Below are 57400 nucleotides of genomic sequence, written 5' to 3'. Positions count from 1 at the left end.
AACGCATAGAGCCAGGAAAAGATGGCGCTGGCGATAAGGATGTAGACGAACAGCGTCAGTGCCATCTGAATGACTTGGATCAGAGCGAAAATAATGCCCGCCATCGAGTTCTCCATTTCGTGGTTGACAGACATGTAGACATTGGGGCCTTAACGAGCAAGTGCTGCGCCGTTGGCTGCCATGAAACATGTTTAACGGGCGCTCGTGACAGTCCTGCCGCCTCCGGCTTTCTGAAAGTGCGTTTCCCATGAGCATCTCGACTTCGGGAGATCGTTTTGCCGCTTTCCGGCATCGCTCCTATGCCCTGTTCTTTTCCTCGCGTTTCCTGGCGGCCTTCGCCATCCAGATCGTTAGCGTCTCCGTCGGTTGGCAGATGTATGAGGTGACGCGCAACACGCTCTATCTCGGCCTGATCGGCCTGGTGCAGTTCCTGCCGGCGCTGCTTTTGATCCTTGTCACCGGTTCGGTGGCTGATCGTTACAATCGCCGTGTCATCGTTTCGGCCTGCATGGTGCTCGCCGCTATCTCTGCCGCAGCGCTTCTGGGGTTGACGCTGGCGGGCGCCTTCGAGCCGCTTCCTGTCTTCATCATCCTCGTTCTCTTCGGCATCGAGCGTGCCTTCATGGGGCCGGCTGTGCAGTCCCTGGCACCCAATCTCGTTCCGGAAAAAGATCTGGCCAACGCGATTGCCTGGAATTCCTCTTCTTGGCAGATGGCATCGATCATCGGCCCGGTGGCCGGCGGCTTGCTTTACGGTCTCGGGGCTTCGGTTGCCTATTCGGTCGCACTTGCCATGTTCGTCATTGGCGCTCTTCTGGTGTCGATCATCCCCAAGCCCGCGCAGCGCACGTCCTCCAAGGCGACGAGCTGGACGGAAATCCTGGCTGGCTTCAGTTTCATCAGCCGGGAGAAGGTTGTGCTCGGAGCCATCTCGCTCGACCTGTTCGCCGTGCTTCTCGGTGGTGCCGTTGCGCTGATGCCGGTATTCGCGACGGATGTTCTGGCGCTTGGTCCGCTTGGTCTTGGCCTGCTGCGATCGGCGCCGGGTGTCGGTGCGATCATCGTGGCGATCTGGCTCGCGTTTCGCCCGATCCAGCACAATGCCGGTATCGCCATGTTCGTGGGCGTCGCGCTGTTCGGTCTCGGTACGGCGGTGTTCGGTCTGTCGCAGACACCTTGGATATCGATTGCAGCGCTTGCGGTGATGGGCGCGTCCGACATGATTTCCGTCTACGTCCGCGAAACGCTGATCGCCTTGTGGACGCCCGATGAAGTGCGCGGTCGTGTCAACGCCGTCAACAGCGTCTTTATCGGTGCGTCGAATGAACTGGGCGAATTTCGTGCCGGCACGATGGCGCATGTCATCGGTGCGGTTCCAGCTGTCGTCATCGGCGGCTTTGGCACGCTGGCGGTCGCGGTGATATGGTCTCTGGGTTTTCCGCAGTTGCGGAAGATCGACAGCCTGCAGGCACCGGACCGGACGGAACGATAAGGCTCAGGCGTTTGCCGATTTTGGAGCCGGGCTGTATTTGGGCAGCTCGGCTTCTTGCCTTTCAGGTTCGAAAACCAGATCGAGGTAGTTCCACAGCCATTCCTTGAGCGGCTGGTCGAACAGCATCCGGCCTTCAAGATGCCGGCTGCCGACCTGCGCATTCGGCATCGTAAAACGTTCGGCACCGTGAACGACCCAGCGCTGCATCATGGCGCGTGTGAGTTCGGCGTGGAACTGCACGCCCCAGGCATTGTCGCCATAACGGATGGCCTGATGCGGATAGGCATCGCCTTCCGCCAGAAGCTGCGCGCCACGCGGCACGTCAAACCCCTCGCGATGAAATTGATAGACCATCTTCGGCCAGTGCATCAGCAGGCGGCCGTGTTCGGTCGGGCGGATCGGATACCAGCCGATTTCGGTCGTGCCCTGTCTGTCGGCATGCACCTTGGACCCTAAATGACGCACCAGCATTTGCGCACCGAGACAGATGCCGAGATAGGGCTTGTTTTCCTTGAGCGGTACCTTGATCCAGTCGATCTCGTCTTTGACGAAGTCATGCTCGTCATTGGCGCTCATGGGGCCACCGAAAATGACGGCGCCTGAATGATCTGCCAGCGTCGAAGGCAAACTGTCGCCAAGTGCCGGACGGCGGATATCGAGCGGAAAGCCTTTCTCCACCAGCATCTGCCCGACGCGGCCGGGTGACGACCGTTCCTGATGTAGAACGACGAGTATCGGTGCCTTGTTCTTGCGACGGTCAGGCGAGACGATCATGCCTATTCCTCGGTCTCCTCGGCAAGGATTTCGGATTTTGCACGTGTGGCGGCCTGCTGACGCAGAAGAACGCGATCGCGCGCGGATATACCGAGCAGATCGGCAACCCGCCAGATGACGTGGTCTTCCATTTCGCTGCGGTCGCCATCGGCATAAACGAGATCCCAGAGAATGCCGAGCAATTCCGTGCATTCCTCCGGCGATAGATGGCGTTTCAGGTCCGATGTGAACCGGTAATAATCCACCGCCTCGAGACCGGCTTCCTGACCGGCCTCGATCAGTGCCTGCAATTGACCGCTTGTCAGACCATAACGTTCTCCAAGCAGATCCTTCAGGCGCTGCATTTCGGACTTCGAAACCGTGCCATCCGCTTCCATCACCTGAAAACAGAGTGCCGCGAAGGCAACGCGCGGATCATCGCCTGAAAACTCGTTTTCGGGTCTGTCGGCCGTCAGCGCCTGGAGGAAAGCTTGAATCCTATCCAGCATCAGTAAAGCCTCAGCCGCGTCGGCGCTTCGTTGCTTGCAGTTTGATCCTTTACGCCTGGATCATCCGGCGGCCTGCCATTGAACGGATCAGGTTCCGATTCCGCTTCGCTCGCCGCAGTTTCGGTTTTTGCCGGTGCCGGCGTCTGTGCTGGGGCTGGTGTCCTTGCTGGTGTCGGCGCCGGTTTGGAGATCGGCTTTTCCTCAACCGTTACAAAGGTCAGTGGTGAAAATTTTGATGTTTCGGCGTGCGCAGGGGCAGCTGTCGGTTCCGTCACGATGGAGGTTTTCTCCTCCGGCTTTGCCTCGGCAGCCTTCACCTCCGTCCGTTCCGGCGCGGTGTGGACGGCCGGCAGACTGGCGATGGCGTTTTCGGCCAGGCTGCCTTCCTCGACAGGGCCTTCCAGCTGACCGAACGGCACCTTCCATTCCAATGCGTCCAGCTTGCCCGTTTTTGGGGAAACGGCGAGCCAATGATCCGAAACGATGCCGTCCGCCACCCAAGCCGGATCACGTGGTGCGCGCAGGGCCTGGCCAAGCCAGTGGCGCACGCGGCCCTGATCGCCGGTGTCTGCTTCCTCGATATCGGCAAGAAGCAGATAGACGCCCTCGCGCGAATCCATGCGAGCGGCGGACTCTGCCTTGGCGCGAGCTTTGGCAAAATCCCGCGCGTCCAGCGCGGCCCGGGCAACGGCAATCAGCGATTCGACGTTGTTGGGGCGCAGGGCTTCCAGTTTTTCGGCGCGTTTCAGGCGGTCGGCCGTGCTGTCGCCGCTGCGGGCACGAATATAGGCCTCGGCCAGTTCCGGGTGCGGCGTGATCTTCCAGAGGCTTTCAAGAACGGATGCTGTCTTGCGCAGATTATTTTCACGAGCATGAGCCTTGGCAGCGATGACCCCGGCCGGGACAAGATCCTTTGCCAGTTTAAGAGCTGCCGTGGCATCGTCGCGGGCGCCGCGCGGATCACCCTCCAGTTTTTCGCCAGCCCTTGCGGTCAGAAGCACGGCCTTCAGGCGATCGGCTTTGTCGCGCTCAATTATGCCGGCCACGCGCTGCTGGTCGAGAAGGCGAATGGCATCTTCCCAGCGACCGGCCTGTGAGCGATATTCGAGCGTCGCCTGCGCGGCCCAGGGCAGGTAGGGCGCATTTTCTGCGGCACGCTCCGCATATTGCCTCGCGGCTTCATCGGCGCCGAGACGGCGGGCTTCCATGTAGAGGCCACGCAAGCCAATTTCCCGCGTTTCCGGGTCCTGCGACATGGATTCGAATATCGAGCGGGCTTCGTCGTGTTTGCCTTCGATCAGCGCGGTCTGTGCCTCAAGCAACAGGATCAGCGGCTCCTGATCGGCTCGAATAAGGCTCCGGCTGCGCAGGCTCATCTTGCGAGCCAGATTGGCATTGCCGGCACCGGCGGCGATCAGACCTGTCGACAGCGCCTGATAACCGCGGTCGCGCTTGCGGGCGCGAAAATGGCGCTGCACCAGATGCGGCGAACTCCAGATGATGCGCACCAGCCAGCCGATGAACATCATGGCGGCCACGATGGCAACCAACAGGGTTGCCGCCACCATTACGCTGACCTGGATCAGCTGCCCACCCCAGGTAATAACCACTTCACCCGGCCTGTCGGCCAGCCAGGAAAAACCCCAGCCACAGGCCAGAACAACGATGGCGAATAAAAACAAACGGATCATCGATGAACCTCAGCCTGCATTGCTGGCGCCTGAAATGGCGCGGTTGAGCGTATTGTCGACAAGACCATCGACCTCGATACGTGCATCGAGCGTCTGCTTGTAGGCGACCGACGCATCCTTGGCGGTTTGCGGCAGGGCATCCCATTCGGTTGACGCACCCTTCAGATCACCCTTTCGCAGCTTGTCTTCCATGCGGGCGACGATCGCTTCCGGCGTATCGCCTTCGACATCGCCCACGGGACGAACCTTTACCATCTGCATGGCGCTGGACAGTAGCCGGCTACCAACCCCTGCCTGATCATCAGTCTGGTGGGCCGCGTTCAGGATGGTTGTGGCCGTCTGCGGAAACTTCTGGACGAGGTCGGATGTCGATGGAACACCGCTTTGTGCAAACTTTTCCAGCGTCTGCACGGCGGGATCGTTGCCAGCAATGCCGGCAAAGGTCTGCAGTTCGCCGGTGAAGGGACCGCCGCGATCGATTGCTGTCTTGAGTGCTGAAGCGGCAAGCGCTTTGGCAACGGCTTCTTCGCGGCCGGGTTGGTCGACCTTGGTTTCAAGCGCTGCGAGGCGCTGCGTAAGGGCATCGGAGGCCGCGGTGTTTGAACCGGCTTCGGCAATCCGGCTTTCCAAGGCCGCCAGACGTTCGGCGATCTCGGTGCCGACATTGCCACCATCGGCGGCCGTTGCCGTGGTCTTGAGAGCCTCGATCGCAGCCGTGCTGGATGTCAGCTGCTGGTTGAGGCTGTCTATCTGTTGCTGAAGTTGAGCGGTTTCATTCGTGTTGCCGCTCGATGCGCCGGGGATGATGCCTGCGTAAAACATGCTGCCGGCCAATGCCAATGCGACGATGCCGCCAAAGATGCCGGCGGCGATCAGCGATGAGGTTGCCGGCGCCTGACGGGCAGGCGCTTTCGCGGCGGATGTCGCATCGGCGCTGGCCGTTGCCGGCTTCGGTTGCGGATCAGGTTTTACCGCCGTCGATGACGTGCGCGGGGTGCTGCTTGCGCTGGCGGTACTGGTTCCGAAGTTTCTGGGGGAACCTGTGTTGGCAGAACTGCTGACCGTATTGGCGCTTGTGTTGTTATTGCCTGACGCGGCCGCGCTGCTGCCGGACGACGTGTTTGCTGCCGGTGTCGGAGCTGATGTCGGGGCACTGGTGCCCGGTCCGCTGCTCGTAGCGTTGGTCTTGGGCGTCTCGGCTGCCTTGGTCGGTTCAACCTCGCCGGTTGCCGTACCACCTGCGGCTGCCGGTTTTGCTTCGGCGGCCCTGGTGTCTACAGGCTTTGCCGCTTCGGCCTTGGATGTCACGGTGTCATCCTTGGCGGATACAGGTTTGCCTGCATCAGCCGCCTTGGCGTCCGTCTTTGCCGCAGCCGCCGGGATGTCGCTGTCATCACTGCGCACGGGTGTCGCAATCGTGCTGACGTCTTCGGTCGCAAGATCGATCGTGACGGGAGACTTGTCCGATTTGGAGCGGCGTGGGGGCTTGTCCGAAACCATGGCAACCTCATTTCTTGGCATTCAAAACAAAAGTAGACAGCGCGACCAGCGAAGGGAAGGGGCGAGAGCCCAATTAGGCCGCTGCGAGTGCCTTGTTATCCGACGTGATGGTTACAGAAGTGCCAGCAAGCTGGCTTCATCAGGCCGTTCGGCAATTTTTACACGGTCCTGCAGCAAGTCAGGGATGACGTCAGCGACGCGGGCACTGAGGCAGGCGATGATGCTGGAGCGCAATACAGTGAGGTTATCGGCAATTGCCGGTAGCGCGAAAAAGAGGCGAGCCGTTTCGCGCGAATGAAAAAGAATGGCACCAGATGGCGTGGCAAGCAGTGTCCGGATGTCTGCAGGCGATGGCTGGAGCGGCACCATCTCGTAACACTCAACGACGGAATGGGGGATTTCGGCTGCGTGAAGCGCTGTTTCAAAGGTCGGTGATCGTGGCCGTCCCGTCAGATAAACAACACCAGACGGCGCATGTTGCACAATCAGTTCAGCTAGCGAAGCGCCGTCGCCATCGGCTATGCGGATATTCTGGAAGCCGGAATTTTGCGCTGCTGCAGCTGTCTTGCGTCCGACGGCAAACAGCGGTGTCTGCAGGTGGTTTGACAGATCCAAACCAGCGAGGGCCCGCAGTGCTTCCGCACTGGTCAGCGCGATGGCCGGATAAGACTTGGTAAGCGCCCGCGCTGCCGCATTCGTAAGGTGTCGGGCTGCGCTCAGCGGCAACAGCAGCGGTTCATGCCCCATGCCGCGAAGTTCTGTGGCGGTGACTTCAGCCCGGTTCAGCGGCCGTGTCACCACCACACGCATGATCAGCTCCAGCTGGCGAAAAAGCCGGGGCCGGCGGCGGTGCGAACCGTTTCACCGGCTTGCTTGCCGAGCTTGACGGCGTCACCACGCAAACCGTCGATGCTGACGGCATGTTCGCGTGTGCCATCGGGCGTGAGAATCAGGCCGGAAAATTGCAGATGGTCGCCATCCAGGATCGTATAACCGGCGATCGGCGTGCGACAGGACCCGTCCAGCACTTCCAGAAACGCCCGTTCGCAGGAAACCGCATCATAGGTCGGTTTGTGGTTGATGCCTTCGAGCAGGTCCAGCACGCGGTGATCACCGATGCGGCTTTCGATGCAGATCGCGCCCTGTGCCGGGGCCGGCGGAAATTCCGTCGGGTCGAGGAGTTCTGTGACCACATCCTCGCGGCCGAGCCGTTTCAGGCCTGCAAGCGCCAGAAGTGTGGCATCGACCTGGCCCTCGTTAAGCTTGCGCAGACGTGTTTCGACCGAGCCTCGGAATACGATGACCTCGATATCCGGGCGCATGCGGCGGATCAGGGCCTGTCGGCGCAGCGAGGCAGAGCCGACGATGGCGCGGTCTGGCAGGGCGGTCAGGCTCGGCGCGGTGCGACCAACAACGGCATCGCGAAAATCCTCGCGCGGCAGATAGGCGGAAATTTCCAGGCCCTCTGGCAGCCATGTCGGCATGTCCTTGGAGGAGTGAACGGCAAAATCCAGCTCGCCGGACAGCAGTTGCTGTTCCAGTTCCTCGGTGAACAGGCCTTTGCCGCCAATCTCGCTCAAGGCGCGGTCGGTAATGCGGTCGCCCTTGGTCGAAAGCACCACGACCTCGAACATTTCCTCTGGCAGGCCATGGGCCTCCATCAGCCGGGAACGGGTCTCGGCAGCCTGGGCGAGCGCAAGCGGGCTGCCGCGCGTGCCGATCCGGAAAGGTTTTGTTTGCATCCGCAGTCATCCATTGTTAGGCGGTAGCTTCGTAACCGGCTTCTAGCCCCATCGCAATCAATCCGACAGACCCATGGCACCGTTTCTGCGTATTCTCGGCATCGAAACCAGCTGCGACGAGACCGCCGCGGCGGTGGTCGCACGTCACGACGACGGGCGTGGTGAAATTCTCTCCGACGTTGTTTTTTCTCAACTTGAAGAGCACAGCGCCTATGGTGGCGTGGTGCCGGAAATTGCCGCGCGCGCCCATGTAGAGGCTGTCGACGGGCTGATCGACGAGGCGCTTGCCCGCGCCAATCTGTCGCTGTCGGATATCGATGCGATTGCCGCGACCTCCGGCCCGGGCCTCATCGGCGGGCTGCTGGTCGGCCTGATGACGGCCAAGGCGATGTCGCTTGCCACGGGAAAACCGCTTTATGCGATCAACCATCTCGAAGGCCATGCGCTGACGGCGCGGCTGACCGACGGTTTGTCTTTCCCTTACCTGATGCTGCTCGTTTCCGGCGGTCATACCCAGCTCATTCTGGTCAAGGGTGTCGGCGAATACGAGCGCTGGGGCACGACCATCGACGATGCGCTTGGCGAAGCGTTCGACAAGACGGCAAAACTTCTGGGCCTGCCTTACCCGGGTGGTCCGGCTGTCGAAAAGGCAGCATTGTCCGGCAATCCCGATCGCTTTGTGCTGCCACGCCCACTGGTCGGCGAGGCCCGTCTCGATTTCTCCTTCTCTGGCCTGAAGACGGCCGTGCGGCAGGCGGCGACCGAAATCGCGCCGCTCTCCGATCAGGACGTCGCCGACATCTGCGCGTCGTTCCAGAAGGCGATTTCTCGCACGCTGAAGGACCGTATCGGCCGTGGCCTTGCTCGCTTCAAGGCAGAATATGGTGGCGTGGAAAATCCTGCGCTGGTGGTTGCCGGTGGTGTTGCTGCCAATCAGGAAATCCGTCGTACGCTGCAGGCGCTTTGCACCGAACACCGTTTCAATTTTATTGCGCCGCCGATGAACCTGTGTACCGATAACGCCTCGATGATCGCATGGGCCGGGCTCGAGCGGATGGCCAAGGATGTTTCGCCAGATACGCTCGAAGTGGCGCCGCGCTCGCGCTGGCCGCTTGATACCGAGGCGCAGACGCTGCTCGGTTCCGGCAAACGGGGAGCGAAGGCATGAGCGACAGACAGAAGATCGCCGTCATCGGTGCCGGTGCTTTCGGCACCGCGCTTGCTACCGTCATGGCGCTGGATGGCCGCTCGGACGTGACACTGATCGGCCGCGATCTCGCGTTGATGGCGGATCTGCGCGACGACCGCATCCATGATGCAGCACTTCCGGGCGTGCCCTTGCCGGACAATCTTCAGTTTTCCGCCGAGCCAGATGCGCTGGAACAGGCCGATCTCGTCCTGTTTGCCATGCCGGCACAGGCGCATGATGCCGCCGCGCATTATTACGGTCCCTATCTACGCAATGATGTTGTCGTCGTAACCTGTGCCAAGGGGATTGAGCGCTCCTCCGGCCGGATGCTGACGGATGTGTTGCGGGCATCACTGCCGAACAACACCGTCGCCGTGCTTTCCGGTCCCGGTTTTGCCGCCGATATCGCGCGCGGCCTGCCGACGGCCATGTCGATCGCGGCCGAGGATCTGGGTGCTGCCGAACATCTGGCGCAGACCATTTCCAGCCCGACCTTTCGCCTCTATGCCTCATCCGATCGCATCGGCGTTCAGCTTGGCGGTGCCTTGAAAAACGTGCTGGCGATTGCCTGCGGCGTCGTTGAAGGCGCCGGTCTTGGCGATAGCGCCCGCGCGGCGCTGATCGCGCGGGGGCTTGCTGAAATGTCACGTCTGGTCGTGGCGCTGGGTGGTTCTGCCGATACCGTTCGCGGGCTTTCGGGTCTGGGTGATCTGGTGCTGACGGCGACCAGCCATCAGTCGCGCAATCTGCGTTTCGGCATAGCACTCGGCGAAGGCGTGCCGGCGGATGCCGCTGCGGGCGGATTGGTTGAAGGTGCGCATACTGCTTCCGTCGCCGTCCGGCTGGCGCGCAAGAACGGTATCGAGATGCCGGTGGCGGAAGCCGTTGCGGCCATAATCGATGGCCGGCTTGGCGTACGTGCTGCCATGGAAGCATTGATGACGCGGCCGATCACCACGGAATAATCTTAATCGTCACGGGAGTTCTGACACGATGCCTCTCTTTTCCTTCATCTGCACCGACAAGCCGAATTCGCTCGAATTGCGCATGGCCACGCGCCCGCCGCATGTGGAGCACCTGACGGCACTCAACGACAAGGGCATCCTGAAAATGGCCGGCCCGTTTCTTGATGCCGATGGCAAGCCGAATGGCAGTCTCGTAATCGTCGAGACTGCGACGATCGAGGAAGCGAAAGCGCTTGCCGATGCTGATCCTTACGCAAAAGCCGGCCTGTTCGAAAAGGTCGAAGTGAAACCGTTCAACTGGGTTTTCAACCCGCCGAAGGCTTGATCTGACATGGCTTACTGGCTTTTCAAATCCGAACCCGATGTCTGGTCCTGGGAACAGCAAAAGGCCAAGGGCGCTGTCGGCGAAGAATGGACCGGTGTGCGCAACTATCAGGCGCGCAACAACATGCGGGCCATGAAGATCGGCGACAAGGGGTTTTTCTACCACTCCAACGAGGGGCTGGAGATCGTCGGCATCGTCGAAGTCTGCGCGCTGTCGCATCCCGATTCGTCGGCCAAGGGCGATCCCAAATGGGATTGCGTCGATATCCGCGCCGTTACCGACGTGCCGAAGCCGATCACGCTCAAGGACGTCAAGGCCAATCCAAAGTTCGAAAAGATGTCGCTGGTGACATCGATGCGGCTTTCGGTGCAGCCGGTGACGGACGAGGAATATTTCGAGGTCTGCCGTCTCGGCGGTGTCGACAACCCACCGAAATCGCCGGATTGATCTGAAGGGCGGATGCGGCGTGAAGACCGATCCCAAAGACTTCATTCTGGCCAATACCGATCTCATGCGCCCGCCGCATGTGCCGGAGGTGCAATTGCATCTGGCCAGTGAAGCGCATGATCTCTGGCTCAAAACCGAGGATGAGTTGCAGGAGATCGGCTTGCCGCCGCCCTTCTGGGCCTTTGCCTGGGCGGGCGGGCAGGGGCTGGCCCGGTATGTTTTCGATCATCCGGATCTCGTGGCAGGCAAACGTGTGCTGGATTTTGCCACTGGTTCCGGTCTTGTGGCGATTGCGGCGATGAAAGCCGGGGCGGCCCACGTTCTGGCTGCCGATATCGACCCTTGGGTGGAAATGGCCGTATCGCTCAATGCCGAAGCCAACGGTGTCGAACTTGCCTTCATGCGCGAAAATCTGGTCGGTCAGTCCGTCGAAGCCGATGTCATTCTGGCTGGCGACGTTTTTTACGATCGCGATTTTGCGGCTGCTCTGGTGCCGTGGTTCAAGCGGCTGTCAGATCAGGGCAAGTTGGTGATCGTAGGCGATCCCGGCCGCAGCTATTGCCCGAAGGAGAGCCTCGTTGCGCTGGCGACCTATGAGGTGCCGGTGACCCGCGCGCTGGAAGACGGTGAGGTCAAGCGAACCACCGTCTGGCGGTTCGCTTGAAGGATTAGCGGTCGCCGCGAATCACACAGACGCCCGATTCCATCACGCAGCCATTTCTTGGCGCAAAAGCCTCGTCGTAGGCCGTAGCGTCGACATCGATGATCTTTGCCTTTGGCGCTAGGACAGTGGTGGGGTTTTCCGTTAGTTCCCCATCGTTCAATTCAAAACCCAAAACAATCAGCGACGCGTAGGTGCGGCCGATGTCATAACTGTCGACCTGCTCAATACTGCCCTGGGAATAGGTACTGATATTATTGCCGAGCGCCCCATTGCCGCTACCAAGAGAATGATCAACGGCATTCGCGACGGGTGCGGCGCACACAAACAGAAGAGCGGCAGTCATGCCGCGGCAGAAGCTTTTCGCCATCATGGCGGATCCTCCGAACGCATTACGGTTAATCAATCGTTAACACACAAGCATCGAGAAAGCGCCAGTACTTTTTCCGCAGAAAGAAAACTGACTGAAATGGTTAACTTTCGTCGGCGAGAATATCGCGCGGAGCGGCGTCGTTCCCCAATCGATTAAATTTGGAATCGCTCTGAAATAAGCTTGTCGTTGTGGCAATGGGCGATTAAAGCATCGCATGATGCAATGCACATTTCTTCGGCATCGTGCATTGCCGGGAACGCGCCAGGAGGTATGGCCGCGCCCCGTGTATACGCCGCGAGGATATGATGGCGAATGTGACGAACAAGCGGCCCCTGTCGCCGCACCTGCAAATCTACAAACCCATTCCCACTATGGTCATGTCGATCGTTCACCGTATTACCGGTGGAGCACTGGCTGTGGGAACCATTATTTTGGCATGGTGGCTAATTGCCGCAGCCTCGGGCAAGCCGTATTTCGACTGGATCAGCTGGTTGCTCGGTACCTGGATCGGCCTCATCGTGCTGTTCGGTTACACTTGGGCGCTGGTTCACCATATGCTCGGCGGCATGCGCCATTTCATGTGGGACATGGGCCACGGTTTCGACAAGCACTTCACCACCAAGATGGCGATCGCGCTTCCTGTCGTGTCGATCTGTCTCACCGTGGTGATCTGGATCGTCGGTCTGGCGATCTGAGGGGAAAAATCATGGATATGCGTACGCCTCTGGGCAAAGTTCGCGGTCTCGGTTCTGCCAAGGCAGGCACCGAGCATTTCTGGGTGCAGCGGATGTCTGCCGTGGCCATGGTGCCGCTGGCCATCTTCTTCATCGTTTTCCTGATCCGTTATGCGGGCGCTCCTTACGAGGACGTTGTCCGTGCGCTGTCGAACCCGATCGTCGCCGTACTGTTCGGCATGATGATCATTGCCGGTCTCGTGCATATGCGCATCGGTATCCAGGAAATCATCGTCGACTATGTCCATCATGAAGGCCTGAAGTTCTTCGTGATGATGCTCAATACATTCTTTGCAATGCTGATCGGTGGTCTCTGTCTTTTCGCCGTTCTGAAAATTGCGTTCGTAGGATAACCCGCCATGGCATCCGTCACACCCATCGCCCAGAACGGCAAAGCTTACACCTATGTCGACCATTCCTATGACGTGATCGTCGTTGGCGCCGGTGGCGCCGGCCTGCGCGCCACGCTCGGCATGGCTGAACAGGGTTTTAAAACCGCCTGCATCACAAAAGTTTTCCCGACCCGTTCGCACACGGTTGCGGCTCAGGGCGGCATTGCTGCCTCGCTGCAGAACATGACGCCGGACAGCTGGCAGTGGCACCTCTATGACACCGTCAAGGGTTCCGACTGGCTCGGTGACGTCGATGCCATGCAGTACATGGTCATGGAAGCGCCGAAGGCCGTTTACGAACTCGAGCATTACGGCGTGCCGTTCTCGCGTAACGAGGAAGGCAAGATCTACCAGCGCCCGTTTGGCGGTCACATGCAGAATTTTGGCGCCGGCCCGCCGGTGCAGCGCACCTGCGCTGCCGCCGACCGTACCGGCCACGCCATCCTGCACACGCTGTATGGCCAGTCGCTGCGCAACAATGCCGAATTCTTCATTGAATATTTCGCGCTCGACCTGATCATGTCGGATGATGGCAGTCGCTGCGAAGGCGTCGTGGCCTGGAACCTCGATGACGGCACGATCCATCGTTTCGCCGCCAAGATGGTGGTTCTGGCGACCGGCGGTTACGGCCGCGCCTATTTCTCGGCAACGTCTGCCCATACCTGCACCGGCGACGGTGGTGGCATGGTGGCACGCGCCGGCCTGCCGATGCAGGACATGGAATTCGTTCAGTTCCACCCGACCGGCATTTACGGTTCGGGCTGCCTGATCACCGAAGGCGCGCGCGGCGAAGGCGGTTATCTCGTCAACTCGGAAGGCGAACGCTTCATGGAGCGTTATGCGCCTTCTGCCAAGGATCTTGCCTCGCGTGACGTTGTTTCGCGCTGCATGACGATGGAAATCCGTGAAGGCCGCGGCGTCGGCAAGAACAAGGATCACATCTTCCTGCATCTCGACCATCTTGATCCGGCCGTTTTGCACGAGCGTCTGCCGGGCATTTCCGAGAGCGCCAAGATTTTTGCAGGCGTTGATGTGACGCGCGAACCGATCCCGGTTCTGCCGACAGTTCACTACAATATGGGCGGTATCCCGACCAACTATTGGGGTGAAGTGCTCAATGCCGATAGCAACAACCCGGAACGCATCCTGCCCGGCCTGATGGCCGTGGGTGAAGCCGGTTGCGCCTCGGTTCACGGTGCAAACCGTCTCGGTTCCAACTCGCTGATCGACCTCGTGGTCTTCGGTCGCGCCGCCGCGATCCGCGCCGGTCAGGTCATCGACCGCGCTTCGCCGATCCCGGCGCTGAACACGGCTGCCTGCGACAAGATCATGGATCGTTTCGACGGTCTGCGTCATGCTTCGGGCGGCACGCCGACGGCTGTTCTGCGCGACCGCATGCAGCGTACCATGCAGGACGACGCTGCCGTGTTCCGCACCCAGGAATCGCTCGAATCCGGCTGTCGCCGCATGAGCCAGATCTGGGGCGAGATGAAAGATGTGAAGGTCACCGACCGTTCGATGATCTGGAACTCCGATCTCGTCGAGACGTTGGAACTGCATAACCTGATGGCCAACGCCATCACCACGGTTTATGGCGCCGAGGCCCGCAAGGAAAGCCGCGGCTCGCATGCCCGCGAAGATTATACCGATGGTGCATTCGCCGGCCGTGACGACGTCAACTGGCGGAAGCACACGCTCGCCTGGATCAATGATGCGGGTGACGTCAAGCTCGACTATCGCCCGGTCCATACCGACCTGATTGCCGAGGGCATCGATCCTTACAAGATCGAGCCCAAGGCCCGCGTCTATTGATCTGAAGGGAATTGGACCATGGTTGAACTCGCTCTCCCAAAGAATTCCCAGATGACCGAAGGCAAGGTCTGGCCGAAGCCGGAAGGTGCCGCCAACGTTCGGGAATACCGCATCTATCGCTGGAACCCGGATGACGGCCAGAACCCGCGGATCGATACCTATTATATCGATATCGACGATTGCGGCCCGATGGTGCTGGACGGTCTCTTGTACATCAAGAACAAGATCGACCCGACACTGACGCTGCGCCGCTCCTGTCGTGAGGGCATCTGTGGCTCCTGCGCGATGAACATCGACGGCACCAACACGCTCGCCTGCACCAAGGGCATGGACGACGTGAACGGTACGGTCAAAGTTTATCCGCTGCCGCATATGCCGGTCGTCAAGGATCTGGTGCCAGACCTAACCAACTTCTATGCCCAGCACCGCTCGATCGAACCATGGCTGAAGACGGTATCTCCGGCACCGGCCAAGGAGTGGAAGCAGAGCCATGAGGATCGCCTCAAGCTCGACGGCCTTTACGAGTGCATTCTGTGCGCCTGCTGCTCGACCTCCTGTCCCAGCTACTGGTGGAACGGCGACAAGTATCTCGGCCCGGCTGTTCTCCTGCAGGCCTATCGCTGGCTGATCGACAGCCGCGATGAAGCCAAGGGTGAACGTCTCGACAATCTCGAGGATCCTTTCCGGCTTTATCGCTGCCACACGATCATGAACTGCGCCCAGGCTTGCCCGAAGGGGTTGAACCCGGCCAAGGCGATTGCCGAAATCAAGAAGATGATGGTTGAGCGCCGTATCTAGGCGCTTGAGGGATTAAGATGTCACTGAGCGAATTCGATCCGCTTGCCGTTGCCGAAATCCGCAAGCGGCTCGAATCCGTAAAAGCATCCGGTGTCCGTATCGGTTTTGCCATTGAAAGCGGCAGTCGTGCCTGGGGTTTTCCATCTCCGGACAGCGATTACGATTGCCGTTTCATCTATGTTCGTCCGCGTAACGAATATCTCAGCCTGTTTCCGCCAAGGGATGTCATCGAATTTCCAATCGTTGGCGATGTCGATGCCGGCGGTTGGGATCTGCGCAAGGCGCTTTTGCTTGCCCTGAAGGGCAATGCGGCCTTGGTCGAATGGGTAACGTCGCCGATTGCCTATGAAGAAGAGCCCGGTTTTCGTGAACGGCTGAAATGTCTGCTCAACGAGATCATGGTGCCGCGCAAGGTGGCCCTGCATTATGTCGGCCTGCTGCATCGGCATGTGCCGAATGACGAACTCCTCCAGTCAAAGCTTAAGAAGCTGCTTTACGCGGTCCGTCCTGCCATTGCGCTTTGCTGGATGCGCGAGCGTGATTTCGGTGCCCTGCCGCCGATGAACATGATGGAATGCCTCGATGGTTGCCGCCTGCCGGACGACCAGAGACAGGGAATTCACGATCTCGTTGCCCTCAAAAAGATGACGCGGGAAATGGGGGAGGGGCCTGTACCGGCGCCGATCGCCGCCCTACTTCAGGATGCAGTGACGACCTTCGGCGGGCTTTCTAAATCGTTCGGCCTCATCGAAACCGCTGATGATGAGGCCATGAAAGAAAAGACGGATGCCTTTTATATCCGGGAAATAGATCAGGTGGTCTGACGGTCTGGCGTGATCAAAGCATCGTCAAATTGTCGTGGTACGACTTGATTAACCAAATCGCTTTACGATAATCGGGCTTAATTCAGTGGCCCCGGGCCAGTGGCATGGTGCAGCGCGCACTGAACGCAGGAGTGGAATGATGCAGTTGAAATATGTGGTGACAGGGCTCGTGGTCGCGGTTTCGCTTGCCGGCTGCCAGAGAACGTCCAACAACCCCTACAACAATCTGCAGTCTCCGCCGCCTTTGCAGGCGCAGCCGGTTCCATCCGTGCAGTCCGGCCAGCTGCCGCCTCCGGGTGCCGGTGGCCAGCAGTTCCCGAACGCGCCGATGGGCAACCAGAACATGGCGTCGCTCGATCCGGGTGCTACGCCTGCCAATGCCATGGACGTCACAAAGGAATCCATGGTCGGCAACTGGCGTGTTTCGAACGGTGGCGCATCCTGCGACATGTTCCTGACGCTCACCAATCTCGGCAGCGGCTCGCGTGGCGGCACGCGCGGTTGTTCCGGCGAGCTGACTGCCATGGGCTCCTGGGAAGTGTCCGGTAAGATGGTTCAGTTCAAGAACCGCAACGGCGACGTCATCGGCCGTGTCTACAAGAGCGCCGACAATCGTTACGACGGCACCACCAATTCCGGCCAGCAGGTCAGCCTCAGCCGCTAAACCCGACGGGGTATCGGCGGGGAGGGCTGATTGGAACGCATACCGGACTATAACCTGAGCGTCGGCGAGGAACTGAAATCGCTGACGGCATCGGGCAAGCTGCAGGCGGATGCCGCACAGCTTGGCGTCGCCGCCAAGCTCGATCACGTGCTTTCCTCGCTGCGTGACATGCGTCCCGCCAAAAAGAAGAGTGCGCTTGGCTGGCTATTCGCCCGAGGTGCCAAGCCTCAGCATATCCGTGGTCTTTATGTTTACGGCAGCGTCGGTCGTGGAAAGACCATGCTGATGGACATGTTTTTTGCCAAGGCGCCGGTGGAGCGCAAGCGCCGCCTGCATTTTCATGAATTCATGGCGGATGTGCATGGCCGTATCCATGAGCACCGGCAGAAGCTGAAAGCCGGCGAGACAAAGCAGGCAGACCCGGTGCCACCTGTGGCCGCCGCCCTGTTTGCCGAAGCCGAGCTCCTGTGTTTCGACGAGTTCACCGTCACCGACATTGCCGATGCGATGATCCTCGGCCGGCTGTTCACCGAACTGTTTTCGCTCGGTTGCGTATTGATCGCCACCTCCAACGTCGAGCCGCAAAATCTTTACAGGGAAGGGCTCAACCGCAGCCTCTTCCTGCCGTTCATTGCGCTCCTTCAGGAGAATGTCGACGTCATCACGCTCGACTCGCCGACCGATTACCGCATGGAAAAACTCGCCAGTCTGCCAGTCTACATGACGCCGGCAGATGAGCGCGCGGATGCGGCGATGGAAGCGGCGTGGCATCATGTCACCGATGGCGCGAAATCGGCACCGGATGAAATCCCGATGAAGGGGCGTAGCATCCATGTGCCTGCGGCTGCCGGCCGTGCGGCGCGCTTCAATTTCAACGATCTATGCGCGAAGCCTCTTGGTGCAAGCGACTTCCTGGCCATTGCCGATCGATACGATGCGCTGTTCATCGAGCACATACCAAAACTCGGGCCTGAAAAACGCAATGAGACCAAACGCTTCATCACGCTGATCGATGCGCTCTACGATAAATCGGTCCGTCTTTATGCAACGGCAGCGGCTCCGGCCGAGGATCTTCTGACGGAGCGTCGCGGCACCGAAGGTTTCGAATTCGACCGCACGGTATCGCGTCTTTTCGAAATGCGCAGCCCTGATTATCTTGCACTGCACAAAATCGAACGTGAAGATGTTTGACACTATGATGACACATTTTCTTACGTTTACGTAAGAATTTTAACATCTAAACGATTGAAAAATATAGCTCACGATTAATCGACTTAATAACCGGTTGCCAATTTGTCGCAGCCGGTTTATGTCCTCTCCCCACATCGGTCGACAACTGTCGGTGCCGGCCATGGATTTGAATGGAGAGGAAGCATCTCGATGGCACGCAAGAAGATTGCACTTATTGGTTCCGGTATGATCGGCGGCACGCTGGCGCATCTCGCCAGCCTGAAAGAGCTGGGCGATATCGTCCTGTTCGACATTGCCGACGGCATCCCGCAGGGTAAGGGCCTCGATATCGCCCAGTCCGGTCCGGTCGAAGGCTTTAATGCAAAGCTCACCGGCGCCAGCGACTACGCTGCCATCGAAGGTGCGGATGTCTGCATCGTCACCGCAGGCGTCGCCCGCAAGCCGGGCATGAGCCGCGACGACCTTCTCGGCATCAACCTCAAGGTCATGGAGCAGGTCGGCGCCGGCATCAAGAAGTATGCCCCGAACGCCTTTGTGATCTGCATCACCAACCCGCTCGACGCCATGGTCTGGGCGCTCCAGAAGTTCTCCGGCCTGCCGAAGAACAAGGTTGTCGGCATGGCCGGCGTTCTCGATAGTGCTCGCTTCCGCCTTTTTCTTTCCGAAGAATTCAACGTGTCCGTTCAGGACGTCACCGCCTTCGTTCTCGGCGGTCATGGTGACACGATGGTGCCGCTGGCTCGCTACTCGACCGTTGGCGGCGTGCCGCTCACAGATCTGGTCAAGATGGGCTGGGTCACTGCCGAGCGTCTCGAAGAAATCATCCAGCGCACCCGTGATGGCGGCGCCGAAATCGTCGGCCTGCTGAAGACCGGTTCTGCCTATTACGCGCCTGCCGCTTCGGCGATCGAAATGGCCGAATCGTACCTCAAGGACAAGAAGCGCGTTCTGCCGGCTGCGGCCCATCTCTCGGGCCAGTATGGCGTAAACGACATGTATGTCGGCGTTCCGACGATCATCGGTGCCGGTGGCATCGAGCGCATCATCGAAGTCGAGTTTACCAAGGACGAAGAAGCAGCCTTCCAGAAGTCGGTCGGCGCTGTCGCCGGTCTTTGCGAAGCCTGCATCGCTATCGCGCCGGCTCTCAAGTAATCGGCTCGCTACTCATTCAAACAGGGACATCGCCCCATGAACATTCATGAATACCAGGCCAAGGCTCTTCTGAAGGGCTTTGGCGCTCCGGTCGCCGAAGGTGTGGCCATCCTCAAGGTTGAGGAAGCCGAAGCTGCTGCCAAGTCGCTTCCCGGCCCGCTCTACGTCGTCAAGAGCCAGATCCACGCTGGTGGCCGCGGCAAGGGCAAGTTCAAGGAACTCGGCCCCGACGCAAAGGGCGGTGTTCGCCTGGCGAAGTCGATCGAGGAAGTCGTGGCGCACGCCAAGGACATGCTCGGCAACACGCTGGTAACCGCGCAGACTGGCGATGCCGGCAAGCAGGTCAACCGTCTTTACATCGAAGACGGCGCCGACATCGACCGCGAACTCTATTGCTCGCTGCTGGTTGATCGTTCGGTCGGTCAGGTTGCTTTCGTCGTTTCGACCGAAGGCGGCATGGACATTGAAGCCGTTGCTCACGATACACCGGAAAAGATCCACACGATCGCAATCGCCCCGGAAGCCGGTGTGACGGATGCGGACGTGGCCGCGATCTCCAAGGCTCTCGAGCTTTCGTCTGCGGCTGCCGAAGATGCCAAGGCACTCTTCCCGGCGCTCTACAAGGCGTTCATCGAGAAGGACATGGCTCTCCTCGAGGTTAACCCGCTGATCGTCATGACCGACGGCCACCTGCGCGTTCTCGACGCCAAGATGTCTTTCGACGGCAACGCCCTGTTCCGCCATGACGACGTCAAGGCGCTGCGCGACGAGACCGAAGAAGACGCCAAGGAAATCGAAGCCTCCAAGTGGGACCTCGCCTATGTTGCCCTCGACGGCAATATCGGCTGCATGGTCAACGGCGCCGGTCTTGCCATGGCAACCATGGACATCATCAAGCTGTACGGCAAGGAGCCGGCAAACTTCTGCGACGTCGGCGGTGGCGCCGGCAAGGAGAAGGTCGCGGCTGCCTTCAAGATCATCACTGCTGACCCGAAGGTCGAGGGCATCCTCGTCAACATCTTCGGTGGCATCATGAAGTGCGACGTCATCGCCGAAGGCGTTGTCGCAGCGGTTCAGGAAGTCGGCCTCAAGGTTCCGCTCGTTGTCCGTCTCGAAGGCACCAATGTCGAGCTCGGCAAGAAGATTCTCAATGAATCCGGTCTCGCGATCACGGCAGCTGACGATCTCGACGATGCAGCCAAGAAGATCGTCGCGGCGATCAAAGCCTAATCTGAGGACCTGATAAATGTCTATTCTCGTAAACAAGAATACCAAGGTCCTGGTTCAGGGCCTGACCGGCAAGACCGGCACGTTCCACACCGAGCAGGCGCTTGCCTATTACGGCACGCAGATGGTCGGCGGTATCCATCCGAAGAAGGGTGGCGAAACCTGGACCGGTTCGAAGGGCGAAAGCCTTCCGATCTTCGCGACCGTCGCGGAAGCCAAGGAACGCACCGGCGCTGACGCCTCGGTTATCTACGTTCCGCCGGCAGGTGCCGCAGACGCCATCATCGAGGCGATCGACGCCGAGATCCCGTTCATCACCTGCATCACCGAAGGCATTCCGGTCATGGACATGGTTCGCGTCAAGGCTCGCCTCGACCGTTCCAAGTCGCGCCTGCTCGGCCCGAACTGCCCAGGCGTTCTGACGCCGGAAGAATGCAAGATCGGCATCATGCCGGGCTCCATCTTCCGCAAGGGTTCGGTCGGTATCGTTTCGCGCTCCGGCACGCTCACCTACGAAGCCGTATTCCAGACGTCGAACGAAGGCCTCGGCCAGACGACGGCTGTCGGCATCGGCGGTGACCCGGTCAAGGGCACCGAGTTCATCGACATGCTGGAAATGTTCCTCGCAGACGAAGAAACCAAGTCGATCATCATGATCGGCGAAATCGGTGGATCGGCTGAAGAAGATGCAGCCCAGTTCCTGATCGACGAAGCCAAGAAGGGCCGCAAGAAGCCAATGGCAGGCTTCATCGCCGGCCGTACAGCTCCGAAGGGCCGCACCATGGGCCATGCCGGCGCTGTCGTTTCCGGCGGCAAGGGCGATGCGGAATCCAAGATCGCTGCCATGGAAGCAGCCGGCATCAAGGTTTCGCCTTCCCCGGCACGCCTCGGCACCACGCTGGTTGAAGTCCTGAAGGGCTGAGACCACATAGAGACCGCGTCCGGTTTCGAACCGGATGTGGTCTGAAAATCCGGGAAGGCGGCACTGTCGCCTCCCGTTCTGGCGCCTCAAGGCGCCGCCGCCTTGAGCGGACGACAAGATAAAAGACCCAAGCGGCGGCCGGCGCTTTGTTTTCCCGGCCCTCAATTACGTGAGGAGGCGGGCGCGGCGCCCGCGGGACATCATGGCACGGCAAGAAGCCAACGAGCAGTTTCTCATCACTTCGTTCCTCGACGGCGCGAACGCTCCCTATATCGAGCAGCTTTACGCCCGTTACGAAGAAGATCCGAATTCGGTGAACGAAGAATGGCAGGCCTTCTTCAAGGCACTTGCCGATAATCCCGACGATATCAAGAAGGCCGCCAAGGGCGCTTCCTGGAAGCGCGCCAACTGGCCGCAGGCTGCCAGCGGCGATCTGGTCTATGCACTCGACGGCAACTGGCCGGTCGTGATGGAAAAGGCCATTGAGACCAAGGTTAAGGCCAAGGCCGAAGCCGCTGCTGCCGCAACGGGCCAGCCTGCCAATCCGGCAGACGTTCATCAGGCGACGCGCGATAGCGTCCGCGCCATCATGATGATCCGTGCCTACCGCATGCGTGGCCATTTGCATGCCAAGCTCGATCCGCTCGGCATTGCCAGCCCGGTTGACGATTATAACGAACTGTCGCCGTCTTCCTACGGCTTTACCGACGCCGACTACGACCGCAAGATCTTCATCGATAACGTTCTCGGTCTCGAATATGCGACCGTTCGCGAAATGATCGACATTCTCGAGCGCACCTATTGCTCGACCATCGGTGTCGAATTCATGCACATGTCCAACCCGGAAGAAAAGGGCTGGATTCAAGAGCGTATCGAAGGTCCCGACAAGGGCGTCGATTTCACCGCTGAAGGCAAGAAGGCGATCCTCTCCAAGCTGGTCGAGGCCGAAGGCTTCGAGCAGTTTATCGACGTCAAGTACAAGGGTACCAAGCGCTTTGGTCTCGACGGTGGTGAATCGCTGATCCCGGCGCTGGAGCAGATCATCAAGCGCGGTGGCCAGGAAGGCCTGCAGGAAGTCATCGTCGGCATGGCCCACCGTGGCCGCCTGAACGTTCTGACCAACGTCATGCACAAGCCGCACCGCGCCGTGTTCCACGAGTTCAAGGGCGGTTCGTTCAAGCCTGACGAAGTCGAAGGTTCGGGCGACGTGAAGTACCATCTCGGTGCCTCGTCCGACCGCGAATTCGACGGCAACAAGGTTCACCTGTCGCTGACCGCCAACCCGTCGCACCTTGAAATCGTCAACCCTGTCGTCATGGGCAAGGCCCGCGCCAAGCAGGACATGCTGACCAAGGTATGGGACAAGGACAACATCATTCCGCTGTCCGAGCGTTCCAAGGTTCTGCCGCTCTTGCTGCATGGCGATGCCGCTTTTGCCGGCCAGGGCGTGGTTGCCGAAATCCTCGGCCTGTCTGGCCTGCGCGGCCACCGCGTTGCCGGCACGATGCACGTCATCATCAACAACCAGATCGGCTTCACCACCAATCCCGGTTTCTCGCGTTCGTCGCCTTATCCGTCCGACGTTGCGAAGATGATCGAAGCGCCGATCTTCCACGTCAACGGCGACGATCCGGAAGCGGTCACCTACGCTGCCAAGATCGCTACCGAATACCGGATGAAGTTCCACAAGCCTGTCGTCATCGACATGTTCTGCTACCGTCGCTTCGGCCATAACGAAGGCGACGAGCCGTCCTTCACGCAGCCGAAGATGTACAAGGTCATCCGCGCCCATAAAGCCGTGGCCGAGATCTATGCCGAGCGTCTGATCGCCGAAGGCGTGATCACCGACGGTGATTTCCAGAAGATGAAGGCTGATTGGCGCGCGCATCTGGAAACCGAATTCGAGGCCGGTCAGTCCTACAACCCGAACAAGGCCGACTGGCTGGACGGTCAGTGGTCGGGCATGCGCTCTGCCGACAATGCCGACGAGCAGCGTCGTGGCAAGACCGCCATGCCGATGAAGAGCCTCAAGGAAATCGGCCGCAAGCTGGCGACCATTCCGGAGGGCTTCAACGTTCACCGTACCATCAAGCGGTTTATGGAAAACCGCGCACAGATGGTCGAGACCGGCGAGGGCATCGACTGGGCGATGGCGGAAGCACTGGCTTTCGGTTCGCTTTGCGTCGAAGGCACCAAGATCCGTCTGTCGGGTCAGGATTGCGAGCGCGGCACGTTCAGCCAACGTCACTCTGTCCTCTACGATCAGGACAGCGAAGAGCGTTACATCCCGCTTGCAAACCTGCAGGCTGGCCAGGGCAAATATGAAGTCATCAACTCGATGCTTTCGGAAGAGGCCGTTCTCGGTTTCGAATACGGTTATTCGCTGGCCCGTCCGAGCGCGCTGACCCTCTGGGAAGCCCAGTTCGGCGATTTCGCCAACGGTGCGCAGGTCGTGTTCGACCAGTTCATCTCGTCTGGCGAACGCAAGTGGCTGCGCATGTCCGGCCTCGTCTGCCTTCTGCCGCATGGTTATGAAGGTCAGGGCCCGGAACACTCCTCGGCCCGTCTCGAACGCTGGCTGCAGATGTGCGCCGAAGACAACATGCAGGTCGCAAACTGCACGACGCCTTCGAACTACTTCCACATCCTGCGCCGCCAGATGAAGCGCGACTTCCGCAAGCCGCTGATCCTGATGACGCCAAAATCCCTGCTGCGTCACAAGCGCGCCACTTCGACGCTTGCCGAGATGGCCGGTGAAAGCTCGTTCCACCGTCTGCTGTGGGATGATGCCGAGGTTATCAAGGACGGTCCGATCAAGCTCCAGAAGGATGCCAAGATCCGCCGCGTCGTGATGTGCACAGGCAAGGTCTATTATGATCTGCTCGAAGAACGCGAAAAGCGCGGCATCGATGATGTCTACCTGCTGCGTGTCGAACAGCTCTATCCGTTCCCGGCCAAGGCTCTGATCAACGAGCTTTCGCGCTTCCGCCATGCCGAAATGGTGTGGTGCCAGGAAGAGCCGAAGAACATGGGCGCATGGTCGTTCATCGACCCGTATCTGGAATGGGTGCTGGCGCATATCGACGCCAAGTATCAGCGCGTGCGCTATACCGGCCGTCCGGCCGCCGCCTCTCCGGCAACGGGCCTGATGTCAAAACATCTGCAGCAGCTCGAAGCCTTCCTCGAAGACGCATTGGGCGGCTGATTTATCAGCCTCCCGCCTTTCGCACATTCAACGAACACCTGACAAAAACGGAAACAAGTCATGGCCACCGAAATCCGCGTTCCCACCCTCGGCGAATCCGTCAGCGAGGCGACCGTCGGCACCTGGTTCAAGAAGGTCGGCGACACCGTCAAGGCCGATGAGCCGCTGGTCGAACTCGAAACCGACAAGGTTACCGTCGAGGTTCCGTCTCCGGTATCCGGCGTCCTGACCGAGATCGTTGCCCAGAATGGCGAGACCGTTGGTCTCGATGCCCTGCTCGGCCAGATCGCCGAAGGCGCTGCAGGTTCTGCCTCTGCTGCCGCTCCGGCAGCAACGCCTGCCGCCGCTCCCGCAGCAATCCCGGCACCGGCCGCCGCCGCTGCTCCGGCTGCAGGCTCCGCCATGCCGGCAGCCCCTGCCGCCGCCAAGATCGCTGCCGACAACAATATCTCGACGTCTGACGTCGATGGTTCCGGCAAACGTGGCCAGGTCCTGAAGGGCGACGTCATCGCTGCCATCGCCAAGGGCACATCCGCTCCGGCAGCCCCTGCCGCAGCCGTTGCCGCTCCGCGTCCGGTCTCTTCTGCCGAAGACGCACCGCGCGAAGAACGCGTAAAGATGACGCGCCTGCGCCAGACCATCGCCAAGCGCCTCAAGGATGCTCAGAACACCGCAGCCATGCTGACCACCTATAACGAGGTGGACATGTCGGCCGTGATGGACCTGCGCAACCGCTACAAGGACGTGTTCGAAAAGAAGCATGGCGTAAAGCTGGGCTTCATGGGCTTTTTCACCAAGGCCGTCACGCACGCCCTGAAGGAACTGCCGGCTGTCAACGCCGAAATCGACGGCACCGACATCATTTACAAGAACTACTGCCACGTCGGCATGGCCGTCGGCACCGACAAGGGCCTCGTCGTTCCGGTCATCCGTGATGCGGATGAGCGTTCGATCGCCGGCGTCGAAAAGGAACTCGGCCGTCTTGCCAAGGCAGCCCGCGACGGTTCGCTCTCGATGGCCGACATGCAGGGCGGCACGTTCACCATCACCAATGGTGGCGTCTACGGTTCGCTGATGTCTTCGCCGATCCTCAATGCACCGCAGTCGGGTATTCTCGGCATGCACAAGATCCAGGAGCGTCCGGTCGCGATCGGCGGTCAGGTCGTCATCCGTCCGATGATGTATCTGGCGCTCTCCTACGATCACCGCATCGTTGACGGCAAGGAAGCAGTGACCTTCCTCGTTCGCGTCAAGGAAAGCCTGGAAGATCCGGAACGCCTGGTTCTCGATCTCTAATCGACTGATCCTGATCGGGAGGAGAACATCATGGACGCCGCATCAGCCAACGCAACGTATCTCTTGACGCTGCTATGTCTGAGCGTCGTCCTGCTCGTGGTGCACATCCTACTGCAGGGCAATTTCGCCACCAAGGATCGTGGTCTGGATTGGAATGCCGGGCCGCGCGATGGCGATAACGAACCCAAAAGCGTGATGGCCGGTCGTTCGGCCCGCGCTTCCAAAAATTTCCAGGAAACCTATCCCGCCTTCATCGGCCTGCTGCTGGCCATGATCCTGACGGGCGATACATCCGGCTGGGGGCTTTTGGGCGGCACGGTCTGGCTTGTCGCGCGGATTGTCTACATTCCGCTTTATCTTGGCGGCATCGCCTATATCCGCTCGCTGGTCTGGGTGGTGAGCCTGGTCGGGCTGTTGCTGATGATGATCGGTCTGTTCCTGTGATGATGGCACCGCAGGACACAATCGGGGTGCACTGCCATGACTGACCAACCCGTCCTTCTCGTCACTGGTGGCAGCCGCGGCATTGGTGCTGCGATATGCCTCGCTGCCGCCCGCAAAGGCTGGCGCGTGGCCGTGAATTATGCTGCCAACCAAGCTGCTGCCGATGCCGTTGTTTCGCAGATTGTAGCGGGCGGTGGCGAGGCTTTTGCTATCAAAGGTGATGTCGGCAATGCCGCCGATATCGTGGCGATGTTTGAAGCCGTCGACGAACGTTTTGGACGCCTGGACGGGCTTGCCAACAATGCCGGTATCGTCGACGCACAGGCGCGGGTCGATGAGATGTCGGTCGAGCGCATCGAACGGATGATGCGGATCAACATCACCGGTTCTATCCTCTGCGCGGCAGAAGCGGTTCGTCGCATGTCGACGCGCCACGGCGGCAAGGGTGGGGCCATCGTCAACATCTCCTCGATGGCGGCGATTATCGGGTCTCCCTCGCAATATGTCGATTACGCTGCCTCGAAGGCCGCGATCGATACCTTCACCATCGGCCTTGCCCGCGAAGTGGCGACCGAGGGCGTGCGGGTCAATGCGGTGCGGCCGGGTGTCATAGATACTGAAATCCACGCGTCCGGTGGCCTGCCGGACCGGGCGCGGGATCTGGCCCCGAGTATTCCGATGCAGCGGGCGGGCACGGCCGAAGAAATCGCCGATGCCGTGCTCTACCTGCTATCGTCCGAGGCTTCCTATATCACCGGTTCGATCCTGAACGTCAGCGGCGGCAGATGATGCCAGAGGCAGTTTGAACATGCAGTACATTCTGGAATTTCTCGGCCTGATGGCCGTTTTCTCGATCTTCATCGTCGTGCCGGGCGCCGACTTTGCCGTCATCCTGCGCCAGAGCATCGTGCACGGTCGCCGCGCCGCGATGATGACCGGTCTTGGCATGGGCTTTTCGCTGCTGTTCCACATCAGCTACACCATCCTCGGGCTCGGCTTGATCGTGTCGCAATCGCTGATGCTGTTTTCGCTGATCAAATGGGCGGGCGTCGCCTATCTCATCTATCTCGGCATCATGTCGTTTCGCTCATCCGGCTTCAACGTCGAGGCCATCAAGGTCACGGATGCTGATCGCAAGCCGATCTCGGCGCTGAAATGCCTGAGCATGGGTTTCATCACCAACGCACTGAACCCCAAGCCGGTGCTGTTCTTCCTGTCGCTGTTTTCGACGCTGGTGCATCACGATACGCCGGCACTGATCCAGTTCAGCTACGGCATCGGCATGGCGACGGCGCTGGCCGTCTGGTTCGCCGGTGTCTCGACCTTCTTCACCGTCAAGGCCGTTCGCGATCGCTTTATCGCCAGTGGTAAATGGTTCAACCGCATTACCGGTGCCGCTCTGGTCGGCTTCGGCTTCCGCCTCGCACTGACCCGTGCCGCGGACTAAACAGACAACCTTAAGAGGAAAAGAAACAATGTCCTATGATGTGATCGTTATCGGCTCCGGCCCCGGTGGTTATGTTTGCGCCATCAAGGCAGCCCAGCTCGGTCTCAAGGTCGCCGTCATCGAAAAGCGCGCCACCTATGGCGGCACCTGCCTCAATGTCGGCTGCATCCCGTCCAAGGCATTGCTGCATGCATCGGAAATGTTTCACCACGCAGCACACGGCATGGATTCGCTTGGCATCGAAATCGCGGCACCGACGCTCAATCTCGAAAAGATGATGGCCCACAAGGATGCCACCATCAAGTCGAACGTCGAAGGCGTGTCCTTCCTGTTCAAGAAGAACAAGATCGACGGCTTTATCGGCACCGGCAAGATCGTAGCCGCAGGCAAGGTTTCCGTCACTGCCGAAGACGGTCAGGTGCAGGAGCTGGAGACGAAGAACATCGTCATCGCCACCGGCTCCGACGTTGCCGGCATTCCGGGCGTCAATGTCGAGATCGACGAGAAGGTCATCGTGTCCTCGACCGGCGCGCTTGATCTTGCCAAGGTGCCGCAGAACCTCATCGTCGTCGGCGGCGGTGTCATCGGCCTCGAACTCGGTTCGGTCTGGATGCGCCTCGGCGCCAAGGTTACCGTGATCGAATATCTCGACAAGCTGCTCGGCGCCATGGATGCCGATGTGTCGAAACAGTTCCAGCGCATGATCGCCAAGCAGGGCATGGATATCCGCACCGAAGCCAAGGTGACGGCTGTCGAGAAGACAGAAACCGGCGCCAAGGTCACCTACGAGCCGGTCAAGGGCGGCGAAGCCGTCGTTGTTGAAGCTGACGTCGTGCTGATCTCCACCGGCCGCAAGCCTTACACCGAAGGTCTCGGCCTCGAAGGTGCCGGCGTTGCGCTCGACAACCGCGGTCGCGTTGAAATCGACGGCGGCTTCAAGACCAATGTCGCCGGCATCTATGCCATCGGCGACGTGGTGAAAGGCCCGATGCTGGCGCACAAGGCTGAAGATGAGGGCGTGGCACTCGCTGAAATCCTCGCCGGTCAGCATGGCCATGTGAACTACGACGTCATTCCGGGCGTCGTCTACACCCAGCCGGAAGTCGCTTCCGTCGGCAAGACCGAGGAAGAACTGAAGGCTGCAGGCGTCGCTTACAAGGTTGGCAAGTTCCCGTTCACGGCCAATGGTCGCGCCCGCGCCATGCAGGTAACCGATGGTTTCGTCAAAATCCTGGCCGACAAGGAAACCGACCGCGTTCTCGGTGGCCATATCGTCGGCTTCGGCGCCGGCGAGATGATCCACGAGATCACCGTGCTGATGGAATTCGGTGGTTCGTCTGAAGATCTCGGCCGCACCTGCCACGCGCACCCGACCATGTCGGAAGCCGTCAAGGAAGCGGCTCTCGCGACGTTTGCCAAGCCGATCCATATGTGATCGGCCAGCATCGTCCGAAAACAGAAAAGGGCAGCGTCGGCTGCCCTTTTTCAGTTCCATGTATCGGTTTAGACGGACGTCAATTCACGGCGGTGACGGTGTAACCCTGTTTGCGCAGAAGTTCGATCACGCCTTCCTCGCCCGGCAGATGCAGGGCGCCCACGGCCAGGAACAGACCGCCTTCGGCGAGAAGCGGGGCTGACCGTTCCGCCATGATGTGATTGCGCTTGGTGACGATCATCTCTTCGAAGGCAGCATAACCTTCGTCTGCATCCTTGCGATCCTCTTCCGGCGTCAGCGCACGCAGCATCGGTACAGTCAGGCCGATATCGCCGGAAAGGTAGAGTTCCGTCATCGTTTCGGTCACGTCGTTCATTCGCGAGCCGAGATCCAGAGTTTCCGTCAGCGATTTCAGATGCAGGTCCATCGGCAGGGAAGCCATGGCGGAAAGCTGTTCTGCCATGGTCTCCAGCCCTTTGACCGTCTTGCCGGCGGCGATGGCATCCAGCGCGATCTTCTTGTCGAGGAAGGGTGCCGCGTTGGCCTTGCGGGCCAGTTCGCAGGCGGGCAGCGCGATCATGCCGGAAATCATCCATGGCTTGAAGCTCTGAACGGCTGCCAGCGGAATGTTACGTTCCTTCAGTGCGGCTTCGAGTTTTGCCACCTGATCTTCCGGCAGAAGCGTCTTTATGGTCTTGCCGTCCATGAACATCAGAAGGTCCGGCTTGGTCATTAGCCCGGCCATGGCCTTTTTCTCATCGAGAATCTCGTCCGATTCAATGGCGATTGCCTTGGCGCTTTTCGCTGCCTCAGCCGCGCCGGCCGGCATGGCCAGAACACGCGGATCGGTGACATGCATGGTGCCGAGCAGGTAGGAGGGAGCAACACCCTCCTTCTCGATCGTCCAGAAGATGCCCTTGCCGTTCGGTGTCTTTTCGCCTTCGGCGATTACGGTCGCGTAACGACCGGGGTCCTGCGTCTTCAATTCCTCCAGCACGTTTTTGCCGGTGCAGACGGGGGCTGGGCTCGCCGGAGCGTCCTGTGCATGCGCCGGCGAAAGCGACGCCAGAACGACCATGAAGGACAGGAAAACGATGATATGCAGTGCCGCCATCAGCCAGAGGGCGATATCGCCGGGCTGATGCGAAGCGGGATGTCTGGACTGGTGCGAGGCGAATTTTGTCATAATGCCGATTTACCGCTTGCGCGTCGAAAAGCCCTTAACGGGCGTGGTTAAACAATGCTTGCCATCCACTCAGGCGCGGGGATGAGCGCGGTCGTAAACTTCCAGCAGGCGGGCGGCGTCGACGCCGGTATAAACCTGCGTGGTCGACAGGCTGGCATGGCCGAGCAATTCCTGGATGGTGCGCAGGTCGCCTCCGCCGGCCAGAAGATGCGTGGCGAAGGAATGGCGCAGCGCATGCGGTGTGGCGGTTTCCGGCAGGCCGAGAGCGCCGCGCAGTTTGCGCATTTCGCTCTGGATGATCGCCTGCTGCAGCTTTCCACCACGCGCCCCGCGAAACAGCGGCTCGTTTTCGGATAGGTGGTAGGGGCAGAGTTTTTTGTAGGTTTCGACCGCTGCAAGCGCTGCCGGCAGAAGTGGCACGACACGGGTCTTGTTGCCCTTGCCGGTGATGCGCAGAGATGTCGCGTCCGGTGTCAGGTCGGCCGGCGTCAGGTCCAGTGCTTCGGAAATGCGCAGGCCGCAGGCGTAAAGCAGGGTCAGCACGGCCGCGTCGCGCGCAGCGATCCACGGTGTTTCATGCAATTGTGCGTCCGACCCAACCACGGTGATAGCCTGTGTATCCGATAGCGGTTTTGGCAGTGATTTTGGCTGTTTTGGCGTGCGGATTGCCGAGGCGCCGGCGGCGTTGACCAATCCCTTGCGCTCCAGATAGCGTAAAAATGAACGCAGGCCCGCGAGATGGCGACCGAGCGAGCGGTTGCCGGAGCCTTCGCGACGGCGCGCGGCCAGAAAAGCGCGCAGATCGGCCGGGCGAAGTGTATGAATGTCACTCATTCGGGCTGGTTCGGCGAGGTGGCCGGTCAGGAATTTAAGAAACTGGCGGGTATCGCGCTCATAGGCTTGAAGCGTATTTTCGGAAAGCCGGCGCTCGTCGGACAGGCTTGCGAGCCAGTCGCGACGCTTCTCCAGAAGTTCGGGAGCCGCAATGATCAGGATTTCGTTCATCACAAGCCTGTTGAATTCGTGTGCCAAAATCCCACATTGCCGATGGTTCCGTTACGAATTCCCTAAAGCCGGCACGATGTCGTTTTGACATCACGAGGGACTGCGATATACGGCAAGTGGTAATGGAGTTTGTATGGCGCGCCGTGATAATTCGACCGCATTCGGTCACTTTGCTCAAACGATAGCGCTCGTCTCCCAAGGCCGCCCCGGACATATCGTCGATACCCTGATTGCCGAACGCGGCCAGCGCATCGTCAAACATCCGCTGTGGCCGCTGATGCGCCCCTTTCTTTATTCGCTACTGCGTTATGACCGTGCCATCGGTTTTGCCAATGATGTCGCAAATCTCAGCGGTTTCGAGTGTTTCGAATATATGAGCGACCTGCTGCATCTCGATGTGCAGGCAAAACACACGGATCGTATTCCGGCCTCCGGCGGTTTCATTCTCGTCAGCAATCATCCGACCGGTATTGCCGATGGCGTTGCCGTCTTCGATCTTTTGAAGCCTAAGCGTCCGGATATCATGGTGTTTGCCAACCGCGATGCGGTGCGCGTCAATCCGCGTTTCGCCGAAACCATCATTCCAGTGGAATGGCGCGAGGAGCATAAAAGCAAGCTGAAGACCCGCGAAACGCTGGTGTTGACCAACGAATCGGTCGAGGCCGGCAAGGTTCTCGTGCTTTTCCCGTCGGGCCGCATCGCCTATTGGGAAAACGGCAAGCTCAACGAGCGTCCGTGGAAAACCTCGGCGGTCGGCCTTGCCCGCAAATACAACCTGCCGATCCTGCCGATCCACATGACGGCGCGCAATTCCGGCCTGTTCTACTGGTTCGCCAAATGGTCGACCGAGTTGCGCGACATGACCGTTTTCTATGAGTTGCTCAACAAGAAGGGCAACCGTTTCGACATGACGGTTGGCCATCTCATTCCGCCGGAAGCGCTGGATGGCGATATCAACGAGGTGACGCAGGCGCTGGAGCGGCACACCGTGCACAATCTCGCTGCCGATGCGGATGCGCGTTTTGCCTTCGGGGTGGATGACAGTTCGGCTGCGGCCTGAACGTAAGGTATTCCTGTTCGCTGTCCTGCGTCTGTCACGATGTCATAATGAGGACGAATGACGGTAGAGGGTTCACTTTTGTTCTCTCTTTCGGCATGGTCGCCGCAAATGGGCACAGATAATTCCAGTCTTTTCGGTTCACTGTTCGACGCGCCGCCGCTGAAGCGTGTGGTGCCCGTGCTTGTGCCTTTGCCTGTGCCGGTGCCTTACAGTTACGCCGTGCCAGAGGGCATGCATGTCGAGCCCGGTTCGGTGGTTCAGGTACCGGTCGGGCCGCGTCAGCTGATCGGCGTCGTCTGGGATGGCGAAAGTCAGGACGGACTTGATCCGAAAAAACTGCGGCCGATCACGCTTGCCTTCGATTGTCCGCCGCTTTCCAAGGAAATGCGCGATTTCGTCGATTGGGTCGCCGCTTACACATTGTCGCCGCCGGGTCTTGTCGCCCGCATGGCGGTCAGGGCGCCGGCGGCGCTTGATCCCGAGCCGATGGTCGAGGCGGTGCGTTATGTCGGTGGCCAGCCGGAACGGTTGACGCCTGCGCGCGTGCGCGTGCTGGATATCGTCAAGGCTGAGGATATTCCGTGGACGCGCAGCGGGCTGGCGCATGCGGCCGGCGTCTCCATGAGCGTGATCGACGGGCTGACGGCGCAGGGCGTTTTCGAAACCGTCTTCCTGCCGCCGCCGCCGGTGGTGGCGAAGCCGGAACCGGATTATACGGCGCCGCGTATCGAAGGTGTGCAGAAGGAAGCGGCAGCGGAGATTGTCGCCTCCATTCGTGAGGGTGGATTTTCCGCGTCGCTGATCGATGGCGTTACGGGCTCGGGCAAGACGGAGGTCTATTTCGAGGCGATTGCCGAGACGCTGCGGCGCGGCAAGCAGGTGCTGATCCTGTTGCCGGAAATCGCCCTGACGCCGGCCTTCCTTGAGCGCTTTCAGGATCGTTTTGGGGCCAAACCGGGCGAATGGCATTCCGATCTTTCACCGCGCATGAGGGAAAAGGTTTGGCGTGGTGTCGTGACTGGCGAGGTGAGGGTGGTGGCCGGTGCCCGTTCCGCACTCTTTCTGCCCTTCGAGGAGCTGGGTCTCATCATCGTAGATGAAGAACATGACCCCGCCTACAAGCAGGAAGACCGCGTTTTCTACAATGCCCGTGACATGGCCGTCGTGCGCGGCCGTATCGGCGATTTTCCGGTCGTGCTGGTGTCCGCAACGCCGTCCGTCGAAAGCCAGGTCAACGGTCTGTCGGGTCGCTACAATCTCGTGCAGCTCCCGACCCGTTTCGGTGATGCCGCCCTGCCGGACCTGCATCTGATCGACATGCGCCGGCATGCGCCGGAGCGTGGCGGTTTTCTCTCGCCCTTGTTGTTGCGGGCAATGGGGCGCACGCTTGAGCGCAAGGAACAGTCGCTCCTCTTCCTCAATCGCCGTGGTTATGCGCCGCTGACGCTTTGCCGTGTCTGCGGCCATCGGTTCCAGTGCCCGCAATGTTCCAGCTGGCTGGTCGAGCATCGGTTCAAGAGCCAGCTGCAATGCCATCAATGCGGCTATCACCAGCACACGCCGGAACATTGCCCCGATTGCGGTACGTTCGATCATCTGGTTGCTTGCGGGCCGGGGGTGGAGCGCATTGCCGAAGAAGTGGAAAAACATTTTCCGGATGCCCGCACCATTGTCATGTCCTCCGACATTCTCGGTGGTGTCAAACGCATGCGGCTGGAACTGGAAGCGATCGCAAATGGTGAGGCGGATATCGTCATCGGCACGCAGTTGGTCGCCAAGGGCCATAACTTTCCGCTGATGACGCTGGTCGGCATTGTCGACGCGGACCTGGGACTTGCCAATGGTGACCCGCGCGCTGCCGAGCGCACGTTTCAATTGTTGAGCCAGGTCACGGGCCGCGCCGGTCGTACTGGCCTCAAGAGCCACGGGCTGCTGCAGACCTACCAGCCCATGCATCCGGTCATGCAGGCAATCGTATCTGGTGATGCCTCTGCCTTCTATGAGCGCGAAATCAACGAGCGCGAAAAGGCCATTCTGCCTCCGTTCGGGCGATTGGCATCCATCATCATATCCGCCGAAACACGCGCTGATGCCGAAACCCATGCGCGCGGTCTGCGCGCGGCGGCACCCAGGGTGACCGGTATTTCCGTACTCGGACCTGCCGAAGCGCCACTGGCATTGGTGCGCGGCCGCCACCGCTTCCGTCTGCTCGTGCATGGTCGCCGCAATTCCGACATGCAGGCCTTTTTGCGTGTAATGCTCGATGCCGGGCCAAAACAGCGCGGATCGGTTCAGGTTCAGCTCGACGTTGATCCGCAGAGCTTTCTTTAACCATAACCGGTTAGCTGCTAAATCCATCAGGACTTATGCATGCATGGAGCGGAAACCTCATGGAATTTTATTTTCCGACCGAACTGCCCGAGCAGCTGGCTTTTATCGCGTCTGCCGTCACGGCGCTGGTCGGCTTGCTTATTCTCGTATCCCCGGGAACGGCTTTGCGGCTGGGTGGCTTTCAGGTCGGGCAGATCACCCCGGAAGGTTATGGTGCGACCCGCTCGACCGGCGGCCTCTATCTCGGTCTGCCACTTTGTGCACTGCTCTTTGCGCAGGAATTCTATTATCTGGCCGTTGGCGTAACACTCGGTTTTTCCGCTTTGGGGCGCCTCTTGTCGCTGTTCCTCGACCGCGGTCTGGTTGCTCGAAACGTCGCTCTTCTGGCCTTGCAGCTTCTGCTTGCCGCGGGGCCTCTCGGCTATTCCCTCGGGTATTTCTGATCGGCAGCTTTGTGCCGTGACCACAGGCCGCGCGACACCATTGCGTGGAAACCGCGTAAAAACACGCAAACCCATCGTGGAGAGGGTGTTTTGCGGCCCCGCGCGTGTTGCGAGTCCAAACGTCCTATGCTAGACGAACCGCGAATTAAAAAGAACGGCGGGGGGAGGTTCCCTGTTCGTTTCGAGAAAACGAAACGATTTCAAGCGTTTGTTGGACTGCTCAAAACAGGCCTTCCGCTTGGATGATAATCAGGGAATTCGTGCCCGTGGCTGACACATCCCAGCGTATTTCCGGCGTTGCCGAACGTTACGCATCCTCGCTCTTCGAGCTGGCTGTTGAGTCCAATGCAATCGAACAGATTGCTGCCGATCTTGACCGTTTTCAGGCGATGCTTGATGAAAGTGAAGACCTGCGCCGCCTCGTGGTGAGCCCGGTCTTTTCTTCGCAGGAGCAGAGGGCTGCCGTAACGGCGATCGCCGAAAAGGCTGCTCTTGGTGCAGTTGTTTCCAACTTCCTCAAGGTCGTTGCCGGCAATCGCCGCCTGTTTGCGCTGCCGGGCATGATCCGCGCGTTCCGTGAAATTGCTGCAGCTCACCGCGGCGAAATTGTTGCCGAAGTCACTTCGGCGCATGCGCTCACCGTAGCGCAGGACAAAGAACTTAAGACGGCGCTGAAGGGCGTCACTGGCAAGGATGTCACCATCAATGTGACTGTCGACCCGTCGCTTCTCGGCGGTTTGATCGTCAAGGTTGGTTCGCGCCAGATCGACACTTCCCTTCGCACCAAACTTTCCACCCTTAAGCTTGCACTGAAAGAGGTTGGCTGATGGACATCCGCGCCGCGGAAATTTCCGCAATTCTGAAAGATCAAATCAAGAATTTCGGCCAGGAAGCCGAAGTTTCCGAAGTCGGCCAGGTGCTTTCCGTCGGTGACGGTATTGCCCGCGTTTACGGTCTGGACAATGTTCAGGCTGGCGAAATGGTCGAGTTCCCAGGCGGCATCCGCGGCATGGCACTCAACCTCGAAGCCGACAATGTCGGCGTCGTGATCTTCGGTTCCGACCGTTCGATCAAGGAAGGCGACACCGTCAAGCGGACTGGCGCCATCGTTGACGTACCGGTTGGTCCGGAACTGCTCGGCCGCGTTGTTGACGCGCTCGGCAACCCGATCGACGGCAAGGGCCCGATCAATGCGACCCGCCGTTCGCGCGTCGACGTCAAGGCTCCCGGCATCATTCCGCGCAAGTCGGTTCATGAGCCGATGTCGACCGGCCTCAAGGCTGTCGACGCTCTGATCCCGGTTGGCCGTGGCCAGCGCGAGCTTGTCATCGGTGACCGTCAGACCGGCAAGACCGCCATCATTCTCGACACGATCCTGAACCAGAAGGCCATCCACGATAACGGCCCGGACGGCGAAAAGCTGTTCTGCGTCTATGTCGCTATCGGCCAGAAGCGTTCGACCGTTGCCCAGTTCGTCAAGGTTCTGGAAGAGCGCGGCGCCCTGCAGTATTCGATCATCGTTGCTGCGACGGCTTCCGATCCGGCTCCGATGCAGTACCTCGCACCGTTCGCCGGTTGCGCCATGGGCGAATACTTCCGTGACAACGGCATGCACGCCCTGATCGGTTACGACGACCTTTCCAAGCAGGCTGTTGCTTACCGTCAGATGTCGCTCCTGCTGCGCCGCCCGCCGGGCCGCGAAGCTTATCCGGGTGACGTTTTCTATCTTCACTCGCGTCTTCTCGAGCGCGCCGCCAAGATGGGCGACGATGCCGGCAACGGTTCGCTGACGGCTCTGCCGGTTATCGAAACGCAGGGTAACGACGTTTCTGCCTTCATTCCGACCAACGTGATCTCGATCACCGACGGCCAGATCTTCCTTGAAACCGACCTGTTCTATCAGGGCATTCGTCCGGCCGTTAACGTCGGTCTGTCGGTTTCGCGCGTTGGTTCTGCCGCTCAGATCAAGGCCATGAAGCAGGTTGCCGGTTCGATCAAGGGCGAGCTTGCCCAGTATCGCGAAATGGCCGCCTTCGCCCAGTTCGGTTCCGACCTCGACGCCTCGACCCAGCGCCTGCTGAACCGTGGTGCGCGCCTGACGGAACTCCTGAAGCAGCCGCAGTTCTCGCCGCTCAAGACGGAAGAACAGGTTGCCGTGATCTTCGCAGGCGTCAACGGCTACCTCGACAAGGTCGCGGTTTCCGACGTCGGCAAGTTCGAGCAGGGCCTGCTGTCCTACATGCGTGGCGAAGGCAAGCCTATCCTCGATGCGATCCGCACCGAGAAGCAGGTCTCCGACGACACCAAGGCAAAGCTGAAGGCCGCGCTCGACGCCTACGCCAAGTCTTTCGCCTGAAACCGGAACTAGCCCGAGGACCGATAACGGATGCCTTCACTTAAGGATCTGAAAAACCGGATCGCCTCCGTCAAGGCGACGCAGAAGATCACCAAGGCGATGAAAATGGTCGCCGCGGCAAAACTGCGTCGCGCTCAGGAGGCTGCCGAAGCCGCACGTCCCTACGCGGAACGCATGGGCAAGGTTCTGGCTAGCCTTTCGGCTGCCAATGCCGGCAACGCGGAAGCACCTCTGCTTCTGTCGGGCACCGGCAAGGACCAGGTTCATCTTCTTGTGGTCGCCACCGGCGAACGCGGTCTTGCTGGGGGCTTCAACTCCTCCATCATCCGCCTTGCTCGCGACCACGCGCTGAAGCTCCTGTCGGAAGGCAAGACGGTCAAGATCCTGACGGTCGGCCGCAAGGGCAACGACATACTGCGTCGTTCCTTCCGCGAGAACATTGTCGACTACATCACCTTCCGCGAAGTGAAGCAGCTGAGCTTCGTTCAGGCGGATGAGGTGGCGTCGAAGGTGCTGACCATGTTCAACGCCGGCGAGTTCGATATCGCCACGTTGTTCTATGCGCGCTTCCAGTCAGTTATCTCGCAGGTTGCGACTGCCCAGCAGATCATCCCGGCCAAGTTCGACGAGGTTTCGGCAAGCGACAACACGTCTGCCGCGCTTTACGAATACGAGCCGAGCGAAGAGGAGATCCTCGAAGACCTGCTGCCGAAGAACGTGGCTATCCAGATCTTCCGGGCGCTCCTGGAAAACAACGCTTCCTTCTACGGTGCGCAGATGTCCGCAATGGACAACGCGACCCGCAATGCCGGTGATATGATCAACAAGCTGACCCTGTCGTACAACCGTCAGCGTCAGGCGCAGATCACCAAGGAACTCATTGAAATTATCTCCGGCGCGGAAGCGCTCTGAAGTCCTTAGAAAGGGTAAGAAACATGGCTAGAGCAGCTACCCTGAAGACCAGCGCCAAGAGCGCTCCTGCCGCTGCCGGCAAGGTCACCCAGGTTATCGGCGCCGTCGTCGACGTCTCGTTCGAAGGCGCACTTCCGCCAATCCTGAACGCACTTGAAACCGTGAACAACGGCAATCGCCTCGTTCTGGAAGTTGCACAGCATCTCGGCGAAAACTCCGTCCGCACGATCGCCATGGACTCGACCGAAGGTCTGGTTCGCGGTCAGCCTGTTTCCGATACCGGTGCACCGATTTCGGTTCCGGTCGGTGAGCAGACGCTCGGCCGCATCATGAACGTCATCGGCGAGCCGGTTGATGAAGCCGGTCCGCTGGATCGCACCAACCTGCGCTCCATCCACCAAGAAGCGCCTGCCTACGTCGATCAGGCCACCGAAGGCCAGATCCTCGTCACCGGCATCAAGGTCGTCGACCTTCTGGCTCCTTACGCGAAGGGCGGCAAGATCGGCCTGTTCGGCGGCGCCGGCGTTGGTAAGACGGTTCTGATCATGGAACTGATCAACAACGTCGCCAAGGCGCATGGTGGTTACTCGGTATTTGCTGGCGTGGGTGAACGTACCCGCGAAGGCAACGACCTTTACCACGAAATGATCGAATCGAACGTCAACAAGCATGGCGGCGGCGAAGGCTCCAAGGCTGCGCTGGTTTACGGCCAGATGAACGAACCGCCGGGCGCCCGCGCTCGCGTCGCTCTGACCGGTCTGACGATCGCTGAAGATTTCCGCGACAAGGGCCAGGACGTTCTGTTCTTCGTCGACAACATCTTCCGCTTCACACAGGCTGGTTCGGAAGTGTCGGCTCTGCTCGGCCGTATTCCTTCGGCCGTTGGTTATCAGCCGACGCTCGCAACCGACATGGGTCAGATGCAGGAACGCATCACCACGACCACGACCGGTTCTATTACCTCGGTTCAGGCCATTTACGTCCCCGCCGACGACTTGACCGACCCGGCACCGGCAACCTCGTTCGCCCACTTGGACGCAACGACGGTTCTGTCGCGTTCGATCGCTGAAAAGGGTATCTACCCGGCTGTTGACCCGCTCGACTCGACTTCGCGCATGCTCGACCCGCTGATCGTTGGCGAAGAACACTACGAGATCGCTCGTAAGGTTCAGACGACCCTGCAGCGTTACAAGTCGCTCCAGGACATCATCGCCATTCTCGGCATGGACGAACTGTCGGAAGAAGACAAGCTGACGGTTGCCCGCGCCCGCAAGATCGAGCGCTTCCTGTCGCAGCCGTTCTTCGTTGCCGAAGTCTTCACCGGTTCGCCGGGCAAGCTGGTTGCTCTCGAAGACACGATCAAGGGCTTCAAGGGTCTCGTCAACGGCGAGTACGACCACCTGCCGGAAGCTGCCTTCTACATGGTTGGCTCGATCGAAGAAGCCATGGAAAAGGCCAAGAAGCTTCAGGCTGCTGCCTGATCTGATTGACGCCTCGACGGCGCGTGAGAAATGCGCCGTCGGCTCTTGCCTGCAACATCATCTGAAAGTGGACCGTCATGGCCGACACCTTCAATTTTGAACTCGTATCGCCCGAGCGCCTTCTCGTCTCCGAACAGGTGACGGAAGTCGTTATTCCGGCGACCCTCGGCGAGATGACGGTGCTGGTCAATCACGCACCGACGATGACGACCATCAAGCCGGGCGTCGTGACCGTGAAGCTTGCTTCCGGCCAGACGGAAAAATACGTCGTTTTCGGCGGCTTTGCCGATATCCTGCCGACAGGCTGCACGCTGCTCGCCGAATCGGCGATGGCTCTTCAGACTGTGACGCGTGACACGCTGCAGAAGCGTATCGAGCACGCCCAGAAGGAAATCGACAACGCCGACAGCGACGAGCACAAGACAAAGCTCGAGCAGTTCCTTGCCGAACTGACGCATCTGAACAACACGGTTGTCGCGGCCTGAGGCTGCACACCAGTTCAGATCAAATGATGAGGCGGCCTTCGGGTCGCCTTTTTCTTTTGCGGAATTTGCCGTCTTGCGCATCCTGACCGATCAGGCATGTTGATGCCGTCACTTCATGGGGGCGGGTAGCATTGATGTTTTCCAATTCCTTCATTCCAGACATGCGTTTTGGCACGGACGCATTTTCCGAAATCGGAGCGGCTGCCGTCACGCTCGGCGATATTGATCGGGCGCTCGTGGTCATGGACAGCTTTCTGGCTGCATCTGGACTGGCCAACCGGCTGATCGATGATTTGCGCGCGCATGGCATCATCGCCTCCTTATTCGCGGACTTTGCCGGTGAGCCAAAGCTTGCCCATTTACAGGCGGCCATGCGTGCCGCGCGCGGTGCGCAACTGGTGATCGGCGTCGGTGGTGGTTCGGCGCTCGATATCGCAAAGATCACCGCCTGCTGTGCGGCGTCCGGGCAGGATCCGATGTCTTATGCGCTTGCCGCCGGACCGCTGCCAAAAAATCCCTTGAAAAAGATCACGGTGCCCACGACGGCTGGTACCGGCTCGGAGACTTCGGCGACCAATATCTTTACCGGCCCCGAGGGCAAGAAACTCTGGATATGGGGGCCTGAAACCAAGGCTGATCTGGTCATTCTCGATCCGGCCCTGACGATCACGCTGCCACGGCATCTGACGGCATGGTGCGGCATGGATGCCTTCATTCATGCCTTCGAAGCCGCAACCAATCGCAATACCCACACAGGCGCTCAGCTTTACGCTCACGAGGCGATGCGTCTGGTCGGCGGCGCGCTGGAGACGGCGGTGAAGGTTCCGGCCGATCTCGACGCGCGTGGCAGGGTCTTGCTCGGCTCCTGTTATGCAGGCATCGCTATAGACAATTGCGGTACGGCGATTGCACATAATATCAGTCATGCGCTGGCGGGGTTAGCGCCGATCCATCATGGTCTTGCTACAGCGCTGGCTTTTGAAGAGACGCTGCCATGGCTGATTGCTGCCAAAACAGCGGAACTGGATGCCGCCGCCAGGGCGGTTGGTTTAAAATCCGCGGAAGATTTGCCCACCTTTGTCAGTGACCTGATGGATCGCTGCGATATCAGGCGAGCGCTGCCGGCTGCGTTCGATGCCTATTCCGCAGATGATCTCGCCACCGAAATGCGGGCGACAGAAAACCGGCCGATGCGACGTGCGACGGTTCGGGATGTCAGTGACGGCGACGTCGAACGTTTTGCGGCAAGCATTATGTCGCTTCCGAGGTCGCACTGATGACGGCAACCTATACACGGGAGTATTGGGAAGCCAGGTTGGTTTCTCTCAGTCTGGAAGGCCGATGCTTTATCAATGGCGAGCATCGTCATGCCGTTTCCGGTAAGACATTCGTGCGTCCCCGACCCATGGACGGCAAGCCAGGGGCGGTGCTGGCGCGAGGCGAGGCGGCGGATGTCGAGGCGGCAGTTCTGTCGGCTCGCAAGGTGTTCGAAGCCGGCGTATGGCGGCTTAAAGAACCTTCGGAAAAGAAGCGGATCATGCTGCGCTGGGCCAAGCTCATTCGCGCTCATGCCGAGGAACTGGCGCTTCTGGAGACGCTCGATGTCGGCAAGCCGGTGCTTGCCTCGCTGAACGTCGATGTGCGGCTTTGTGCGGATGGCATCCAGTATTATGCAGAGATGATCGACAAGCTCTACGATGAGATCGCTCCGACCGGGCCAAATGCACGTGCGCTGGTTCGAAAAGTGCCGCTCGGTGTCATCGGGGCGATCACGCCATGGAACTATCCGATGATTATCGATTGCTGGAAACTTGGCCCGGCGATCGCGGCGGGCAATTCGGTGGTGCTGAAGCCGGCTGAACAATCGTCCCTGTCGGCCATCCGCCTTGCATCTCTGGCTGTCGAGGCCGGCCTGCCGCCCGGAGTGTTCAATGTTGTCACCGGTTATGGTGAGGAGGCGGGTAAGCCGCTCGCCCTGCATATGGATGTCGACATGATCGCATTTACCGGTTCGACAGCGGTCGGCAAGCTGATCATGGAGTATGCCGCGCAGTCCAATATCAAGCGGGTCGCACTGGAGCTTGGCGGCAAGTCGCCGCTCGTCGTGTTCGCGGATGCCGATCTCGATGCGGCCGCTTCCGCCGTGGCCTGGGGCTGTTTCTACAATTCCGGCGAAACCTGCCATGCTTCTACGCGTCTTTTAGTCCAGCGCTCGGTTCAGGAAAGACTGATCGAAAAGATCGAGGCTGTGACCAGAAACGATATCATGCTCGCCCACCCTTTCGAGCCTTCGGCGCAGATCGGCGCGCTGGTCGAGCAGGGTCATATGGACAAGGTGCTTGGGCTGATCGCTGCCGGGGAGAGGGAAGGGGCGAGGCGTGCTTTCGGTGCCGAACGGGTTTTGTCGGAGACTGGTGGTTATTACATCTCGCCCGGTGTGTTCGTGGACATGACCAATGACATGAGCCTTGCGCGCCAGGAAATCTTTGGGCCGGTGCTGGCCGCAATTCCCTTCGATACGGAGGAGGAGGCGCTGCGGATCGCCAACGATACGATCTATGGGTTGGCTGGCGCTGTGTTCACCAGAGACATGGATCGGGCACATCGGTTTTCCGAAGCGCTGCATGCCGGCACGGTGTGGATCAACACCTATGATATGTCGAATTTTGCCACACCTTTCGGCGGTTTCAAGCAATCCGGTTTCGGGCGGGATCGTTCGGTGCATGCGATCGACAAATATTGCGATTACAAAACGATCTGGCAGCAATTCGGGTGAGGGCATATGAGCCGCATCGCATCGATCAAAATCTCGCACCACCGCTTGCCGCTCGATCCGCCCTTCAAGGCGAGTTGGGATGGCCGGCCACGTCACCATTTCGATGCCACCATTGTGCGTGTGCGTGATGAAGACGGGCGTGAGGGTGTTGGTTCCGGCGACCTCATGAAAGGTTTCGAGGGACACGAGGATCTCTTCATCGGTCATGATCCGCGCCATCTGGAACGACATTACGAGGTCCTGTCGCACATCAATTTTCACTATGGCCGCTGCTGGCCGCTCGATCTGGCGCTGTGGGATCTCGCCGGCAAGGTAACGGGCGAACCGGTCTGGCGAATGCTCGGCGGTCGTGCCGATCGTGTCCGGCTTTACGCGTCTTCCGGTGTGTTGCGTGAACCGGCTGCGATGGCCGCGCAGGCTGAGCATTATCTAGATGACGGTTTTGTCGCGATGAAGGTGCGCTTCTCCTCATCTGCTGGAGGGCGTTTAAGCCGGCGTGAAGACGTCAAGGCACTGGAGGCAATTCGCGCCCGTGTCGGCGATCGGCTGGACCTGATGGTCGACTGCAATCAGGGTTGGCGCATGCCCTGGGATACGACATTGCCATGGAGCTTCAAGGACGCTTTGACCGTGGCCAAGGAACTGGAACGGCTCGGTATCTACTGGATGGAAGAGCCGTTGCACCGGTCCGATCTCGAAGGCATGAGGGCACTCAGGCAAGCAACGTCCGTCCGCATTGCCGGCGGGGAGATGACTCGCGAGCTTTATGAGTTTCGCGAACTCATCGAGAAGCGGGCTTTAGATGTCATCCAGCCGGATGTGGCGTTGGTTGGCGGGATCACCGGCTGCCGGCGTCTGGTTTATCAGGCGCGTGAGGCCGGCATGACCTTCACCCCGCATAGCTGGACCAATGGCATCGGTGTTCTTGCCAACGCGCATCTGACGGCCGGGGCGGGGGACGCGCCTTTCCTTGAATATCCTTACGACAGTCCGGAATGGAGCGAAGCACGCCGGGATTTTCCATTGACCGCGCCGCTGGCCCACAAACGAGGTTGGCTGGAGCTGGGCGAAGCGCCGGGGCTTGGTGTCGTGCTGGATGAGGATCGGCTGAAGGAAACCCAAATTTCGTAACATGTCATGCACTACATATGGCGCACCACTGTAAATCAAAGACTTTATCGTCATCTGCCCTATGTTCGGGATCAGATATCACGGAGTGTTTTGGATGAAGGTCGGTATTATCGGTGCAGGCATGGTCGGCAGTTCGGTGGGCTTTGCGCTTGCTATCACCGGTTATGCCAGCGAGGTCGTCATTATCGACCGCAACGAGGTTTTGGCTATAGCCCAAGCGGAGGATATCGCTCATGCCGTGCCATTCATGTCGGCAACGCGGGTGAGGGCAGGGGGATATGCGGATCTCGCCGGTGCCGGTATCGTTATTCTTGCGGCCGGTGCCAGCCAGAAACCGGGAGAGACGCGGCTTGAGCTACTTGGCCGCAACACGGAAGTGTTTCGGCAGATCGTCGGGCAGGTTCTGGCTGTTGTCAGCAGTCCAATCTTTTTGGTCGCATCCAATCCAGTCGATGCCATGACCTTCATCACCCAGCGTCTGTCCGGCTTGCCGCCACAGCGCGTCATCGGCTCCGGCACGGTTCTCGATACCGCACGATTTCGCAGCCTGATCGCGCGACATCTGAACATCTCGCCGCAATCGATCCATGCGGATGTGATCGGTGAACACGGAGACAGCGAGGTTCTGGTCTGGGAAAGTGCCCGTGCCAGTTCGGTCGATCTTGCATCCTTTGCCGAGCAGATCGGTTCGCCCCTGACAGAAGCAGTTCGCGCCGACATCGACGACAATGTCCGCAATGCCGCCTACAAGATCATCGAGGGCAAGGGCGCGACCTACTATGGTATCGGCGCAGGTATCGCCCGCATCGTGCGCGCGATTGCGCGTGATGAAGGGGCGGTGCTGACGGTGTCGCTGGTGACGGATCATGTTGCCGGCTTCGAGCAAGTGGCGCTGTCCCTGCCGCGCGTCATTGGTGCCGATGGTGTAGTTGCGGACATGCTTCCCGATCTCTCGCAGAACGAGCATGAAGCGCTGAAGCATAGTGCTGACGTTCTCAAACGCATTACGGATGCGCTGCAACTCTGATCCTATGGCAATTGCAAGCTGTTGAATTGAGAAGCAGAACCGGCTAGCCCTTGTTTGGAGGGAGTGGCCATGATCGACAAGCTGGAATTTTTCATTGCGCTGGCGCGAGAGCAGCATTTTGGACGTGCGGCGGAAGAATGCGGTATTTCCCAGCCAACGCTGTCGGCGGCGATCCGGCAACTCGAAGAAAATCTTGGTGTCGGTCTGGTGGTGCGCGGATCGCGTTTCCAGGGCCTTACTCCTGAAGGCCAGCGTGTGCTGGAATGGGCGCGCCGTATCGTCGGCGATACCCGCACGATGCGCGAGGAAATGCGGGCCGCCCGTAAAGGGTTGGCCGGGCATATAAGGCTGGCCGCGATCCCGACGGCGCTGGCCATGATCCCGAAACTGACCGAACCGTTTCAGGCCAAACATCCCGAAGTGACATTTTCTGTCGTCTCCCGCACGTCGCTGCAGGTGCTGAGCCAGCTGGAAAACTTCGAAATCGATGCTGGCCTGACCTATCTCGATAACGAACCGCTCGGTCGCGTCACCAGTGTGCCGCTTTATGCCGAACACTATACGCTGGTCACGTCAGAGGGCACACCGCTGTCCGATCGCAAAGAAGTGACCTGGAAGGATATGGCCGGGCTGCGCCTATGCCTGCTCACACCGGACAACCAGAACCGCCGTATCATCAACCAGCATCTCGCCAGCGCCGGTGTGGATGTGCGTACCATGCTGGAATCCAATTCCATGGTCGTACTGCTGGCGCATGTCGGCACCGGTCGCTGGGCAAGCATCATGCCACGTAACGTCGCGCGATCATTCGGTTTTTCGGCGCAGATCCGCACTATTCCCATCGTCGAGCCGAAGGCCAGCCACGTTGTCGGCCTCGTCGCCACGCATCGTGAGCCGTTCACGCCGCTGGTTTCGGCGCTGTTGCACGAGGCGCGCAATCTCGGCGTTATCGATCCGGATTGATAGAAATGTTCTATCGCGTAACGTAATCGTCCTATTGACCCTTCGCCTAACCTGCTGCGAAACTTTGCAAATGTAAGCGGAGGAGGGTGTGTGTCTGCTCCGGCAGAAGGCATCTCGCTTGCATGAACTGAAGTCGGTTGGGAGGCTGACGAATGAACATGCATCTCGCTGCGGCCGATATGGCCGAGCGTTCGCGCGATATCGTACGCGAACACAAACATCTCGAAGGCCCTTTGCTGCCGATCCTGCATGCGATCCAGGCGGAGTTTGGTTATGTGCCGGAGGACGTGAAGCCGGTGATCGCCGGTGAACTCAACCTTTCACGTGCCGAAGTGCACGGCGTCGTCACCTTCTATCACGAGTTTCGCGACCACCCGGCAGGCCGGCATGTGCTGAAACTTTGTCGGGCCGAAGCCTGTCAGTCTATGGGCAGTGATCGTGTCGCCGATCGGGTGCGGCAGTTGCTCGGTATCGATTTTCACCAGACGACACTGGATGGCGCCGTCACGCTTGAGCCGGTCTACTGTCTGGGCCTTTGCGCCTGCGCGCCAGCCGCCATGCTGGATGGTGAGGTTTACGGCCGGGTGGACGACCACTGTCTTTCCGAAATCGTTGGGGAGATTGGCCGATGACGGTAACAATTTTCGTTCCGCGGGATGCGGCATCTCTAGCGCTCGGTTCTGAGAAGGTGGCGAGAGCAATTCTCGACGAGATCGCCGCCCGGGGCCTGGATGCTCGGGTGGTGCGCAACGGATCTCGTGGCATGTTCTGGCTCGAGCCGCTGGTGGAAGTGCGCACCCAACACGGTCGCGTGGCCTACGGGCCGGCTAAAGCCTCGGACGTGAAATCACTCTTCGATGCCGAATTTTTATCCGGCAATGACCATCCCCTCTGTCTTGGGCCGACGAAGGAAATTCCCTTCCTTCGTCAGCAGACCCGCCTGACCTTCTCCCGCTGCGGCGTGACCGATCCACTCTCGCTCGATGATTATCGGCATTACCAGGGACTGAAGGGCCTCGAAAAAGCCATTGCGATGACGCCTGCCGAAATCGTTGCCCAGGTGACGGACAGCGGCTTGCGTGGTCGTGGTGGTGCCGGTTTCCCGACCGGCATCAAATGGAAGACGGTGATGGAGGCCGCCGGGCCTCAAAAATATATCGTCTGCAATGCCGACGAGGGCGACAGCGCTACATTCGCTGACCGCATGATCATGGAAGGCGATCCCTTCGTTCTGATCGAAGGCATGGTCATCGCCGGCATCGCGACCGGCGCCACCAAGGGTTATGTCTATACCCGCTCCGAATATCCGCATGCGATCGGCACGATGAGAGAAGCGATCGAGATTGCCCGCAAGGCCGGCATTCTCGGGCCATCGGTTCTGGGTTCCGCGCATGCCTTCGATCTGGAAATTCGTTCAGGTGCAGGGGCCTATGTTTGCGGCGAGGAAACCTCGCTGCTGAATTCGCTGGAAGGCAAACGCGGCGTGGTGCGCGCAAAGCCACCACTGCCTGCTCTGCAGGGTTTTCTGGGGCGGCCGACTGTCGTCAATAACGTCATCTCGCTCGCCTCCATTCCGGTCATCATGGATAGGGGTGCCGCCTTCTACAAGGATTTTGGCATGGGCCGCTCGCGCGGCACGATCCCCATTCAGATTGCCGGCAATGTCAGATATGGCGGCCTGTTTGAAACTGCCTTCGGCCTGTCGCTCGGCGAGATCGTCGATCATATCGGTGGGGGTACGGCGAGCGGACGACCGGTGAAGGCGGTGCAGGTAGGGGGACCGCTCGGAGCATATTTTCCGCGCGCACTGTTCGACACGCCGTTCGATTACGAGGCCTTTGCGGCCAAGGACGGCCTGATCGGCCATGCCGGCATCACCGTTTTCGATGACACCGCAGACCTTCTGAAGCAGGCGCGATTTGCCATGGAATTCTGCGCCATCGAAAGCTGCGGCAAGTGTACGCCGTGCCGGATCGGCTCCACGCGTGGTGTCGAAACGGTCGACAGGATCGCCAAAGGCATCGAACCGGAAAAGAACAAGGCGCTGCTGGCCGACCTTTGCAATACGATGAAATTCGGCTCGCTCTGTGCGCTAGGCGGTTTCACACCCTACCCGGTGATGAGCGCGATGACGCATTTTCCAGAGGATTTTTCGCCGACACCGATGGTGGAGGCTGCGGAATGACGGACGCAAAAGTCAAAGGGCCGGCGAGCTATTTTCCGTCGATCGAGAAGACCTACGGAAAGCCGATCGCGCACTGGAAGGATCTGATCCGGCAACATCCTGACAAAAAACATATGGAAATCGTGGCTTGGCTGAAGGCTGAGCATGGTCTCGGACATGGCCATGCGAATGCGCTCGTCGCGCATACGCTGGCTGAACAGAATGGGATCTAGGAGAAGCGCCATGCACCTGATTCAGGAAATCGATTACGGCACGCCCGCCTCGCGCTCGGAAAAACAGGTCACGCTGACGATTGACGGTCGTGCCATCACCGTGCCGGAGGGCACTTCGATCATGCGCGCCTCAATGGAGGCCGGCATCCAGATCCCGAAACTTTGCGCCACCGATATGGTGGATGCCTTCGGCTCCTGCCGGCTCTGTCTGGTGGAGGTCGAGGGACGCAACGGCACCCCGTCCTCCTGCACAACGCCGGTTGCGCCGAACATGGTCGTTCACACCCAGACCGGCCGGTTAAAGGATATCCGGCGTGGTGTGATGGAGCTTTATATCTCCGATCACCCGCTCGACTGTCTGACCTGCGCCGCCAATGGCGATTGCGAATTGCAGGACATGGCAGGCGCAGTCGGTCTTCGCGACGTGCGATATGGTTATGAGGGCGACAATCATGTGCGCACCCGCAACGATGGCGCCATCAACGCCAAATGGATGCCGAAGGACGAATCCAATCCTTACTTCACCTATGATCCTTCGAAATGCATCGTCTGTTCGCGCTGCGTGCGGGCCTGCGAGGAAGTGCAGGGCACGTTCGCGCTGACCATCGAGGGCCGCGGTTTCGAAAGCCGTGTCTCACCCGGCATGCACGAGCATTTTCTCGATTCCGAATGCGTTTCCTGCGGTGCCTGCGTGCAGGCCTGTCCCACCGCGACACTGACGGAAAAGTCAGTGATCGCGATCGGCCAGCCGGAACATTCAGCCGTGACGACCTGCGCCTATTGTGGCGTCGGCTGTTCGTTCAAGGCAGAGATGCGCGGTGAAGAACTGGTGCGCATGGTGCCGTGGAAGGATGGGCAGGCCAACCGTGGTCATTCCTGCGTGAAGGGCCGCTTTGCTTATGGTTACGCCAGCCACAAGGACCGCATCTTCAACCCGATGATCCGCGAAAACATTTCCGATCCCTGGCGTGAAGTCAGCTGGGAAGAAGCCTATTCGCATATCGCCTCGGAATTCCGGCGAATCCAGTATCAGTATGGTCGGGAATCCATCGGCGGCATCACCTCGTCGCGCTGCACCAATGAGGAAACCTTTCTCGTCCAGAAACTGATCCGCGCCGGCTTTGGCAACAACAATGTCGATACCTGTGCCCGTGTCTGCCATTCGCCGACTGGTTATGGGCTCGGCCAAGCGTTTGGCACCTCTGCGGGCACGCAGAATTTCGATAGCGTCGAGCATTCCGATGTTGTGATCGTCATCGGTGCCAATCCCACCGATGGTCATCCAGTCTTTGGGTCTCGCCTGAAGAAGCGCTTGCGGCAGGGCGCAAAGCTGATCGTTATCGATCCGCGCCGTATCGATCTCGTCAAGACGCCGCATGTGGAAGCGGCCTACCATCTGCCGCTATTGCCCGGCACCAATGTTGCGATGATGACGGCGCTGGCGCATGTCATCGTTACCGAAGGTCTGTTTGCCGAAGCATTCATTCGCGAACGCTGCGACTGGTCGGAATTCGAGGATTGGGCGGCCTTCGTTTCGGAAGAGGCGCATAGCCCGGAAGCGACGGAAAAATATACAGGTGTTCCCGCCGGTCTGGTGCGTGGCGCTGCCCGCCTGTTTGCCACCGGCGGCAATGGCGCGATCTATTATGGTCTCGGCGTCACCGAACACAGCCAGGGTTCAACGACGGTCATGGCGATCGCCAACCTTGCCATGGTCACCGGTAATATCGGCCGTCCAGGTGTCGGCGTGAACCCGCTGCGTGGCCAGAACAATGTGCAGGGATCCTGCGACATGGGGTCATTTCCGCACGAACTGCCGGGGTATCGTCATATCTCCGATGATGCCACGCGTGACATTTTCGAAAAACTGTGGGGCGTGACGCTCAACAATGAACCGGGCCTGCGCATTCCAAACATGCTGGATGCCGCGGTAGAAGGCTCGTTCAAAGGCATCTATATCCAGGGTGAGGACATTTTGCAGTCCGACCCGGACACCAAGCACGTGTCAGCCGGTCTTGCCGCGATGGAATGCGTGGTGGTGCATGACCTCTTCCTCAACGAAACGGCCAATTACGCGCATGTTTTCCTGCCCGGTTCGACCTTTCTGGAAAAGGACGGCACCTTCACCAATGCCGAGCGCCGCATCAACCGCGTGCGAAAGGTCATGACCCCGAAGAATGGTTATGCCGACTGGGAAGTGACCCAGAAACTGGCGCAGGCTATGGGGCTGAGCTGGAATTACAGCCACCCGTCGCAGATCATGGACGAGATTGCCGCGACAACGCCGAGTTTTGCGCTGGTCTCCTACGACTATCTCGAAAAGATGGGTTCGGTTCAGTGGCCGTGCAACGAGAAATTCCCCACTGGCTCGCCAATCATGCATGTCGATGGCTTTGTCCGTGGCAAGGGCAAGTTTATCCGCACCGAATATGTCGCGACCGACGAGCGGACCGGGCCGCGTTTTCCGCTTCTGCTGACCACCGGCCGCATTCTGTCGCAATATAATGTCGGGGCGCAGACGCGGCGCACGGAAAACGTCGCCTGGCATGCCGAAGACCGTCTGGAAATCCATCCGCATGATGCCGAGCAGCGCGGTATCAAGGATGGCGACTGGATCAAGCTTGCCAGCCGTTCCGGTGATACGTCTCTTCGGGCACTGATCACCGATCGCGTGGCGCCGGGCGTCGTTTATACGACCTTCCACCACCCGGACACGCAGGCCAATGTCATCACCACGGATTTTTCCGACTGGGCGACCAATTGCCCGGAATACAAGGTGACGGCGGTGCAGGTGTCGCCATCCAACGGCCCGACCGGATGGCAGGAGGATTACGAGGAGCTGTCCCGGCGTTCACGGCGTATCGCCGGCAAGCTGGAAGCGGCTGAATGAGGAGATTTCTTCCGGCTTCCTGTCATTCTGCAGGAATGACGTGCCGCCCGTTGCGTGGGCGGCACCGATGACTATTTTGACCGGCATCAAGAAACAGGAAGTGGCAGTCGAGAGACTACACCTTTCCGCGCACAGGATGCCTCTCATGTCGACCGCCGAACAGAACTCGAATATCCGCATTGCGCCGACCGCTGCCGCACCGCAGACGATTTTTCGCGATGGCTTGGTGCGCGAGGCTGTTCGGTCTGTTCCCGAGGAAGTGCCGATCGCCTTTTCCTATGGCGGTTCCAGTCATGCGGTGATGATGGGTACGCCGGCGGATCTGGAGGATTTTGCCACGGGCTTCAGTTTGACCGAGGGTATTATCGCGTCGCCGGCAGAGATCGAGGCGATCGAGCTTCTGCAGGAAGGCGACGGCATCGATGTTCAGGTGACATTGGCGGAAGACAAGGAGGACGCGCTTCGCGCCCGTCGCCGGCATATGGCGGGCCCGGTCGGCTGCGGTCTCTGCGGAATCGAGTCGATCGAGCAGGCCATTCGGCCGGTGCCGGATGTTTCCGCCGTGGAGATGCTTCTGTCTCCAGCGGACATCGCGACCGCCAGTTCCGCACTGAATGAGGCACAGCCGCTGCATGCGGAAACGCGAGCCGTTCACGGGGCAGGTTTTTTCATTCCCGGCGAGGGCTTGATCGCCGTTCGTGAGGATGTCGGCCGGCACAACGCACTCGACAAGCTCTCTGGCGCCGTTTTGCGCTCGGGACGTCAAGGACGTGATGGCGTGGTTGTCGTTACCAGTCGCATCTCGGTCGAAATGGTGCAGAAGGCGGCCATTCTCGGTTCGCCCGTCCTGATTGCCATTTCGGCGCCGACGGCGCTTGCCATCCGCACAGCAAATGCTGCCGGCATGACGCTGGTGGCCCTGTCTCGTGGCGAGGATTTCGAAGTCTTTACTCACCCCAACCGTATTCGATTCGAGGCTGAAACCGATGTCTCATGAAACAGATTTGAGCGACCAAAAACCTGAAAAACTGATTCGCATGGCAAATCAGATAGGTACTTTCTTTTTATCCCAGCCCAAAAATACCCAAATTGAGGGGGTGGCGACACATATCAACAAGTTTTGGGAGCCTCGGATGCGTCAGCAGCTTTTTGCCCATATCGATAATGGCGGCGACGGTTTAATGGCAATCGTCAAGGACGCGTCTGCGCTGATCCGCCGCACAGGGTGCGACGAAAAGGTGCAAGCTCAATTCCCGGCCCCGGGGGACACCGCATAAAGTCATGCGGCCGGGTGGGAGAGAGTTGGGCGTGTTCGTGACTTGAAACACTTATTTTCCCAGAGGGAGGAATGCGCATGGCAGTTGCATCAGCTGCGGGCGAAGCGTCCGCAGGCAATGCCGGTCTTCTCGACCGCGAACGCATTATCGCAAAACCAGGTTTTAATCGCTGGCTCGTACCGCCGGCAGCATTGGCAATCCATCTTTGCATCGGCATGGCTTACGGCTTCAGCGTTTTCTGGCTGCCGTTGACCAAGGCGCTCCCCGGCACGCCGGACGCCGCCTGCGCCAGCATGAATCTCGTATCGGCCCTGTTCACCACCGAGTGCAACTGGCGCGTTTCGGATCTTGGCTGGATCTACACCCTGTTCTTCGTTCTGCTTGGCTGTTCGGCTGCCATCTGGGGCGGCTGGCTTGAAAAGGTCGGTCCGCGCAAGGCTGGCTTCGTATCGGCTCTTTGCTGGTGCGGTGGTATTCTCGTTGCCGCTCTCGGCGTCATGACCCATCAGCTCTGGCTGATGTGGGTCGGTGCCGGTGTCATCGGCGGTATCGGCCTCGGCCTCGGTTACATTTCCCCGGTCTCGACCCTGATCAAATGGTTCCCTGACCGTCGTGGCATGGCAACCGGCATGGCCATCATGGGCTTCGGTGGTGGCGCCATGATCGGTGCACCGCTTGCCAACCTGCTGATGAACTTCTTCAAGACGGATGTATCGATCGGTGTATGGCAGACGTTTGTGGTTATGGCCGTCATCTACTTCGTCTTCATGATGGGCGGCGCTTTCGGCTACCGCATCCCGCCGGCCGGCTGGCGTCCGGAAGGCTGGACACCTCCGGCTTCCAAGTCGACCATGATCACCAGCAAGCATGTCCACCTGCGCGATGCGCACAAGACGCCGCAGTTCTGGCTGATCTGGGCCGTTCTCTGCCTGAACGTCTCCGCTGGTATCGGTGTTATCGGCATGGCTTCGCCGATGCTGCAGGAAATCTTCGCCGGTTCGCTGATCGGCCTTCCTGACCTGACCTTCTCGCAGCTTGACGCTGGCCAGAAGACACAGATCGCAGCGATTGCCGCCGGTTTCACCGGTCTGATTTCGCTGTTCAACATCGGTGGCCGTTTCGTCTGGGCATCGCTGTCGGACAAGCTGGGTCGCAAGAATACCTATTACACGTTCTTCATCCTCGGCATCATCCTCTACACGCTTGCTCCGACCTTTGCCGACATGGGCAACAAGGCACTCTTCGTGCTGGCCTTCGGCATCATCCTGTCGATGTATGGCGGTGGTTTTGCCACGGTGCCGGCCTATCTTGCCGACATCTTTGGCACGCAGTTCGTCGGCGCCATCCATGGCCGTCTGCTGACCGCATGGGCAACCGCCGGCATTCTTGGCCCGGTCGTCGTCAACTACATCCGCGAAGCGCAGATCAGTGCAGGTGTTGCACCGGGTCCGGAACTTTATACCGGCACGATGTACATCCTTGCCGGCATGCTGGCTCTCGGTCTCGTTGCCAACTTCCTGGTGCGCCCGCTTGGTGACAAGTGGTTCATGTCGGACGAAGAAGTTGCTTCGCTGCAGGCCAAGACGGCTGCTGCCAACTCTGGCCCGACCGGCTCGTTCGGTATCGGCACCGGTGGTCTCGACGCCAAGGCTGTATTTGCCTGGGCCGTTGTCGGTATCCCGCTTCTCTGGGGTGTCTGGACGACGGTGAAGAGCAGCTTCGCGCTGTTCGGTTGATCATTCGACTTCTGGTGAGAATACTAAAAAGGGCAGCTTCGGCTGCCCTTTTCCGTTTGTTCAAGATGTGAAGACGATCAGAAATCTTCCCAGCCATCGTCGGAAATGGCAACCGCCTGGCCGCCCTGGACAATGCGTGCTGTCGGGCGCGTGGTTGCTGCGCGGGTGTGAACCGCTGGAGAAGCGTGCCTTGCCAAAGGTGCGGCGCTGGCCGGGCCTGTGGCGCGGCCGATGCGGAACTGCTGTAGCAGACGTCGCAGGTTCTCCGCCTCCGAGGAGAGGGAATGGCTGGCGGCCGTGGTCTCCTCCACCATGGCGGCATTCTTCTGTGTGGCCTGGTCCATGACGTTGACCGCCTGGTTGATCTCCTTGAGGCTCGCGGATTGTTCTCGGGATGCCTCGACGATCGCTGCCACATTCGTGTGGATGCCCGCGACCTGATCGACGATCTCGCCGAGTGCCGAGCCGGTCTGCCCGACGAGACTGACGCCGTTGGAAACATAGCCGCTGGATGCGTTGATCAGCGTCTTGATCTCCTTGGCGGCGGTCGCGGAGCGCTGTGCCAGTTCGCGCACTTCCTGCGCAACGACGGCAAAACCCTTACCGGCTTCGCCTGCGCGCGCGGCTTCAACGCCCGCATTCAGTGCCAGAAGGTTGGTCTGGAAGGCGATTTCGTCGATGACGCTGATGATGTTGGTGATCTCGCCGGAAGACTTCGAAATCTGATCCATAGCGGCGATGGCGTCGCGGACGATCTGGCCCGATTGCTCGGCATTCTGCTTGGTGAGCGTGACCAGACGGCCGGCTTCATCAGCGCGGTGGCTGGAATCTGTAACCGTTGTGGTGATTTCTTCCAGCGCTGCGGCTGTTTCTTCCAGCGAGGCGGCTTGCTGCTCGGTGCGTCTGGCGAGATCATCGGATGCGCCGGCGATTTCACCCGAGGCAGCCGCGATGCCGGATGCATTCTCTGCCACCGTCTGCATGGCCGCACGCAGTTTTGCCACCACTTCGTTGAAATCCTGGCGGGTGGCTTCCATGCTGGGTACGAACGTCATGTCGAGGCGCTGCTCGAGGTCGCCATCGGCGAGTGCCTTCAGGCCATTGCCGAGGCTGTTGATGGCACTCATGCGGGGGGTGACGTCGGTGGCGAATTTCACCACCTTGTAGACCTGCCCCTTGAGGTTACGGATCGGGTTATAGGCCGCCTGAATCCAGATCTCCTTGCCGCCCTTGCCAAAGCGCACGAACTCATCGGCGATGAATTCACCCGAGGCAAGCTTTTGCCAGAATGCAGTGTATTCGGGCGATGCGGCATAGGCTGCGTCGCAGAACATGCGGTGATGCCGGCCCTTGATCTCGGAAAGGGCGTAGCCTAGCCCCTGGCAAAAATTGTCATTGGCATCGAGGATTTCGCCCTGTGGCGTAAATTCGATGATGGCTTGTGAATGGGAAATGGCCGAAAGTTTTGCCGCGTCCTCGGTGGCTCTCGCCTTGGCAGCCGTGATGTCGGCGGCGATCTTGATGACCTTGACCGGTTTGCCTCCACGAAGGACCGGATTGTAGGAGGCCTGGATCCAGATTTCCTCACCCGCCTTGGTGTGGCGCTTGTATTCGCCGGCATCAAATTTGCCAGAACCGAGATTGGTCCAGAACTGACGGTATTCCGCCGTTGCCGCATAGGCCGGATCACAGAAGATGCGATGATGCTGGCCCTTGATTTCTTCCAGCCGGTAACCGAGCGCCCGGCAGAAATTCTCGTTAGCGTGGAGAATGTTACCTTGAAGGTCGAACTCGATAATCGCCTGTGATCTGGATAGTGCGTCGACAACCTGCTGTGCGCCTGACGTGCCAAGTCCGAACATTCTTCGCTCCCAAGGGCCTATGCGTTTTCGTCGGTCCGTCTAACGGCAGGCGAATACAACCGGCGATTCATCTCAGGGTTAATTTAGACATTTAAAACTTAATAATAAATTGAAACAAAGTGAACGCTGCTCACAATATTTCGCGAGATCTGAACAAGGGGTTCTCCGGGCCATGAATCAAAAAGGCCACCGCAGTGGGTGGCCTTTTTTATTTCCATGTCGCTTGGATCGCTGATCAGGCTGCGAGGTCTTCGGCCTCGGTGCCCTTGAACATCTTGGCGAGGTTCAGGAAGCAGATCATGCCGTTCTCATTGGCGATCACGCCTTCGGAGAATGATTTGTCGAAGGAGGCGGACACTTCTGGAACCGGCTGAACTTGGCTCGCCGAAATCGTCAGGATGTCGGACACGCGGTCGACCAGCATGCCGATGACCATGTTGTGCACTTCTGCAACGACGATGGCGCTGCGCTCGTTGGCAACCGTGCTCTTCATGCCGAGCTTGTAGGCAAGGTCGATGATCGGGATGACCGAGCCGCGCAGATTCATGACGCCGATGACGTCTGCCGGTGCGTGCGGGATCGGCGTCGACGGTGCCCAGCCGCGGATTTCGCGGATGGTCGTGGTCTTCACGCAGAATTCCTGATCGTGCAGACGGAACGCGATGATTTCCAGGTTCTCATCGCCGTAGCTTACGGAATTCACCATCGTAGCCATTGAAACTCTACCCCATTGCCCTGTGCTGGACGGGAGCGGATGCATCGAAATGGATGCTCGCGACCGTTGCCGAAAAACCTTCTCGCCGAACGCACGGGATGTGCTGTCGATCGATTCGAAGATTACTGTAGGGGAAGAGTATTTCTTAAATCTAAACCGACCGCCAAAAGGCGGCGC

The 57400-nt window shown here is 59.6% G+C and carries 54 protein-coding genes (1 of these 54 cut by a window edge); 42 read left to right on the top strand and 12 right to left on the bottom strand.

The features are described from left to right. Positions 1–134, bottom strand: the beginning of a protein-coding gene (locus GAO09_RS17890) for a YggT family protein (protein ID WP_153355478.1). Its footprint begins 211 nt before the window's first position; the window shows 134 of its 345 coding nt (coding positions 1–134); the start codon lies at positions 132–134; the stop codon falls past the left edge of the window. Between the two features lie 113 nt (positions 135–247). Between GAO09_RS17890 and GAO09_RS17885 the strand changes: the two genes are divergently transcribed. After that, the gene (locus tag GAO09_RS17885) at positions 248–1492 is read left to right on the top strand and encodes an MFS transporter (protein ID WP_153355476.1); all 1245 of its coding nucleotides are present in this window, start codon (positions 248–250) and stop codon (positions 1490–1492) included. Between the two features lie 3 nt (positions 1493–1495). On the opposite strand, the gene GAO09_RS17880 is transcribed toward GAO09_RS17885, so the two are convergent. From GAO09_RS17880 to hemC, 6 genes are all read right to left on the bottom strand, one after another. Further along, positions 1496–2266 (bottom strand): glutamine amidotransferase, encoded by a 771-nt coding sequence (locus tag GAO09_RS17880; protein WP_153355474.1) that lies wholly within the window; start codon positions 2264–2266, stop codon positions 1496–1498. A gap of 2 nt (positions 2267–2268) precedes the next feature. Beyond that, the gene (locus GAO09_RS17875) at positions 2269–2754 is read right to left on the bottom strand and encodes a tellurite resistance TerB family protein (protein WP_153355472.1); all 486 of its coding nucleotides are present in this window, start codon (positions 2752–2754) and stop codon (positions 2269–2271) included. Beyond that, positions 2754–4445, bottom strand: coding sequence for a heme biosynthesis protein HemY (locus GAO09_RS17870; RefSeq protein WP_153355470.1), 1692 nt, complete (start codon positions 4443–4445; stop codon positions 2754–2756). The genes GAO09_RS17875 and GAO09_RS17870 overlap by 1 nt, the downstream gene beginning before the upstream one ends. Before the next feature lie 9 nt (positions 4446–4454). Next, the gene (locus GAO09_RS17865; RefSeq protein WP_209018752.1) at positions 4455–5945 is read right to left on the bottom strand and encodes a COG4223 family protein; all 1491 of its coding nucleotides are present in this window, start codon (positions 5943–5945) and stop codon (positions 4455–4457) included. Between the two features lie 111 nt (positions 5946–6056). Further along, on the bottom strand, positions 6057–6755 hold the full coding sequence (locus tag GAO09_RS17860; RefSeq protein ID WP_153355466.1) for a uroporphyrinogen-III synthase: 699 nt from the start codon (positions 6753–6755) through the stop codon (positions 6057–6059). A 2-nt stretch (positions 6756–6757) separates the two neighbouring features. Further along, positions 6758–7687: a hydroxymethylbilane synthase gene (gene hemC, locus GAO09_RS17855; RefSeq protein ID WP_153355464.1), complete on the bottom strand. Its 930-nt coding sequence runs from the start codon at positions 7685–7687 to the stop codon at positions 6758–6760. A gap of 73 nt (positions 7688–7760) precedes the next feature. Here hemC and tsaD point away from each other — a divergent pair, with 73 nt between their 5' ends. The 5 genes from tsaD to GAO09_RS17830 are packed head-to-tail and all read left to right on the top strand — an operon-like array spanning position 7761 to position 11277. Next, positions 7761–8855 carry a tRNA (adenosine(37)-N6)-threonylcarbamoyltransferase complex transferase subunit TsaD gene (tsaD, locus tag GAO09_RS17850; RefSeq protein ID WP_153355462.1) on the top strand — a complete coding sequence of 365 codons (1095 nt, stop codon included), beginning with the start codon at positions 7761–7763 and terminating at the stop codon, positions 8853–8855. Next, complete coding sequence (locus GAO09_RS17845; RefSeq protein WP_153355460.1) at positions 8852–9841, top strand: NAD(P)H-dependent glycerol-3-phosphate dehydrogenase; 990 nt, start codon at positions 8852–8854, stop codon at positions 9839–9841. The genes tsaD and GAO09_RS17845 overlap by 4 nt, the downstream gene beginning before the upstream one ends. Before the next feature lie 28 nt (positions 9842–9869). Beyond that, the gene (locus GAO09_RS17840; RefSeq protein ID WP_153355458.1) at positions 9870–10166 is read left to right on the top strand and encodes a YciI family protein; all 297 of its coding nucleotides are present in this window, start codon (positions 9870–9872) and stop codon (positions 10164–10166) included. 6 nt (positions 10167–10172) lie between these two features. Next, complete coding sequence (locus tag GAO09_RS17835) at positions 10173–10613, top strand: EVE domain-containing protein (protein ID WP_153355456.1); 441 nt, start codon at positions 10173–10175, stop codon at positions 10611–10613. A 19-nt stretch (positions 10614–10632) separates the two neighbouring features. Continuing rightward, entirely contained in the window at positions 10633–11277 is a 645-nt protein-coding gene (locus GAO09_RS17830) for a class I SAM-dependent methyltransferase (protein ID WP_324185503.1), read from the top strand. Between the two features lie 4 nt (positions 11278–11281). Here GAO09_RS17830 and GAO09_RS17825 read toward each other — a convergent pair whose 3' ends face one another. Continuing rightward, positions 11282–11647, bottom strand: coding sequence for a hypothetical protein (locus GAO09_RS17825; protein ID WP_153355454.1), 366 nt, complete (start codon positions 11645–11647; stop codon positions 11282–11284). 305 nt (positions 11648–11952) lie between these two features. On the opposite strand from GAO09_RS17825, the gene sdhC reads away from it, so the two are divergent. The 16 genes from sdhC to lpdA all read left to right on the top strand — a co-directional run bounded on the left by sdhC (position 11953) and on the right by lpdA (position 29190). Further along, complete coding sequence (sdhC, locus tag GAO09_RS17820; RefSeq protein ID WP_153355452.1) at positions 11953–12342, top strand: succinate dehydrogenase, cytochrome b556 subunit; 390 nt, start codon at positions 11953–11955, stop codon at positions 12340–12342. A gap of 11 nt (positions 12343–12353) precedes the next feature. Further along, complete coding sequence (sdhD, locus tag GAO09_RS17815) at positions 12354–12734, top strand: succinate dehydrogenase, hydrophobic membrane anchor protein (protein WP_153355450.1); 381 nt, start codon at positions 12354–12356, stop codon at positions 12732–12734. A gap of 6 nt (positions 12735–12740) precedes the next feature. After that, positions 12741–14585, top strand: a complete 1845-nt coding sequence (gene sdhA / locus GAO09_RS17810) for a succinate dehydrogenase flavoprotein subunit (protein ID WP_153355448.1) — start codon at positions 12741–12743, stop codon at positions 14583–14585. A gap of 18 nt (positions 14586–14603) precedes the next feature. Further along, entirely contained in the window at positions 14604–15383 is a 780-nt protein-coding gene (locus tag GAO09_RS17805; RefSeq protein ID WP_153355446.1) for a succinate dehydrogenase iron-sulfur subunit, read from the top strand. Positions 15384–15400: 17 nt separating this feature from the next. After that, positions 15401–16207 carry a nucleotidyltransferase domain-containing protein gene (locus GAO09_RS17800; protein ID WP_153355444.1) on the top strand — a complete coding sequence of 269 codons (807 nt, stop codon included), beginning with the start codon at positions 15401–15403 and terminating at the stop codon, positions 16205–16207. Between the two features lie 139 nt (positions 16208–16346). Next, a complete protein-coding gene (locus tag GAO09_RS17795; RefSeq protein ID WP_153355766.1) occupies positions 16347–16871 on the top strand; it encodes a protease inhibitor Inh/omp19 family protein in 525 nt (174 codons plus the stop codon). A gap of 30 nt (positions 16872–16901) precedes the next feature. Continuing rightward, positions 16902–18062, top strand: coding sequence for a cell division protein ZapE (gene zapE, locus GAO09_RS17790; protein ID WP_153355442.1), 1161 nt, complete (start codon positions 16902–16904; stop codon positions 18060–18062). A 189-nt stretch (positions 18063–18251) separates the two neighbouring features. Next, positions 18252–19214 carry a malate dehydrogenase gene (mdh, locus tag GAO09_RS17785; RefSeq protein WP_153355440.1) on the top strand — a complete coding sequence of 321 codons (963 nt, stop codon included), beginning with the start codon at positions 18252–18254 and terminating at the stop codon, positions 19212–19214. Between the two features lie 36 nt (positions 19215–19250). Next, a complete protein-coding gene (gene sucC / locus GAO09_RS17780) occupies positions 19251–20444 on the top strand; it encodes an ADP-forming succinate--CoA ligase subunit beta (RefSeq protein WP_153355438.1) in 1194 nt (397 codons plus the stop codon). 16 nt (positions 20445–20460) lie between these two features. After that, positions 20461–21363, top strand: coding sequence for a succinate--CoA ligase subunit alpha (gene sucD / locus GAO09_RS17775; RefSeq protein WP_153355436.1), 903 nt, complete (start codon positions 20461–20463; stop codon positions 21361–21363). Between the two features lie 202 nt (positions 21364–21565). Then, positions 21566–24568, top strand: coding sequence for a 2-oxoglutarate dehydrogenase E1 component (locus GAO09_RS17770; protein WP_153355434.1), 3003 nt, complete (start codon positions 21566–21568; stop codon positions 24566–24568). Between the two features lie 60 nt (positions 24569–24628). Continuing rightward, entirely contained in the window at positions 24629–25864 is a 1236-nt protein-coding gene (odhB, locus tag GAO09_RS17765) for a 2-oxoglutarate dehydrogenase complex dihydrolipoyllysine-residue succinyltransferase (RefSeq protein ID WP_153355431.1), read from the top strand. Between the two features lie 30 nt (positions 25865–25894). Beyond that, on the top strand, positions 25895–26308 hold the full coding sequence (locus GAO09_RS17760; protein WP_153355429.1) for an MAPEG family protein: 414 nt from the start codon (positions 25895–25897) through the stop codon (positions 26306–26308). 36 nt (positions 26309–26344) lie between these two features. Continuing rightward, the gene (locus tag GAO09_RS17755; RefSeq protein WP_153355427.1) at positions 26345–27097 is read left to right on the top strand and encodes an SDR family oxidoreductase; all 753 of its coding nucleotides are present in this window, start codon (positions 26345–26347) and stop codon (positions 27095–27097) included. A gap of 19 nt (positions 27098–27116) precedes the next feature. Next, on the top strand, positions 27117–27755 hold the full coding sequence (locus tag GAO09_RS17750; RefSeq protein WP_153355425.1) for a LysE family translocator: 639 nt from the start codon (positions 27117–27119) through the stop codon (positions 27753–27755). Between the two features lie 28 nt (positions 27756–27783). Beyond that, complete coding sequence (gene lpdA / locus GAO09_RS17745; RefSeq protein ID WP_153355423.1) at positions 27784–29190, top strand: dihydrolipoyl dehydrogenase; 1407 nt, start codon at positions 27784–27786, stop codon at positions 29188–29190. A gap of 79 nt (positions 29191–29269) precedes the next feature. On the opposite strand, the gene GAO09_RS17740 is transcribed toward lpdA, so the two are convergent. After that, positions 29270–30376 (bottom strand): TraB/GumN family protein, encoded by a 1107-nt coding sequence (locus tag GAO09_RS17740; RefSeq protein ID WP_153355421.1) that lies wholly within the window; start codon positions 30374–30376, stop codon positions 29270–29272. A 69-nt stretch (positions 30377–30445) separates the two neighbouring features. Further along, a complete protein-coding gene (locus tag GAO09_RS17735) occupies positions 30446–31381 on the bottom strand; it encodes a tyrosine recombinase XerC (protein ID WP_153355419.1) in 936 nt (311 codons plus the stop codon). A gap of 133 nt (positions 31382–31514) precedes the next feature. On the opposite strand from GAO09_RS17735, the gene GAO09_RS17730 reads away from it, so the two are divergent. From GAO09_RS17730 to GAO09_RS17635, 20 genes are all read left to right on the top strand, one after another. Next, a complete protein-coding gene (locus GAO09_RS17730) occupies positions 31515–32441 on the top strand; it encodes a GNAT family N-acetyltransferase (RefSeq protein WP_153355417.1) in 927 nt (308 codons plus the stop codon). Positions 32442–32549: 108 nt separating this feature from the next. Then, entirely contained in the window at positions 32550–34772 is a 2223-nt protein-coding gene (locus GAO09_RS17725; RefSeq protein ID WP_153355764.1) for a primosomal protein N', read from the top strand. 59 nt (positions 34773–34831) lie between these two features. Then, positions 34832–35215 (top strand): AGROH133_08824 family phage infection protein, encoded by a 384-nt coding sequence (locus GAO09_RS17720; protein WP_153355415.1) that lies wholly within the window; start codon positions 34832–34834, stop codon positions 35213–35215. A gap of 260 nt (positions 35216–35475) precedes the next feature. Then, positions 35476–36042, top strand: coding sequence for a F0F1 ATP synthase subunit delta (locus GAO09_RS17715; protein ID WP_324185504.1), 567 nt, complete (start codon positions 35476–35478; stop codon positions 36040–36042). Then, positions 36042–37571, top strand: coding sequence for a F0F1 ATP synthase subunit alpha (gene atpA / locus GAO09_RS17710; protein WP_153355412.1), 1530 nt, complete (start codon positions 36042–36044; stop codon positions 37569–37571). Before GAO09_RS17715 ends, atpA begins: the two co-directional genes overlap by 1 nt. Positions 37572–37601: 30 nt before the next feature. Continuing rightward, positions 37602–38483: a F0F1 ATP synthase subunit gamma gene (locus tag GAO09_RS17705; protein ID WP_153355410.1), complete on the top strand. Its 882-nt coding sequence runs from the start codon at positions 37602–37604 to the stop codon at positions 38481–38483. A 23-nt stretch (positions 38484–38506) separates the two neighbouring features. Beyond that, the gene (gene atpD, locus GAO09_RS17700; RefSeq protein ID WP_153355407.1) at positions 38507–39964 is read left to right on the top strand and encodes a F0F1 ATP synthase subunit beta; all 1458 of its coding nucleotides are present in this window, start codon (positions 38507–38509) and stop codon (positions 39962–39964) included. Positions 39965–40041: 77 nt separating this feature from the next. Further along, a complete protein-coding gene (locus tag GAO09_RS17695; protein WP_153355405.1) occupies positions 40042–40449 on the top strand; it encodes a F0F1 ATP synthase subunit epsilon in 408 nt (135 codons plus the stop codon). Between the two features lie 134 nt (positions 40450–40583). Beyond that, a complete protein-coding gene (locus tag GAO09_RS17690; protein ID WP_235938252.1) occupies positions 40584–41726 on the top strand; it encodes an iron-containing alcohol dehydrogenase in 1143 nt (380 codons plus the stop codon). Beyond that, positions 41726–43225 carry an aldehyde dehydrogenase gene (locus tag GAO09_RS17685; protein ID WP_153355401.1) on the top strand — a complete coding sequence of 500 codons (1500 nt, stop codon included), beginning with the start codon at positions 41726–41728 and terminating at the stop codon, positions 43223–43225. The genes GAO09_RS17690 and GAO09_RS17685 overlap by 1 nt, the downstream gene beginning before the upstream one ends. Positions 43226–43231: 6 nt before the next feature. Next, positions 43232–44356 carry a mandelate racemase/muconate lactonizing enzyme family protein gene (locus GAO09_RS17680; protein WP_153355399.1) on the top strand — a complete coding sequence of 375 codons (1125 nt, stop codon included), beginning with the start codon at positions 43232–43234 and terminating at the stop codon, positions 44354–44356. 94 nt (positions 44357–44450) lie between these two features. Then, positions 44451–45383, top strand: a complete 933-nt coding sequence (locus GAO09_RS17675) for an L-lactate dehydrogenase (protein ID WP_153355396.1) — start codon at positions 44451–44453, stop codon at positions 45381–45383. A 69-nt stretch (positions 45384–45452) separates the two neighbouring features. Further along, positions 45453–46346: a LysR family transcriptional regulator gene (locus GAO09_RS17670; RefSeq protein ID WP_153355393.1), complete on the top strand. Its 894-nt coding sequence runs from the start codon at positions 45453–45455 to the stop codon at positions 46344–46346. A 152-nt stretch (positions 46347–46498) separates the two neighbouring features. Next, positions 46499–46978 (top strand): formate dehydrogenase subunit gamma, encoded by a 480-nt coding sequence (locus tag GAO09_RS17665; protein WP_153355391.1) that lies wholly within the window; start codon positions 46499–46501, stop codon positions 46976–46978. After that, positions 46975–48531: a formate dehydrogenase beta subunit gene (locus tag GAO09_RS17660; RefSeq protein WP_153355389.1), complete on the top strand. Its 1557-nt coding sequence runs from the start codon at positions 46975–46977 to the stop codon at positions 48529–48531. The genes GAO09_RS17665 and GAO09_RS17660 overlap by 4 nt, the downstream gene beginning before the upstream one ends. After that, entirely contained in the window at positions 48528–48743 is a 216-nt protein-coding gene (locus GAO09_RS17655; protein WP_153355386.1) for a DUF4287 domain-containing protein, read from the top strand. The genes GAO09_RS17660 and GAO09_RS17655 overlap by 4 nt, the downstream gene beginning before the upstream one ends. A 10-nt stretch (positions 48744–48753) precedes the next feature. After that, positions 48754–51633, top strand: a complete 2880-nt coding sequence (gene fdhF, locus GAO09_RS17650; protein ID WP_153355384.1) for a formate dehydrogenase subunit alpha — start codon at positions 48754–48756, stop codon at positions 51631–51633. A 172-nt stretch (positions 51634–51805) separates the two neighbouring features. Continuing rightward, positions 51806–52630: a formate dehydrogenase accessory sulfurtransferase FdhD gene (gene fdhD, locus GAO09_RS17645; protein WP_410769186.1), complete on the top strand. Its 825-nt coding sequence runs from the start codon at positions 51806–51808 to the stop codon at positions 52628–52630. Continuing rightward, positions 52620–52910, top strand: a complete 291-nt coding sequence (locus GAO09_RS17640; RefSeq protein WP_153355380.1) for a formate dehydrogenase subunit delta — start codon at positions 52620–52622, stop codon at positions 52908–52910. The genes fdhD and GAO09_RS17640 overlap by 11 nt, the downstream gene beginning before the upstream one ends. 77 nt (positions 52911–52987) lie before the next feature. Then, complete coding sequence (locus GAO09_RS17635; RefSeq protein WP_153355378.1) at positions 52988–54646, top strand: OFA family MFS transporter; 1659 nt, start codon at positions 52988–52990, stop codon at positions 54644–54646. A gap of 77 nt (positions 54647–54723) precedes the next feature. Here the strand turns inward: GAO09_RS17635 and GAO09_RS17630 are convergent, their stop codons facing one another. Further along, the gene (locus GAO09_RS17630) at positions 54724–56508 is read right to left on the bottom strand and encodes a methyl-accepting chemotaxis protein (RefSeq protein WP_153355376.1); all 1785 of its coding nucleotides are present in this window, start codon (positions 56506–56508) and stop codon (positions 54724–54726) included. Between the two features lie 235 nt (positions 56509–56743). Next, the gene (locus tag GAO09_RS17625; protein WP_153355374.1) at positions 56744–57223 is read right to left on the bottom strand and encodes a chemotaxis protein CheW; all 480 of its coding nucleotides are present in this window, start codon (positions 57221–57223) and stop codon (positions 56744–56746) included. Positions 57224–57400: the final 177 nt, after the last annotated feature.

Source organism: Endobacterium cereale (assembly GCF_009617585.1).
GTDB classification, from domain to species: domain Bacteria; phylum Pseudomonadota; class Alphaproteobacteria; order Rhizobiales; family Rhizobiaceae; genus Neorhizobium; species Neorhizobium cereale.
Note: the sequence above shows the minus strand (reverse complement) of the source record. Positions and strands in the feature narration are given on the sequence as shown.

Bases quoted from the DNA above. Each gene is read 5' to 3' on its own strand.
- sdhC (WP_153355452.1), top strand. From the start codon at position 11,953: ATGGCGAATGTGACGAACAAGCGGCCCCTGTCGCCGCACCTGCAAATC.
- GAO09_RS17665 (WP_153355391.1), top strand. From the start codon at position 46,499: ATGAACATGCATCTCGCTGCGGCCGATATGGCCGAGCGTTCGCGCGAT.
- tsaD (WP_153355462.1), top strand. From the start codon at position 7,761: ATGGCACCGTTTCTGCGTATTCTCGGCATCGAAACCAGCTGCGACGAG.
- GAO09_RS17655 (WP_153355386.1), top strand. From the start codon at position 48,528: ATGACGGACGCAAAAGTCAAAGGGCCGGCGAGCTATTTTCCGTCGATC.
- GAO09_RS17685 (WP_153355401.1), top strand. From the start codon at position 41,726: ATGACGGCAACCTATACACGGGAGTATTGGGAAGCCAGGTTGGTTTCT.
- GAO09_RS17740 (WP_153355421.1), bottom strand. From the start codon at position 30,376: ATGACAAAATTCGCCTCGCACCAGTCCAGACATCCCGCTTCGCATCAG.
- GAO09_RS17735 (WP_153355419.1), bottom strand. From the start codon at position 31,381: ATGAACGAAATCCTGATCATTGCGGCTCCCGAACTTCTGGAGAAGCGT.
- hemC (WP_153355464.1), bottom strand. From the start codon at position 7,687: ATGCAAACAAAACCTTTCCGGATCGGCACGCGCGGCAGCCCGCTTGCG.
- GAO09_RS17680 (WP_153355399.1), top strand. From the start codon at position 43,232: ATGAGCCGCATCGCATCGATCAAAATCTCGCACCACCGCTTGCCGCTC.
- sdhD (WP_153355450.1), top strand. From the start codon at position 12,354: ATGGATATGCGTACGCCTCTGGGCAAAGTTCGCGGTCTCGGTTCTGCC.
- GAO09_RS17675 (WP_153355396.1), top strand. From the start codon at position 44,451: ATGAAGGTCGGTATTATCGGTGCAGGCATGGTCGGCAGTTCGGTGGGC.
- GAO09_RS17720 (WP_153355415.1), top strand. From the start codon at position 34,832: ATGGAATTTTATTTTCCGACCGAACTGCCCGAGCAGCTGGCTTTTATC.
- GAO09_RS17670 (WP_153355393.1), top strand. From the start codon at position 45,453: ATGATCGACAAGCTGGAATTTTTCATTGCGCTGGCGCGAGAGCAGCAT.
- atpA (WP_153355412.1), top strand. From the start codon at position 36,042: ATGGACATCCGCGCCGCGGAAATTTCCGCAATTCTGAAAGATCAAATC.
- GAO09_RS17770 (WP_153355434.1), top strand. From the start codon at position 21,566: ATGGCACGGCAAGAAGCCAACGAGCAGTTTCTCATCACTTCGTTCCTC.
- atpD (WP_153355407.1), top strand. From the start codon at position 38,507: ATGGCTAGAGCAGCTACCCTGAAGACCAGCGCCAAGAGCGCTCCTGCC.
- GAO09_RS17660 (WP_153355389.1), top strand. From the start codon at position 46,975: ATGACGGTAACAATTTTCGTTCCGCGGGATGCGGCATCTCTAGCGCTC.
- GAO09_RS17845 (WP_153355460.1), top strand. From the start codon at position 8,852: ATGAGCGACAGACAGAAGATCGCCGTCATCGGTGCCGGTGCTTTCGGC.
- GAO09_RS17825 (WP_153355454.1), bottom strand. From the start codon at position 11,647: ATGATGGCGAAAAGCTTCTGCCGCGGCATGACTGCCGCTCTTCTGTTT.
- mdh (WP_153355440.1), top strand. From the start codon at position 18,252: ATGGCACGCAAGAAGATTGCACTTATTGGTTCCGGTATGATCGGCGGC.
- GAO09_RS17695 (WP_153355405.1), top strand. From the start codon at position 40,042: ATGGCCGACACCTTCAATTTTGAACTCGTATCGCCCGAGCGCCTTCTC.
- GAO09_RS17730 (WP_153355417.1), top strand. From the start codon at position 31,515: ATGGCGCGCCGTGATAATTCGACCGCATTCGGTCACTTTGCTCAAACG.
- GAO09_RS17625 (WP_153355374.1), bottom strand. From the start codon at position 57,223: ATGGCTACGATGGTGAATTCCGTAAGCTACGGCGATGAGAACCTGGAA.
- GAO09_RS17885 (WP_153355476.1), top strand. From the start codon at position 248: ATGAGCATCTCGACTTCGGGAGATCGTTTTGCCGCTTTCCGGCATCGC.
- GAO09_RS17805 (WP_153355446.1), top strand. From the start codon at position 14,604: ATGGTTGAACTCGCTCTCCCAAAGAATTCCCAGATGACCGAAGGCAAG.
- GAO09_RS17795 (WP_153355766.1), top strand. From the start codon at position 16,347: ATGCAGTTGAAATATGTGGTGACAGGGCTCGTGGTCGCGGTTTCGCTT.
- GAO09_RS17840 (WP_153355458.1), top strand. From the start codon at position 9,870: ATGCCTCTCTTTTCCTTCATCTGCACCGACAAGCCGAATTCGCTCGAA.
- lpdA (WP_153355423.1), top strand. From the start codon at position 27,784: ATGTCCTATGATGTGATCGTTATCGGCTCCGGCCCCGGTGGTTATGTT.
- GAO09_RS17860 (WP_153355466.1), bottom strand. From the start codon at position 6,755: ATGCGTGTGGTGGTGACACGGCCGCTGAACCGGGCTGAAGTCACCGCC.
- GAO09_RS17875 (WP_153355472.1), bottom strand. From the start codon at position 2,754: ATGCTGGATAGGATTCAAGCTTTCCTCCAGGCGCTGACGGCCGACAGA.
- GAO09_RS17865 (WP_209018752.1), bottom strand. From the start codon at position 5,945: ATGGTTTCGGACAAGCCCCCACGCCGCTCCAAATCGGACAAGTCTCCC.
- sucC (WP_153355438.1), top strand. From the start codon at position 19,251: ATGAACATTCATGAATACCAGGCCAAGGCTCTTCTGAAGGGCTTTGGC.
- GAO09_RS17640 (WP_153355380.1), top strand. From the start codon at position 52,620: ATGTCTCATGAAACAGATTTGAGCGACCAAAAACCTGAAAAACTGATT.
- GAO09_RS17870 (WP_153355470.1), bottom strand. From the start codon at position 4,445: ATGATCCGTTTGTTTTTATTCGCCATCGTTGTTCTGGCCTGTGGCTGG.
- odhB (WP_153355431.1), top strand. From the start codon at position 24,629: ATGGCCACCGAAATCCGCGTTCCCACCCTCGGCGAATCCGTCAGCGAG.
- GAO09_RS17760 (WP_153355429.1), top strand. From the start codon at position 25,895: ATGGACGCCGCATCAGCCAACGCAACGTATCTCTTGACGCTGCTATGT.
- GAO09_RS17755 (WP_153355427.1), top strand. From the start codon at position 26,345: ATGACTGACCAACCCGTCCTTCTCGTCACTGGTGGCAGCCGCGGCATT.
- GAO09_RS17800 (WP_153355444.1), top strand. From the start codon at position 15,401: ATGTCACTGAGCGAATTCGATCCGCTTGCCGTTGCCGAAATCCGCAAG.
- GAO09_RS17835 (WP_153355456.1), top strand. From the start codon at position 10,173: ATGGCTTACTGGCTTTTCAAATCCGAACCCGATGTCTGGTCCTGGGAA.
- GAO09_RS17750 (WP_153355425.1), top strand. From the start codon at position 27,117: ATGCAGTACATTCTGGAATTTCTCGGCCTGATGGCCGTTTTCTCGATC.
- GAO09_RS17690 (WP_235938252.1), top strand. From the start codon at position 40,584: ATGTTTTCCAATTCCTTCATTCCAGACATGCGTTTTGGCACGGACGCA.
- GAO09_RS17635 (WP_153355378.1), top strand. From the start codon at position 52,988: ATGGCAGTTGCATCAGCTGCGGGCGAAGCGTCCGCAGGCAATGCCGGT.
- GAO09_RS17880 (WP_153355474.1), bottom strand. From the start codon at position 2,266: ATGATCGTCTCGCCTGACCGTCGCAAGAACAAGGCACCGATACTCGTC.
- GAO09_RS17725 (WP_153355764.1), top strand. From the start codon at position 32,550: ATGGGCACAGATAATTCCAGTCTTTTCGGTTCACTGTTCGACGCGCCG.
- GAO09_RS17630 (WP_153355376.1), bottom strand. From the start codon at position 56,508: ATGTTCGGACTTGGCACGTCAGGCGCACAGCAGGTTGTCGACGCACTA.
- fdhF (WP_153355384.1), top strand. From the start codon at position 48,754: ATGCACCTGATTCAGGAAATCGATTACGGCACGCCCGCCTCGCGCTCG.
- GAO09_RS17705 (WP_153355410.1), top strand. From the start codon at position 37,602: ATGCCTTCACTTAAGGATCTGAAAAACCGGATCGCCTCCGTCAAGGCG.
- sdhA (WP_153355448.1), top strand. From the start codon at position 12,741: ATGGCATCCGTCACACCCATCGCCCAGAACGGCAAAGCTTACACCTAT.
- sucD (WP_153355436.1), top strand. From the start codon at position 20,461: ATGTCTATTCTCGTAAACAAGAATACCAAGGTCCTGGTTCAGGGCCTG.